Genomic DNA, 57,671 nt, shown 5'->3' with positions numbered 1-57,671 from the left:
CCGCCGAGGGCCAGCGCCAGGCGCAGATCCTCAAGGCCGAGGGTGAGAAGCAGGCGGACGTGCTCCGGGCCGAGGGTGAGGCGCAGGCCGCGGTGCTGCGCGCCGACGGTGAGGCGGCCGCGATCCGTACGGTCTTCGAGGCCATCCACGACGGCGACGCCGACCAGAAGCTGCTCGCCTACCAGTACCTGCAGACCCTGCCCGAGCTGGCCAAGGGCGACTCCAACAAGCTCTGGATCATCCCCAGCGAGGTCGGCGACGCGCTCAAGGGCCTCGGCGGCGCCTTCACCGGCCTGACCGGCAACGGCGGGGTCAACGGCGGCGCGGTCGCGGCGCCCAGCGTGCCGCAGGCGGCCCCGGCGGCCACCCAGGTGCCGATCGACCCGGCGTCCGGGCCGCGGCCGGTGGACACCGACAAGGGCTCGGCCCGCCCCCGGGTGGACCCGACCCGGGAGTACCCCAAGATCGACCCTGAGTGACCCGCGGGTCCGGTGCTCCGCCGAGGGCCCGCCGCCGTACGCCTCCCGTACGGCGGCGGGCCCTCGGGGTTTGGGGTTTTACGGCGGGTCGGAGCCGTGGCGTGCGTCCGGTGCGGGGGGTGCGGGGCCGGTCCGGTGTGGTGTGCGTCCCGAATCGTGGTCGGGCCTGGTCCGGTGGGCGGGCGGTCCGGCATGATCCTCTCGGACAGGACCGAGAGGAGAAGTGACCCATGACGTTCTGGGAGGCGATCGCCGTCCTGGTGGCCGGAGTCGGTGCCGGAATGATCAATGTGATCGTCGGCTCCGGGACCCTGATCACCTTCCCGGTCCTGCTCGCCGTCGGCATCCCGCCGGTCACCGCCAACGTCTCCAACTCCTTCGGCCTGGTGCCCGGTTCGCTCAGCGGGGTGATCGGCTACCGGCGCGAACTGGCCGACCAGGGACGCCGGGTGCTGCGCCTGGGCACCGCCTCGCTGCTCGGCGGGCTGCTCGGCGCGCTGCTGCTGATCAAGCTGCCGAGCGGGGCCTTCGACGCGATCGTCCCGGTGCTGATCCTGCTCGCGCTCGTCCTGGTGGTCGTCCAGCCCCGGGTGGCCAAGGCCGTCGCCGCCCGCCGCCGGCCCGGCGGCGACCCGGACGGCAGCCCGGTGCTGCTGGTCGGGGTGTTCCTCACGGGCATCTACGGCGGCTACTTCGGCGCCGCGCAGGGCGTCCTGCTGATGGCGTTGATGGGCATGCTGCTGCAGGAGGAACTGCAGCGGATCAACGCGGTGAAGAACGCCCTGGCGCTGATCGTCAACGCCGTCGCGGCGCTGTTCTTCCTGTTCACCTCGACCGTCAACTGGACGGCCGCCGGGCTGATCGCGGTGGGCTCGCTGGTCGGCGGCCTGGTCGGCGCCAAGGTCGGCCGCCGGCTGCCGCCGGCCGCGCTGCGCGGGGTGATCGTGGTGGTCGGCCTCGCGGCCGTCACCAAGCTGCTGCTGGGCTGAGCGGCGGCGCCGACCGGTCGGGCGATCGCCTGATCGAAGGATCGTCAGACCGTCGGAGAGTCGGAGAGTCGGAGGAGTGCGCCGTGGCCCTGGAGATGCGCGAGACCTGTGAGCGCTGCGCGGTGTCGCTGACCCCCGACGGCGCCGCCTCGATATGTTCCTACGAGTGCACCTTCTGCCCGGACTGCACCGGGACCATGGCCGCCACCTGCCCCAACTGCGGCGGCGAGCTGGTGGCCCGTCCGCGCCGGAAGGCCGCCTGACCCCGGCACCCCGGACCCGGACCACCCGGGCCGACGACGCACCAGGAGCGCAGCGATGAGCAGCAGGGCCCGGCTGAGCGAGGACGAGATCACGGCGGCCCTGGCGGCGCTGCCGCACTGGACCCGGGAGGGCGACAGCATCGCCCGCGGCGCCGACGCCCCGGACTTCCCGGCGGCGATCCGGGTGGTGGTCGCCGTCGCCGAGCAGGCCGAGGCGCTCGACCACCACCCCGACATCGACATCCGCTGGCGCACCCTGCGCTTCGTCCTGTCCACCCACAGCGCCGGCGGCCTCACCGGCCTGGACCTCACCATGGCCGCCCGCATCGACGAGGCGCTGCGCGCCGAGTCCGCGGGCTGATGCGGTAGGGCCGAAGGCAGGCCGTAGGGCCGGGGTCGTCCCTCTGGACGGGCGTGAGATGCTGACTGCCGCAATCGGCAGGCAGGCGGCTCGGGAGGGACGGAACGGATGGCGCAGGAGCCCTTCGGAGACGCCCGGGCCGGGCAGCAGCCGTGGCACCCCCAGGCGCAGCCGGCCCAGGGACAGCCGTCCCAGAGCCAGGCGGACTGGCAGGGCGGCGGGTACTACGAGCAGCAGGCGCCGCAGGAACAGACGCACTGGCAGCAGCAGCCGGGCCACGAGCAGCCGGGCCACCAGCAGGCCGGGTACGGGCAGCAGCCGGCGTACGACCAGACGGGCTACGAGCAGAACGGCTACGACCAGGCCGGGTACGGGTCGTCGTACGGCTACGGACCGCACGGCGGCTACGACCAGGGCGGGTACGACCACGGTGGCTACGCGCAGACCGGGTACGTCGAGGGCGGTTTCGGCCAGGGGCAGTACGGCGGCCAGGAGCATTACCAGCCGCACCCGGAGTACACCCAGCAGCCGTACGCGCCGTACGGGGCCCCGCAGCAGGCCGCCGGGGAGGGGCTGTACGTCCCGGCGGGGGCGGAGTACTCGGCGGACGGCTATGTGCAGGTCGAGGAGACCGAGGCGGAGACCGGGTCCGCCGGGTCCGGCGGGTCTGCCGGGTCGGAGCAGGCGGCGGAGGAGACCCCGGGCCACGCGCCGGATCCCTCGGCCGGGCCGGCCGCACGGTCCCGGGCCGCCGCCCGGCGGGGCGGTGCCGGTTCCCGTTCCGGCTCCGAGCCCGGTTCGGGTCCGGGCGCCGGTTCCTCGTTGTCGGCCAAGGCCCGGAAGGCCGCCGACGCGGTGCTGACCGGGGAGCACGTGCCCAGCCGTAAGGCGCTGTTGGTGCGGGCGGGTGCCGGGGTGGCCGCACTCGGGGTGCTGGTGGCGGCCGGGCTGATGGTCGGCACCGAGGGCGGTGGCAGCGCGGTCGCGAGCAGCGGCGGCGAGCCCGGGTTCACGGTGGCGCACACCCGGGCGTGGTCCGCCCAGCCCGTCGCCGCCGGCCAGTCCGCGGGCGACGACACGCTGGTCGGCAGCTGGCTGCTGGCGGACACGGTGGTCCGGGCCGACGGCTCCGGCGTGCGCGCGTACGACCGGGCGAGCGGCAAGCCGACCTGGTCGGTGGAGCCGCCGGCCGCCGGGGCCGTGCCGTGCGGGCTGTCGGCGGGAGTGAACCAGGCGGGCCTGGGCGCGGCCCTGTTCCGCGCGCAGGCTGATCCGAAGAGCGCCTGCGCGCTGGTGGCCGTGGTGGACACCAAGACCGGCAAGACGGCGTGGTCCAAGTCCCTGTCGGACGCCAAGGGCGCCTATTCGGCCCGGATCGGCGTCACCGAGGACAAGGTGGTCGCGATCGGCGACGACCGCGCGGTGGCCTGGCAGTCGGCCGACGGGAAGGACGTCTGGCAGTACACCGGGCAGGGCAAGTTCTGCACCCTCTCCGGCGGTGTGAGCGGCAAGACCGTGCTGGTGGCCTCCTCGTGCGCGGACTCGACGCCCGCCGACCAGGCTGTGGCGCTGAACATCGCGGACGGCAAGGTCAGCTGGTGGCGGGGGCTGAACAACCAGCCGAAGACGGTGACCGTGCTGTCCGCCGAGCCGGCGGTGGTCCTCACCACCGGCGACAAGCCGGAGAACGACCGGGTGTTCGCCTGGGGCGCCGCCGGTGACCCGGCGGCCGAGATCCCGGTGGTCACGGACGGCGGCCGGCTGGACGTCGCGCACGGCACCTTCGCGGCGACCCCCGAGGTGTTCTTCGAGGGCCGCACGATGGTCACCACGCTGACCCCGGCGAACGGCGCCGGGCCGGCGGCCGCGGTCGGCTACGACCTGGACACCGGCAAGCAGCGCTGGAAGGTCCCGACCGCCGCCAAGGGCACCGTCCGGGCGGTCGGCATCGACGGCGGCTCGCTGGTGCTCGGCGCCGACGAACGCCGCGACCAGCCCGCCCACCTCACCCGGTTCCCGCTGGCGGGCGGCCAGGAGGCGACCGGCGGCAACTTCCCGCCGGGGACCGGCTCGCTGCTGGTCTCCGGGCGGGTGCTGATCGGCGGCGGGCAGGTGGTCGTGGTGCCCGACCACTCGGCCAACTACGGCACGGCGGCCGGATACCAGGCGAAGGACTGAGCCGGTCGCACTGGCCCGCGCCCGGGCTGGTCCGCGCAGGCTCGCCCAGACCTGCCTACGCCGCCGGGACGGACAGCCCCTGGACGGGCGGCAGCCAGTCGGCGAGCTCCCGCGCCTCCGAGCCGCGCAGGCCGAGCGCAAGCATCAGGCTGGCCTGTGGGGTCGGCTCGAACGGGCGGCGCAGCAGCTTCATCCCGGCCTGCTCCGGCGTCCGGTCCGCCTTGCGCTGGTTGTCCTCCGCGCACGCGGCCACGGTGTTCAGCCAACTGTCCGCACCACCGCGCGACTTGGGCTGCAGGTGGTCCACCGTGGTGCCCCGCCGCCCGCAGTACGCGCACAGGTGCTGGTCCCTGGCCAGGACACCCCGCCGCGACCACGGAGCCTGTTGTCGGAACGGTACCCGTACGTACCGTTGCAGTCTGATCACTCTGGGGACCGGTACGGCGACGCCCGTCCCCCTGATCGAGCGCAGCGGGTGAGCCTGCTCCACCACCGCCTTGTCCTGGAGTACCAGGACGACGGCGCGCTGGAGCGACACCGTCGTCAGGGGCTCGTAGCTCGCGTTCAGAACCAGCGTGTTGCGCACTCGGCACACCCTTCCCACGGGCGTGCCACGGCGGCACGACCGTCTCCACACACGTCACTGCCGCCGCACGGCGGTGACACCACTCTGAATGGGCACACAGCCGACGAACAACGGAATTTCCGGTATCGCGGAGGGGCCCGGGGGAGTGGACCACCGAGCCCGACGGGGTGCCTCGGGGGAAACTCGCTGGCCGGGACCGCGTAGGCTCTATCAGGCTGGAGTCGTCCCGAACCGGGGCCCGGAGGAAACGGGCCGCCACCGGGCGGGCGCCCGATAGAAGGAGAAGCGTGACCGTGACGGACATCGTCGACGAGCTGCAGTGGCGCGGGCTGATCGCCCTGTCCACCGACGAGGACGCACTGCGCAAGGCGTTCGCGGACGGCCCGGTCACGTTCTATTGCGGCTTCGACCCGACGGCCCCGAGCCTGCACCTCGGCAACCTGGTGCAGATCCTCACCATGCGCCGCATCCAGCAGGCGGGGAACCTCCCGCTCGGCCTGGTCGGCGGCGCCACGGGCCTGATCGGCGACCCGAAGCCCACCGCCGAGCGCGTGCTGAACGACCCCGAGACGGTGGCCGGCTGGGTCGAGCGCCTGCGCGGCCAGATCTCGCGCTTCCTCGACTTCGAGGGCCCGTACGCGGCGCGCATGGTCAACAACCTGGACTGGACGTCCGGGATGTCGGCGATCAGCCTGCTGCGTGACGTGGGCAAGTACTTCCGGGTCAACAACATGATCGCCAAGGAGGCCGTCGCCCGGCGGCTCAACTCCGACGCGGGCATCAGCTACACCGAGTTCAGCTACCAGATCCTCCAGGGCATGGACTACCTGGAGCTGAACCGCCGCTACGGCTGCACCCTGCAGACGGGCGGCAGCGACCAGTGGGGCAACCTGACCGCCGGCACGGACCTGATCCGCAAGGCCGAGGCCAAGTCGGTCCACGCGCTGGCCACACCGCTGATCGTCAAGGCCGACGGCACCAAGTTCGGCAAGACCGAGTCCGGCACGGTCTGGCTCGACCCCGAGCTGACCACCCCGTACGCCTTCTACCAGTTCTGGCTGAACGCGGACGACCGGGACGTCCCCAACTTCCTGCGGATCTTCAGCTTCCGCTCGAAGGAGGAGATCGAGGAGCTGGAGCGCGAGACCGTCGAGCGCCCCGCCGCCCGCCTCGCCCAGCGTGCCCTCGCCGAGGAACTCACCACCCTCGTCCACGGCGCCGAGCAGTACGAGCGCGCGGTCGCCGCGTCCAAGGCGCTGTTCGGCCAGGGTGACCTCGCCGACCTGGAAGCCCCGACCCTGGCCGCCGCCCTGGCCGAGGTCCCGAAGGCCGAGGTGGCCGAACTCCAGACGGTGGTCGACCTGTTGGTCGCCGTCGGCCTGGCGCCGAGCCGCTCGGCCGCCCGCCGGACGATCAAGGAGGGCGGTGCCTACCTCAACAACGTCAAGGTGACGGACGAGGAGGCCGTGCCGACCGAGGCCGACCTGCTGCACGGCCGCTGGCTGGTGCTGCGGCGCGGCAAGCGGAACCTGGCGGCGGCGGAGCTGGTCTCCGCCGGCTGACCGACGTGCTTGATCGGCTTGGCTGAAAGAGCACCCGCTCTGAACTGCGGTTTCAAGCATCGAGGGCCGGATCTGGACAGATCCGGCCCTCGACGTTTGACGGGGTCGTCCAGGTGGCCTAGTGTTGAACGAGTCGCTGGAGCGGCCACCCCACTCAGCACCACCCACCCTCACACTCCTCAACCCATTTACATGGGTTCGTTGGCGTTTTCGTCAACAGGGTCTGAGCGTGAATTTCGAGTAAATCTCGGAATGCGGTAACGTGGTGGTTGTCGCGGAAAGTGACCCCGCCAGTTCGGGAAATCAGATGAATGAAACTCCGGGTAAACGGAGCGGAAAACATCTGGTAAGCTGGAAACACGAAAGAACGAAGCCCGGAGGGCCTGCTGGAAGGCAGTCCGAAGGAAGCGTCCGTTCCTTGAGAACTCAACAGCGTGCCAAAAGTCAACGCCAGATATGTTGACATCCCCGGCCTCAGATTGTTCTGGGGTTGGAGATTCCTTTTGAAGTAAAACACTAGCGAGGACGCAGTGCGCGGGATCACCCTATTCCGGTGGTTGCCGTGCCGCTCAACGCGGGTGTCGACCCGATTACGGGTATACATTCACGGAGAGTTTGATCCTGGCTCAGGACGAACGCTGGCGGCGTGCTTAACACATGCAAGTCGAACGGTGAAGCCCTTCGGGGTGGATCAGTGGCGAACGGGTGAGTAACACGTGGGCAATCTGCCCTGCACTCTGGGACAAGCCCTGGAAACGGGGTCTAATACCGGATATGACCTTCCTCCGCATGGGGGTTGGTGTAAAGCTCCGGCGGTGCAGGATGAGCCCGCGGCCTATCAGCTTGTTGGTGGGGTAATGGCCTACCAAGGCGACGACGGGTAGCCGGCCTGAGAGGGCGACCGGCCACACTGGGACTGAGACACGGCCCAGACTCCTACGGGAGGCAGCAGTGGGGAATATTGCACAATGGGCGAAAGCCTGATGCAGCGACGCCGCGTGAGGGATGACGGCCTTCGGGTTGTAAACCTCTTTCAGCAGGGAAGAAGCGCAAGTGACGGTACCTGCAGAAGAAGCACCGGCTAACTACGTGCCAGCAGCCGCGGTAATACGTAGGGTGCGAGCGTTGTCCGGAATTATTGGGCGTAAAGAGCTCGTAGGCGGCCTGTCGCGTCGGATGTGAAAGCCCGGGGCTTAACCCCGGGTCTGCATTCGATACGGGCAGGCTAGAGTGTGGTAGGGGAGATCGGAATTCCTGGTGTAGCGGTGAAATGCGCAGATATCAGGAGGAACACCGGTGGCGAAGGCGGATCTCTGGGCCATTACTGACGCTGAGGAGCGAAAGCGTGGGGAGCGAACAGGATTAGATACCCTGGTAGTCCACGCCGTAAACGTTGGGAACTAGGTGTTGGCGACATTCCACGTCGTCGGTGCCGCAGCTAACGCATTAAGTTCCCCGCCTGGGGAGTACGGCCGCAAGGCTAAAACTCAAAGGAATTGACGGGGGCCCGCACAAGCAGCGGAGCATGTGGCTTAATTCGACGCAACGCGAAGAACCTTACCAAGGCTTGACATATGCCGGAAACATCCAGAGATGGGTGCCCCCTTGTGGTCGGTATACAGGTGGTGCATGGTTGTCGTCAGCTCGTGTCGTGAGATGTTGGGTTAAGTCCCGCAACGAGCGCAACCCTTGTTCTGTGTTGCCAGCATGCCTTTCGGGGTGATGGGGACTCACAGGAGACTGCCGGGGTCAACTCGGAGGAAGGTGGGGACGACGTCAAATCATCATGCCCCTTATGTCTTGGGCTGCACACGTGCTACAATGGTCGGTACAAAGGGCTGCGATGCCGCGAGGCGGAGCGAATCCCAAAAAGCCGGCCTCAGTTCGGATTGGGGTCTGCAACTCGACCCCATGAAGTTGGAGTTGCTAGTAATCGCAGATCAGCATGCTGCGGTGAATACGTTCCCGGGCCTTGTACACACCGCCCGTCACGTCACGAAAGTCGGTAACACCCGAAGCCGGTGGCCTAACCCGTAAGGGGAGGAGCCGTCGAAGGTGGGACCAGCGATTGGGACGAAGTCGTAACAAGGTAGCCGTACCGGAAGGTGCGGCTGGATCACCTCCTTTCTAAGGAGCACATGGCCGCTTGCAGGCGAATGTTCTGCACGGTCGCTCATGGGTGGAACGTTGACTATTCGGCACAGGAAGAGATCGGACGTGAGTACTGCTTCGGCGTGGAAAGCGATCTGGGATTGACTGTGTCGGGCACGTTGTTGGGTCCTGAGGGAACGGGTTTCCGTTGTCTCAGTGCTGGCCTCACTCGAGGCGCTCTTCGGAGTGTTGAGGGTGTGTGACTGGTCGTTGTTTGAGAACTGCACAGTGGACGCGAGCATCTGTGGCCAAGTTTTTAAGGGCGCACGGTGGATGCCTTGGCACTAGGAACCGATGAAGGACGTGGGAGGCCGCGATAGGCCCCGGGGAGCTGTCAACCGAGCTTTGATCCGGGGGTGTCCGAATGGGGAAACCCGGCAGTCGTCATGGGCTGTCACCCGCTGCTGAACACATAGGCAGTGTGGAGGGAACGCGGGGAAGTGAAACATCTCAGTACCCGCAGGAAGAGAAAACAACCGTGATTCCGGGAGTAGTGGCGAGCGAAACTGGATGAGGCTAAACCGTATTGGTGTGAGACCCGGCAGGGGTTGCCAATGCGGGGTCGTGGGATTTTTCTTGATCGGTCTGCCGGCCGGTCGGCGAGTCAGAAACCGTATGGGTAGTCGAAGGACATGCGAAAGGTCCGGCGTAGAGGGTAAGACCCCCGTAGACGAAATCTGTACGGCTCGTTTGAAGAACTCCCAAGTAGCACGGGGCCCGAGAAATCCCGTGTGAATCTGGCGGGACCACCCGCTAAGCCTAAATATTCCCTAGTGACCGATAGCGGATAGTACCGTGAGGGAATGGTGAAAAGTACCGCGGGAGCGGAGTGAAATAGTACCTGAAACCGTGTGCCTACAAGCCGTGGGAGCGTCGTTCATCAGCTTGCTGGTGGGCCGTGACTGCGTGCCTTTTGAAGAATGAGCCTGCGAGTTTGCGGTGTGTAGCGAGGTTAACCCGTGTGGGGTAGCCGTAGCGAAAGCGAGTCCGAATAGGGCGGTGAGTTGCATGCCCAAGACCCGAAGCGGAGTGATCTAGCCATGGGCAGGTTGAAGCGCGGGTAAGACCGTGTGGAGGACCGAACCCACCAGGGTTGAAAACCTGGGGGATGACCTGTGGTTAGGGGTGAAAGGCCAATCAAACTCCGTGATAGCTGGTTCTCCCCGAAATGCATTTAGGTGCAGCGTCACGTGTTTCTTGCCGGAGGTAGAGCACTGGATAGGCGATGGGCCTTACCGGGTTACTGACCTTAGCCAAACTCCGAATGCCGGTAAGTGAGAGCGTGGCAGTGAGACTGTGGGGGATAAGCTCCATGGTCGAGAGGGAAACAGCCCAGAACACCGACTAAGGTCCCTAAGCGTGTGCTAAGTGGGAAAGGATGTGGAGTCGCAGAGACAACCAGGAGGTTGGCTTAGAAGCAGCCACCCTTGAAAGAGTGCGTAATAGCTCACTGGTCAAGTGATTCCGCGCCGACAATGTAGCGGGGCTCAAGCACATCACCGAAGTCGTGTCATTCACATGCGAAGGCCTAACGGCTGTGTGGATGGGTAGGGGAGCGTCGTGTGCCGGGTGAAGCGGCGGTGGAAACCAGTCGTGGACGGTATACGAGTGAGAATGCAGGCATGAGTAGCGATACAAGAGTGGGAAACTCTTGCGCCGATTGACCAAGGGTTCCTGGGTCAAGCTGATCTGCCCAGGGTAAGTCGGGACCTAAGGCGAGGCCGACAGGCGTAGTCGATGGACAACGGGTTGATATTCCCGTACCCGCTTTGAAGCGCCAACGTCGAACCTCTTGATGCTAAGCCCGTGAAGCCGTCCTGGAGCCTTCGGGCAAAGGGAAGTGGTGGAGCCGGTGACCCAACAGGGTAGTAGGTGAGCGATGGGGTGACGCAGGAAGGTAGTCCAGCCCGGGCGGTGGTAGTCCCGGGGTAAGGGTGTAGGCCGAGTGATAGGCAAATCCGTCACTCATTAAGGCTGAGACCTGATGCCGAGCCGATTGTGGTGAAGTGGATGATCCTATGCTGTCGAGAAAAGCCTCTAGCGAGTTTCATGGCGGCCCGTACCCCAAACCGACTCAGGTGGTCAGGTAGAGAATACCGAGGCGTTCGGGTGAACTATGGTTAAGGAACTCGGCAAAATGCCCCCGTAACTTCGGGAGAAGGGGGGCCATTCCTGGTGATGGGTCTTGCACCTTGAGCTGGGGGTGGCCGCAGAGACCAGCGAGAAGCGACTGTTTACTAAAAACACAGGTCCGTGCGAAGCCGTAAGGCGATGTATACGGACTGACGCCTGCCCGGTGCTGGAACGTTAAGGGGACCGGTTAGCTCTGTTTCGACAGGGCGAAGCTGAGAACTTAAGCGCCAGTAAACGGCGGTGGTAACTATAACCATCCTAAGGTAGCGAAATTCCTTGTCGGGTAAGTTCCGACCTGCACGAATGGCGTAACGACTTCTCGACTGTCTCAACCATAGGCCCGGTGAAATTGCATTACGAGTAAAGATGCTCGTTTCGCGCAGCAGGACGGAAAGACCCCGGGACCTTTACTATAGCTTGATATTGGTGTTCGGTTCGGCTTGTGTAGGATAGGTGGGAGACTTTGAAGCAGCAACGCCAGTTGTTGTGGAGTCGCCGTTGAAATACCACTCTGGTCGTGCTGGATGTCTAACCTGGGTCCGTGATCCGGATCAGGGACAGTGTCTGGTGGGTAGTTTAACTGGGGCGGTTGCCTCCTAAAGGGTAACGGAGGCGCCCAAAGGTTCCCTCAGCCTGGTTGGCAATCAGGTGTTGAGTGTAAGTGCACAAGGGAGCTTGACTGTGAGACTGACGGGTCGAGCAGGTACGAAAGTAGGGACTAGTGATCCGGCGGTGGCTTGTGGAAGCGCCGTCGCTCAACGGATAAAAGGTACCCCGGGGATAACAGGCTGATCTTCCCCAAGAGTCCATATCGACGGGATGGTTTGGCACCTCGATGTCGGCTCGTCGCATCCTGGGGCTGGAGTAGGTCCCAAGGGTTGGGCTGTTCGCCCATTAAAGCGGTACGCGAGCTGGGTTTAGAACGTCGTGAGACAGTTCGGTCCCTATCCGCTGTGCGCGTAGGAGTGTTGAGAAGGGCTGTCCCTAGTACGAGAGGACCGGGACGGACGAACCTCTGGTGTGCCAGTTGTCCTGCCAAGGGCATGGCTGGTTGGCTACGTTCGGGAGGGATAACCGCTGAAAGCATCTAAGCGGGAAGCCTGCTTCGAGATGAGCACTCCCACCTCCTTGAGAGGGTAAGGCTCCCAGTAGACGACTGGGTTGATAGGCCGGATATGGAAGCCCTGTAAGGGGTGGAGTTGACCGGTACTAATAGGCCGAGGGCTTGTCCTCAGACGCTCGCGTTCACTGTGTGGTTCCCGGGTAGCGAACAGCTATCGCCGGCGAACAAGAAACACTATTCAATTGAAAAGTGTGTTTCGCTGAATACCCGATAGGGTTTCGGTGGTCATAGCGTGAGGGAAACGCCCGGTTACATTCCGAACCCGGAAGCTAAGCCTCACAGCGCCGATGGTACTGCAGGGGGGACCCTGTGGGAGAGTAGGACGCCGCCGAACAATTATTCAAGGCCGCGGCCCCAGCGATTCGCTGGGGCCGCGGCCTTTTTGTGTTTTGCGAACGTGAAGAAGAAGGAGTCCGGCAGGACGGGACTTCCGCCCAGACGCGGAGGATCCCGGCATGTCGGACAATGGAGAAGGTGCGCGGGCCAGGGAGGCCGGCGCCGAAACCGCGTGGTGGCTGCGGAGTTGCACCAACAGCCCGCGCGGAGAAGCTGAAGCAGCAGAAGGAGTCACCACGATGTCGAACCAGCCCCAGGACCGTCCCGAGCGTCGATCGGACGACGGCCGCGGCTACGAGCCCCGGTCCCGCGGAGGCTGGTCGAACGACCGTGGCGACCGTCCGCGTCGCGACGACCGTCCCTCCGGCGGTGGCTTCAACCGCGACCGGGGCGACCGCCCCGCCGGCGGTGGCTTCAACCGCGACCGGGGCGACCGCCCCGCCGGCGGTGGCTTCCGTCGCGACGACCGCCCCTCGGGTGGTTTCCGCCGTGACGACCGTGACGACCGTCCGCGTCGTGACGACCGCCCGTCCGGTGGTGGCTACGGCCGTGACCGCGATGACCGCGGTGGCGACCGTGGCGGCTTCCGCCGCGACGACCGTCCCTCCGGTGGCGGCTTCAACCGCGACCGTGGCGACCGTCCCTCCGGCGGCGGCTTCAACCGCGACCGTGACGACCGTGGCGGCTTCCGCCGCGACGACCGCCCGTCCGGCGGTGGCTTCAACCGCGACCGTGGCGACCGTCCCTCCGGTGGCGGCTACGGCCGTGACCGTGACGACCGCCAGGGCGGCGGTGGCTTCCGTCGTGACGACCGTCCGTCCGGTGGCGGCGGCTTCCGTCGTGACGACCGTCCGAGCGGTTTCCGTCGTGATGACCGTGACGACCGTCCGCGTCGTGACGACCGCCCGTCGGGTGGCGGCTTCAACCGCGACCGCGATGACCGCGGTGGCGACCGTGGCGGCTTCCGCCGCGACGACCGCCCGTCCGGCGGTGGCTTCAACCGCGACCGCGGCGACCGTCCCTCCGGCGGCGGCTTCCGTCGCGACGACCGCCCGTCCGGCGGTTTCAACCGCGACCGTGACGACCGTCCGCGTCGTGACGACCGCCCGTCCGGTGGCGGCTTCAACCGCGACCGCGATGACCGCGGTGGCGACCGTGGCGGCTTCCGCCGCGACGACCGTCCGTCCGGCGGTGGCTTCCGCCGTGACGACCGCCCGTCCGGCGGTTTCAACCGCGACCGTGACGACCGTCCGCGTCGTGACGACCGCGATGACCGCGGTGGTTTCCGTCGTGACGACCGTCCCTCCGGTGGTGGCTTCAACCGCGACCGTGATGACCGTGGCGGTTTCCGTCGCGACGACCGTCCGTCCGGTGGCGGCGGCTTCCGTCGTGACGACCGTCCGAGCGGTTTCCGTCGTGATGACCGTGACGACCGTCCGCGTCGTGACGACCGTCCCTCCGGTGGCGGCTTCAACCGCGACCGTGACGACCGCGGTGGCGACCGTGGCGGCTTCCGCCGCGACGACCGCCCGTCCGGTGGCGGCTTCAACCGTGACCGCGGCGACCGCGGTGGTTTCCGCCGTGACGACCGCGGTGGCGACCGTGGCGGCTTCCGCCGTGACGACCGCCAGGGTGGTGGCTTCCGTCGCGACGACCGCCGCGACGACCGCCGTGACGACCGGGGCGGCCGGGACTACGACGACCGCCGTGGCAACTACGAGCCCGTCAAGCGCCTGCCGATCCCCGAGGACGTCACCGGCTTCGAGCTGGACGCGGACGTGCGCCAGGAGCTCAAGAGCCTGCCCAAGACCCTCGCGGACGACGTCGCCCGCAACCTGGTGATGGTGGCCCGGCTGCTGGACGGCGAGGCGGAGGAGGCGTACCAGTACTCGCGCGTCGCGCTCCGTCTGGCCTCCCGCGTCGCGGCCGTGCGCGAGGCGGCCGGTTTCGCCTCGTACATGACCCAGCGTTACTCCGAGGCGCTGACCGAGTTCCGCGCCGCCCGTCGGATGACCGGCCGGGTGGACCTGTGGCCCGTGATGGCCGACTGCGAGCGCGGTCTGGGCCGTCCGGAGCGGGCGCTGGCGATGGCCGGCGAGCCCGAGGTGAAGCAGCTGGACAAGGCCGGCCAGGTCGAGATGCGCCTGGTGGCCGCGGGTGCCCGCGGTGACATGGAGCAGTTCGACGCCGCCGTGGTGACCCTGCAGAGCCCGGAGCTGGCTTCCAGCGCCGTGCACCCGTGGACCGCGCGTCTGCGGTACGCCTACGCCGAGGCGCTGATCGCGGCCGGCCGTGGCGACGAGGCCCGTGACTGGTTCGCCAAGGCGGCCGAGGCCGACACCGACGGCACCACCAACGCCTCCGAGCGCCTCGCCGAGATCGACGGCGTGGAGTTCACCGACGCGCTCGACCCGGAGCTGGCCGAGGACGCGGACGAGCAGGCCGAGGCCCCGGCGAAGAAGCGCGGCGGCGACGTCTCCGACGACCGCGTGATCTTCGAGGACGAGGAGGACGTCGAGGAGTACTACGACGAGGACGACCTCGAGATCGACGAGGACTTCGACGGCGTGGTGCCCGAGCGTGCCAAGGCCGAGAAGGCCGAGAAGGTTGAGAAGGCCGCCAAGGCCGAGGACGCCGCCGCCGACTCCGACTCCGACGCCAAGGTCGAGGACAAGGACGAGGCCAAGGGCTGATCAGCCCCCTCCGCAACGCCGTGAGGCCCTGCCGTTCCCCGGGATCCACCGGGAACGGCAGGGCCTCACGGCGTCCGGGGCCACGGCGCGGCGCCGGCCCGGCGCGGGGTCAGCCCAGGGAGAGGTTGCGCAGCACCAGTCCGGTGGCCGGCTTCGGCCCGAAGGAGGTGGACTTGCGCGGCATGGTGACGCCCTGTTCGGCCAGCCGGCGCACCACGCTCTCCCGGACCGGGTGCAGCAGGACGGCGGTGCCGCCGGTACGGGCGGCCTCCCGCTCGGCGGCCACGGCGGTGTGCAGGTAGCCGATGTCGTCCGGGCCGTCGGGGACGTGCCAGGTGCGGTCGAGCAGGGTGGCGTGCAGGACGGTGGCGTCCAGGTGGCGCCACTCCTCGGGCCGGTCCTGCGGCACGGTGGCGTCCAGCAGGGCCTCCTCGGGCTCGCCGAGCAGCCAGTAGACGCCGTCGCCTCCGGTCAGCACGAAGCCGTTGCCGCCGTGCCGCTTCTGCTCGGCGAGGGCCTGGAGCGCGGCCGGCAGCGGGCCGGGGACCTCCTTGACCTTCCACTGGTCGCCGATCTTCTCCAGCGCCTCGGCCACCGGCAGCCGGTAGAGGACGCGGTGGATGGCGCGCACCCGCAACGGGTAGCGGGCGGTGTCGACCAGGAGCACCAGGCCGCGGTCCCAGGGGCTGCGCGGCAGGTGGCGGTGCTCGCGCTGGAGGCGCAGGTACATCTCCCAGCGGTGGTGGCCGTCGGCGATCAGGGCCCGGCAGGTGGCCAGGTCGCGGCTGATCTCGGCGATCTCGGCCGGGTCGGTGACGGCCCACAGGCGGTGGTGGGTGCCGTCGCTGGTGGCGGTGGAGAGCAGTGGCTCGCCCTCGACCGTCCGCTCGATCACGCCGGAGGCGCCGCCGTCGCCGCGGTAGGTGAGCAGCAGCGGTTCCAGGTTGGCCCGGGTGGTGCGCATCAGGCCGACCCGGTCGGCGACCGGCCGGGGCATCACGTCCTCGTGGGGGAGGACGACGCCGGTCTCGCGGCCGCTGACCGCGAGGGCGCCGATCAGGCCGCGCTGGAGCAGCTCGGGGGAGTCCGCGGTGGCGGGCACCCGCTGCTCGTAGACGTAGAGCGCGGGGTCCGGGTCGGCGGCGAGGATCCCCTCGCGCTGCCAGGCGGCCAGCAGCCGCGCGGCGTGCCGGTAGCGGGTGTCGCGGTCGGGGCGGTCGCCGGCGTCCTCGGGCTCGGGCCTGGGCAGGATCAGCCGGACCACGTTGTGCGGGTCGGCCGTCTCCAGGTCGAGCCGGCGGCCCGGGTCGACGACGTCGTACGGCGGGGACATCACCGCGGCCAGGGCGCCGACCCGGTCGGGGACGTAGCGCAGGCCGCGGAAGGGGGACAGGGACAGGCCGGCGGTGGCGACGTGCCCGGGATCGCCGGGGCCGCCCTCGGGAGTCTCGACTCCGTCTTCTGCACTGGGTGTGCTCATTCTGGGCATCGTAATCGGGTACGCGTTGTTGAGAGATCGGAATCCCGCGCCGACCTGTGCCGCGGGTGTGCGACCGAGGGCGAGGTACGGCATGGACGACGGGCAGGAACGGGTGGACGGCGTTGGCCCGGCCGGGTCGGGCGGGTCGGCCGGTGCCGCCGGCGGGGGCGCTCCGGCGGGCGGCGGCGGGCCGGTCGGCGGGATCCCGTCGCAGAGCCGTTCCGGGGAGCCCACCGGCGACGTGTACGACTGGTTCCGCCGGGGCGCGCAGCTGCTGGCGCAGGGCCATCCGGCGGCCGCCGAGCAGCTGCTGGCCCGGGCGGCGGCGGCCGAGCCGCACTCGCGCAGCATCCGGGAGGCGCTGGCCAGGGCCCAGTTCGACGCGGGTTCGTACGCGGCGGCACTGGAGAACTTCCGGGCCGTGGCCCTGGCCGACCCGGCGGACGACTACGCTCAGTTCGGGTGGGGGGTCGCGGCGGCCCGGCTGGGCGACTTCGAGACCTCCGCCGAGCACCTGGCGCTCGCCGTGGCGATGCGGCCGGAGGCCGACCACTACCGGGCGGCCCTGCGGCAGACCCGGGCGACGCTGGCGGCCCGCGCCGGGGCGTACGGCCCGCTGCAGCCCGGGGCTCCCGGGTACCTGGCACCGCCACCCGGGGCCGAGGGTCCAGTGAACGACGACGCGAGTGAATGAGGTAGCGCAGCGATGACCGAGACGGCCACCCCCGTGCGACGGACCGCCCCCGGCGGCAGCGAGCGGCCGCTGACCGAGGCGTACGACACCGCCCTGCTGGACCTGGACGGCGTGGTCTACGCGGGCGCGCACGCGATCGAGCACGCGGTGGCCTCGCTGGACACCGCCCGCACGGTCGGGATGCGGCTGGCGTACGTGACCAACAACGCCTCCCGCCCGCCGCGCGTGGTGGCCGAGCACCTGACCGAGCTGGGTGTCCCGGCCGAGCCGACCGACGTGATCAACTCGGCCCAGGCGGCCGCCCGGGTGCTCGCCGAGAAGCTGCCGGCCGGGGCGAAGGTGCTGGTCGTGGGCGGCCTGGGGCTGGAGGAGGCGCTGGCCGAGCGGGGGCTGGTCGCGGTCCGCTCGCTGGCCGACGGGCCGGTGGCGGTGGTCCAGGGCTTCGACCCGTCGGTGGGCTGGACGGACCTGGCGGAGGCCTCGTACGCGGTGCAGAGCGGGCTGCCGTGGGTGGCGTCCAACCTGGACCTGACCGTGCCGCGGGCGCGCGGCATCGCGCCGGGCAACGGCACGCTGGTGGCGGCGGTGCGGGCGGCGACCGGGGTGGAGCCGGAGGTGGCGGGCAAGCCGCTGCCGCCGATGCACCGGGAGACGGTCCTGCGCACCGGTGCCGAGCGGCCGCTGGTGGTCGGGGACCGGCTGGACACCGACATCGAGGGCGCGTTCAACGGCGGGGTGGACAGCCTGCTGGTCTTCACCGGCGTGACCACCCCCGAGCTGCTGCTGGCGGCGCCGGTCGAGCACCGGCCGACCTACCTGGCGGCCGACCTGCGCGGTCTGCTGGTCCCGCACCCGGCGGTGACGGCCGGGGCCGACGGCTTCGCGTGCGGCGGCTGGGTCGCGGGCGTCGAGGGCGGCGTGCTGCGGCTGACCGGGGCCGGGGACCGCTGGGACGGCCTGCGGGCGCTGTGCGCGGCGGCGTGGACGGCGCTGGACGCGGACGGCGCGCCGGTGGACGGACAGAAGGCGCTGGCCGAGCTGGGCTTCTGAGCAGGGGCGGGCCGGCAGGGTCCCCGGGGTGCCGGGGACCCGTGGGCCCGGGCGTCAGAGCAGGGTGCGCAGCCGCAGCAGGTCGCGGAAGCCCGCTTCCAGCCGGACCCGGCCGCTCGCCCAGGCGGAGGCGAAGTTGAGCCGGCCGCCGACCAGGGCGACCAGGTCGTCGCTGCTCATGGTGAGCCGGATGTCGGCCTTCCCGGCGGGCGGGCCGGGCGCGGCGACCACGTCCTGGATCCGGCCGTCGCGCAGCTGACCGGCGAAGGTCAGGTCGAGGTCGGTGATCCGGCAGCTGAGCGAGCGGTCGAGGGACGCGGCCGTGCGGACGTCGCCGGTGGACTTCGCCATGTTCCGGCTGAGCTGCTCCAGTGCCTCCCGGCACTCCTCGGCGTTCGCCATGGGCGGCGGCCCCCTCCCCCGGTCGCTACGGTGCGGACTGCGGGCCACGGTACCTCAGCGGGGTTTTGGCGGTAGCGTCGTCCGTGGGGTGCCCGGAAACGGCCCGGGTACTGAGGGCGACGGAGCGACGCGCGTAGGCGATTGGGAGGCACCCGGATGCTGCCGAGGACGGTTCGGGGAGTGGTGGAGACCGCCGCCGTGGTGGTCGAGGAGGTGGGCAAGCGGGTCGTCGTGACGGCCGCCTCGATCCTGGAGAAGGCCGGGGTCGACGTCGCCGAGGTGGAGCGTCGGCTGGGCGGGCAGTTCCCGCCGTCCGCGAAGACGCTGCAGACGCTGGCGGAGGAGGCGGTCACCGCCGGGCGGGCCGGGGTGGACCTGGCGGTCGGGGTGGCGCGCAACGAGGCCGAGAAGGTCTTCGAGAAGGTCGGCGACCAGGTCACCAAGGTCGGCGTGGTGCTGGCGTACCTGGAGACCAAGCTGCGCGAGGTCGAGGAGGAGGCTCCGGCCGCGGGGCCCGGTGAGGGGCCGTACGACGAGGAGCCGGTGCCGGCGCCGCGGGCGGACGACCTGTTCGGGCGCGGCTGGGAGGACGAGGAGCAGCGGTCGGCGTTCCGGCCGGCGGGGGAGCCGATAGTCGCCGAGCGGGTGGAGGTGGACGAGCCGGTCGAGTTCGACCCGCCGGTCCCCCCGGTCGGTCCGCGCTCCCCGGAGGCGCCGGCGGAGCGGGAGCCGAAGGCCGAGCCGCGGAAGGCTCCGGTGCGGAAGACGGCGGCGGAGCGGGCCGAGCCGGCGCAGGCCGAGCCGGCGCAGACCGCGGCGAAGAAGGCCGCGGCGAAGAAGACGGCCGCGAAGAAGGCGGTGGCGAAGAAGGCGGTGGCGAAGAAGGCCACGGGCTCGAAGGCCGCCGCCAAGAAGACGACGACCGTCAAGAAGAGCGCCACCGCCAAGCGGGCCACCGCCGCCGAGCAGGCCGCCGACCAGCCCAAGACCCCCGCGAAGCGGACCGCGACCAAGAAGACCACCGTCCGCAAGGCGACCAGTACGAGGAAGCCCGATGCCCGGGACGAGTGAACCGAGCACGCCGGCCGACCCGGCCGCCCCCGGGCGGCGGGTCGAGCCGCTCGGCGTGGAACTGCTGCCCACCGGCCACCCGGTGGTGGACGCCGGGCTGGCCCGGCTGGAGGCCTTGGACGGGGTCCCCGCCGAGGCGCACGTCGCGGTGTACGAAGATGTTCACCAGCGGTTCGCCGACGCGCTGGCCGCGCTCGACCAGGAATGATCCGCAGGACCCGTAGGAGCTGAAACACCAGTGGCAGTGGCACGACGCCGACTCGACGCGGAGCTCGTCCGCCGCAAGCTGGCCCGGTCGCGCGAGCACGCGTCCGAGCTGATCGCGGCCGGCCGGGTGACCGTCGGCGGCACCACCGCGACCAAGCCGGCCACCCAGGTGGAGACCTCGGCGGCGGTCGTGGTGGCCAAGGACGACAACGACCCCGACTACGTCTCGCGCGGAGGGCACAAGCTCGCCGGCGCGTTCGCCGCCTTCGTGCCGCAGGGCCTGGTCGTCGAGGGCCGCCGGGCGCTGGACGCGGGCGCGTCCACCGGCGGGTTCACCGACGTGCTGCTGCGGGCCGGCGCGGCCGGTGTGCTGGCGGTGGACGTCGGCTACGGGCAGCTCGCCTGGTCGCTGCAGAGCGACGAGCGGGTCACCGTGATGGACCGCACCAACGTCCGCGAGCTGACCCCGGAGCTCATCGGCGGCACCCTGGTGGACCTGGTGGTGGGCGACCTGTCGTTCATCTCGCTGGGCCTGGTGCTGCCCGCCCTGGCCTCCTGCGCGGCCGAGGACGCGGACCTGGTGCTGATGGTCAAGCCGCAGTTCGAGATCGGCAAGGAGCGCCTGGGCAGCGGCGGGGTGGTGCGCAGCCCGGAGCTGCGCGCCGAGATGGTGCGCCAGGTGGCCGGGCAGGCCTGGGAGCTCGGGCTGGGCGTGCGCGCCGTCACCGCGAGCCCCCTGCCGGGACCGTCCGGCAACGTGGAGTACTTCCTCTGGCTGCGCCGGGACGCCCCGCGGCTGGACCCCGCGGAGGCGGACCGGGCCGTGGCGGAGGGGCCCCGGTAGGGTGCTGGGCGGACGTCCGGCCCGTCATGCTGTGTGACGGGCCGCACCGGGGCCGAAGGCGACCCGGCAGGCGTTAGGGAGAGGGCAGCGGCATGAGCGACGAAGCACGTACGGTCTTCCTGATCGCGCACACCGGCCGGGAGGCGGCGCTGCGCAGCGTCGAGGGCCTGGTGCACGGGCTGCTGAAGGCCGGGCTCCGGATCAGACTGCTGGAGGCCGAGGCGGTCGACCTGGACCTGCCGGACGGCGTGGAGAAGGTGGCCGAGGGCCCGGGGGCGGCGGACGGCTGCGAGCTGATCCTGGTGGCCGGCGGGGACGGGACGCTGCTGCGCGGTGCCGAGCTGGCACGCTCGCACGGCCTGCCGATGCTCGGGATCAACCTCGGCCGGGTGGGCTTCCTCGCGGAGGCCGAGCGGGACGACCTGGCCGTGGTGGTCGAGCGGGTGGTCGACGCGGACTACGAGGTCGAGGAGCGGATGACGATCGACGTCATCGTCCGCACCAACGGCGACGTGGTGCACGAGGACTGGGCGCTGAACGAGGCCTCGATCGAGAAGGCGGCCCGGGAGCGGATGCTGGAGGTGGTGACGGAGGTGGACGGCCGTCCGGTCTCCAACTTCGGCTGTGACGGCGTGGTGTGCGCGACGCCGACCGGTTCCACCGCGTACGCGTTCTCCGGCGGCGGGCCGGTGGTGTGGCCGGAGGTGGAGGCGCTGCTGATGGTGCCGATCTCGGCGCACGCGCTGTTCGCCCGCCCGCTGGTGACCTCGCCCGAGTCGGTGCTGGCCGTCGAGGTGCAGCCGAAGACCCCGCACGGCGTGCTCTGGTGCGACGGGCGGCGCTCGGTCGAACTGCCCGCCGGGGCGCGGGTGGAGGTCCGCCGGGGCCGGACGCCGGTGCGGCTGGCCAGACTGCACCGGGCGCCGTTCACCGACCGGCTGGTCGCCAAGTTCGCGCTGCCGGTGACGGGTTGGCGCGGCCGGGCGGACCACCACTAGGAGGGCCCGGACGGAGCCGGCGGGACCGGCCGGCGGGCGTCGGACCGCGGGCGTCAGACCGCCAGCGGCTGGTCCTCGTCGGCCGGACCGAGCCGGCCGCCGGCCGTCGCGCGTTCGGTCAGCGCGGCGAGCCGCTCGACGGCGTCCTGGACGGTCGCGGCGGGCACGGTGAGCGGGATCCGGACGTGGTGCTCGAAGGCGCCGTCCGAACCGAAGCGGTTGCCCGAGGCGATCCGCACCCCGGCGCGCTCCCCGGCCCGCGCCAGCGCCGCGCCGGACACCCCGTCGGTGGAGACCCACAGGGCGAGCCCGCCGGTCGGCATCGGGAAGCTCCAGCCGGGCAGGTGCTCGGGCAGCGCGGCGGCGAAGGCGTGCGCGGTGGCCCGCAGCCGGTCCAGCTGGTGGGCCCGGACGGCGGGCAGCGGCTCGCCGAGCAGTTCGGCGGCGATCAGCTGGTCCAGCACCGGGGTGCCGACGTCGCTGTAGACCCGCTCGCCGGCCAGCCGGCGCACCAGCGCGGGTGCGGCCCGCACCCAGCCGATCCGCAGGCCGCCCCAGAGCAGCTTGCCGGCCGATCCGACGGTGACCACCTGGGCGGCCCGGTCCAGCGCCGCGACCGGGCGCGGCAGCGGCACGGACTCCGGTACGCCCCAGCCGAGTTCGGCGGTGGTCTCGTCCACCAGCACGATGCTGCCGGCGGCCCGGGCGGCGGCCAGCAGCTCGCGGCGCTGCTCCTCGTCGATCAGGGCGCCGGTCGGGTTGTGGAAGTCCGGGATCACGTAGGCGAGCCTGGGCGCGGCGCCGCGCAGCACCCGCCGCCACTCGTCCTGGTCCCACCGCGGCCGCGGGGGCGCGGGCGTGCCCGTCGGCCCGGGGCGGTACGCGTACGGCACCGGGACCAGGCGCGCGCCGGAGAGCCGCAGCGCCTGCAGGGTGTGGGCGTAGCTGGGCGCCTCGACGGCGACCCGGTCGCCGCGGCCGACCAGTACCCGCTGGACCAGGTGCAGGCCGCCCATCGCGCCGGTGGTGATCAGGATCTGGTCGGGCGTGGTGGGCAGTCCGCGCTCGGTGTAGCGGCGGGCGACGGCCTCGCGCAGCACCGGGACGCCGGTGGGGTAGTGGCCGTGTCCGGCGGCGTAGTACGGCAGCTGCTCGACGGCCCGGGCGGCGGCGGCGCCGAGCCAGGGCTGCGGGGCGGGCAGCGCGGCGACGCCGAGGTCCAGGGTGTGGCCCTGCTCGTCCGGCGGGACGGGGTGCAGGGCGTCGCCGGGCGGCGGGGCGCCCTCGGGCAGGGCGGTCCAGCTGCCCGCGCCGCGCCGGCTGCGCAGGTAGCCGTCGCCGCGCAGCGTCTCGTACGCGGTGGCGACGGTGGTGCGGCTCAGTTCCAGGGCGGTGGCCAGCTCGCGTTCGGCGGGCAGCCGGGCGCCGACCGGCAGCCGGCCCTCGGTGACCAGCAGCCGGATCTGCCCGGCGAGGGTGCGGTAGGCGGGGCGGCGGGTGGCGGCCGGCTCGGGGAGCCGGGCGGTGGTGAGCAGCCGGGCCAGCGCGGGCGGGGTGACGGTGGTGTGCCAGTCGGCCATGGCGATCAGTCCACTTGCTCGTGATTGGCCCTGGAGGGGTCTGCTTTGGCCTGGCCATCATGACAGGGCGGCCTCATCGTCCGCCACCGCCGGGCCACCCGGAGGTGCAGCACCACCACGGGAACACCGGGAGCACCCTTGGCCACCACGACCCCGACCACAGCGACCACGACCGCCGCCGCGGCACCCGCCGCCCGTCCGGCCGGCCTCGCGGCCCGGTTCCTCGGCGACACCCACGGCCTGGCCCGCCGCCTCCCGCAGCTGTTCACCGGCCTCGCCCTGTACGGCGTGAGCATGGGCCTGATGCTCCGGGCCGGCCTCGGCCTCGACCCCTGGGACGTGCTGCACCAGGGCCTGCAGCGCAGCCTCGGCCTCTCGGTCGGCGCCTGGGTGACGATCTGCGGCGCCCTGGTGCTGCTGCTCTGGATACCGCTGCGCCAGCGCCCGGGCCTGGGCACCGTCTCCAACGTGCTGGTGATCGGCGCGGCGATGGACCTCACGCTGCGGCTCGTGGACGGCTTCGAGGCCCTGCCCGCCCGGATCGCCGTGACGGCCGCCGCGATCGTGCTCAACGGCCTGGCCAGCGGCCTCTACATCGGCGCCCGGTTCGGCCCCGGCCCGCGCGACGGCCTGATGACCGGCCTGCACCGGCGCACCGGCCGCTCGCTGCGGCTGATCCGCACCGGCATCGAACTGGCCGTGCTGGCCGCCGGCCTGCTGCTGGGCGGCACCGCCGGGGTCGGCACCGTCGCGTACGCACTGGCGATCGGCCCGCTGGTGCAATTCTTCCTGCCCTGGTGCACCGCGCCCGCACCGGTACGAAACCCCCGGAAGGGATGAACTTCGGGGCACGGAGTTGCCGCGCGCCGTTGCCGCTCGTCGCGCGCCGGGGGCGGACCCCCGTAAGGTCGTCTCCGTGTTGGACGAGATGCGGATACGGGATCTTGGGGTCATCGACGACGCGGTGGTCGAACTCGCCCCCGGCTTCACCGCCGTGACCGGTGAGACCGGTGCGGGCAAGACCATGGTCGTCACCAGCCTCGGCCTGCTGCTCGGCGGGCGCGCCGACCCGGGCCTGGTGCGCAACGGCACCGGACGCGCCGTGGTCGAGGGCCGGCTGGAACTGCCCGCCGACTCGCCCGTGGCGGCCCGGGCGGTCGAGGCCGGGGCCGAACTGGACGACGGCGCCCTGCTGATCAGCCGGACCGTCTCCGCCGAGGGCCGCTCCCGGGCGTACGTGGGCGGGCGGGCCGTCCCGGTCGGGCTGCTCGCCGAACTCGGCGAGGACCTGATCGCGGTGCACGGCCAGACCGACCAGCAGCGCCTGCTGCGCCCGGCCCGCCAGCGCGGCGCCCTGGACCGCTACGCGGGCGCGGCGGTGGCCGAACCGCTGGCCCGCTACCGGGAGACCTACCGGCAGCTGCGCGAGGTCTCCGCGACCTTGGAGGAACTGACCACCCGGGCCCGCGAGCGCGCCCAGGAGGCCGACCTGCTGCGCTTCGGCCTGGACGAGATCGCCGCCGCCGAGCCGGTGGCCGGCGAGGACACCGAGCTCTCCGCCGAGGCCGAGCGGCTCGGCCACGCCGACGCGCTCTCCTCCGCCGCGACCCTCGCCCACACCGCCCTGGCCGGCGACCCGGCCGACCCGGAGGCCCTGGACGCCGGCACCCTGCTCGCGCAGTCCCGCCGCGCCCTGGACGCCGTGCGCCACCACGACGAGCGCCTGGCCGCGCTCGCCGACCGGCTCAACGAGGTCGGCTACCTGCTCGCCGACGTGGCCGGCGACCTGGCCGGGTACGCGGACGACCTGGACGCCGACCCGGTGCGCCTGGCCGCCGTCGAGGACCGCCGGGCCGTGCTGGCCCAGCTGCTGCGCAAGTACGGCGGCGAGGAGAACACCCTCGCCGAGGTGATCGCCTGGTCCGAGGCCGGCGCCGCCCGGCTCGCCGAACTCGACGGCGACGACGACCGGATCGACGAGCTCGGCGCCCGGGAGACCGAGCTGCGAGCCGAGCTGGCCGAGCTCGCGGCCGAGGTGTCGCAGGCCCGGCAGGCCGCGGCCGGGCGCTTCGCCGGGGCCGTCTCCGCCGAACTCGCCGAACTGGCCATGCCGCACGCCCGGGTGACCTTCGCGATCAGCCAGGTCGACGACCTGGCCGGGATCGAGGTCGGCGGCCGCACCGTCGCGTACGGCCCGCACGGCGTGGACGAGGTCGAGGTGCTGCTCGCCCCGCACCCGGGAGCCCAGCCCCGCCCGATCGCCAAGGGCGCCTCCGGCGGTGAGCTGTCCCGCGTGATGCTCGCCGTCGAGGTGGTCTTCGCGGGCGCCGACCCCGTCCCGACCTACCTGTTCGACGAGGTGGACGCGGGCGTCGGCGGCAAGGCCGCGGTCGAGATCGGCCGCCGGCTGGCCAAACTGGCCGAGTCCGCCCAGGTCGTGGTGGTCACCCACCTCCCGCAGGTCGCCGCGTTCGCGGACCGGCACCTGGTGGTGGAGAAGACCAACGACGGCACCGTGACCCGCAGTGGTGTCAAGGTGCTGAACGACGAGGAGCGGGTGCGCGAACTCTCCCGGATGCTGGCCGGACTGGAGGACTCGGAGCTGGGCCGCGCCCACGCCGAGGAACTGCTGGCCGCCGCCCGGACCCCGCGCCACCCCTAGGGCGCGCCTGAAGACGGGCCCGAGGGCGTCCGCGGGACGCACCCGGGCCGGCGCCGGCGGCCCCGCGGACCGTCGGCGACGCGCCCCGGGTGGCGTCGACTGTCCAAGAGGGCCGCCGACCTGGCATGGTGGCCGCTGGACACTGGCTTCCCAGCCCCGAGCGCCGCCGGGCGGGCAATCCTCGCGAAGCGGCGCGCGAACCTGATCGAGTCGGATGCGAGACGACGTGGACCATTCCGCCGCCCGGGCCACCGCGGCCGCCCCGGAACCGGGGCAGCTGCACGTGGTACTCGTCCTGGCCGCCAGCACCGGCGGCATCGGTGCGCACGTGCGCTCCCTGGCCCAGGGCCTGGTCGCGCACGGAGTGACCGTCACGGTCTGCGCACCGGCCGGCACGGACGCGCTGTTCGGCTTCTCCCGTACGGGCGCCCGGTTCCACACCGTCGACATCACCCCCACCGCGGGCGCCCGCAGCGACGCCACCGCGATCGGCGAACTGCGCCGGGCCTTCACCGGCGCCGACGTGGTGCACGCCCACGGGCTGCGCGCCGGGCTGCTCTCCGACCTCGCGCTGCGCACCGCGGGCCGCTTCCCCGGCCTGCGCCCGGAGACCCCGCTGGTGGTCACCTCGCACCACGCGCTGCTGGCCACCGGCATGGAGCGCCGGCTGCAGCGGCTGATGGAGCGCCGGGTCGCCCGCGCCGCCGACCTGGTCCTCGGGGCCTCCTCCGACCTGGTCGCCCGGGCTCGGGAACTGGGCGCCACCGACGCCCGGCTGGGCCCGGTGGCCGCCCCGCCGATGCCCGAGGGCCGGCTCGACCGGGCCGAGGCGCGGGCCGCCCTGCTCGGCGACGGACCGGACCGCCCGCTGGTGCTGGCGGTCGGCCGGCTCGTCCCGCAGAAGGCCTTCGGGCTGCTGCTGGACGCCACCCGGGAGTTCGCCGAGCCGGCCCCGGAGCCGCTGGTGCTGCTCGCCGGGGACGGCCCGGAGGCGGGGCCGCTGCGCGAGCGGGTGGCCGCCGAGAAGCTGCCGGTGCGGCTGCTCGGCTACCGCACCGACGTGCCCGACCTGCTGGCCGCCGCCGACGTGGTGGTCGTCTCCAGCCGCTGGGAGGCCCGCTCGCTGGTGGTGCAGGAGGCGATGCGGGCCGGCGTGCCGGTGGTGTCCACCGCCGTCGGCGGCGTCCCCGAACTCGTCGGCGACGCCGCCGTCCTGGTGCCCCCCGGCGACCCGGTCGCGCTCGGCGCCGCGGTGCGCGCCCTGCTGGCCGACCCGGACCGCCGCGAGCGGCTGGTGGCGGCCGGCCGGCAGCAGGCCGAGACCTGGCCGGACGAGGCCGCCACCGTCGCCCAGGTGCTCAGCACCTACGACGAGCTGGTCCAGCGCGGTTAGGGCCCGTCCTGCGGGTCAGACCGTCGCCTGCTCGACCCGGTCGGCCGCCGGGCCGTCCGGCTGGGCCGACAGGTACGCGGCGCCGCAGGCGGTCAGCCGCAGGGCGGTGTCGATCAGCGGGACGTGGCTGAAGGCCTGCGGGAAGTTGCCGACCTGGCGCTTGAGCCGCGGGTCCCACTCCTCGGCGAGCAGGCCGATGTCGTTGCGCAGCGAGAGCAGCTTGTCGAACAGGTCGCGGGCCTCCTGCACCCGGCCGATCATGGCGAGGTCGTCGGCCAGCCAGAACGAGCAGGCCAGGAAGGCGCCCTCGTGGCCGGAGAGCCCGTCGACGTTGTTGCCGGACTCGTCGTGGGTCGGGTAGCGCAGCACGAAGCCGTCCTCGGTGGACAGTTCGCGCTGGATCGCCTCGATGGTGCCGATCACCCGCTTGTCGTCCGGCGGCAGGAAGCCGACCTGGGGGATGAGCAGCAGCGAGGCGTCCAGCTCCTTGCCGCCGTAGTACTGGGTGAAGGTGTTGCGCTCCGGGTCGTAGCCCTTCTCGCAGACGTCCCGGTGGATGGTGTCGCGCAGCTCGCGCCAGCGCTCCAGGTGGCCGTCGGCGGGGGCGTCGCCGGGGGCGTCCTCGGGGGTCTGCTCCAGCAGCTTGATGGTGCGGTCGACGGCGACCCAGGCCATCACCTTGGAGTGGACGAAGTGCCGGCGCGGGCCGCGGACCTCCCAGATGCCCTCGTCCGGCTCCTGCCAGTGCTCCTCCAGGTAGTCGATCAGGCGCAGCTGGAGGTGGTGGGCGTGGTCGTTGCGGACCAGGCCGGTCATGTGGGCCAGGTGCAGGGCCTCCACCACCTCGCCGTAGACGTCGAGTTGGAGCTGCCCGGCGGCGCCGTTGCCGATCCGGACGGGCTGCGAGCCCTCGTAGCCGGGCAGCCAGTCCAGTGAGGACTCGGTCAGCTCGCGCTCGCCCGCGATGCCGTACATGATCTGCAGGTTCTCCGGGTCGCCGGCGACGGCCCGCAGCAGCCACTCGCGCCAGGCCTTGGCCTCGTCGCGGTAGCCGGTGCGCAGCAGCGAGGAGAGGGTGATCGCGGCGTCCCGCAGCCAGGTGTAGCGGTAGTCCCAGTTGCGCTCGCCGCCGATGTCCTCGGGCAGCGAGGTGGTGGGGGCGGCGACGATACCGCCGGTGGGGGCGTAGGTGAGGCCCTTGAGGGTGATCAGGGAGCGGATCACGGCCTCGCGGTAGGGGCCCTGGTAGGTGCACTGCTCGGCCCACTCGTGCCAGAAGTCGGCGGTGGCGTCGAGCATCGCCTCGGCGTCCGGGGCCTTGGGCGCCTCCAGGTGGGAGGCCTGCCAGGTGAGGGCGAAGGCGATCCGCTCGCCGGCGGTCACGGTGAAGTCGGCGTAGGTGGTGAGGTCGCGGCCGTAGGTCTCCGAGACGCCGTCCAGCCAGACCGAGTCCGGCCCGGCGACGGCGACGGTGCGGTGGCTGCCGTCGGCCTGCTCGACGCGGTGCACCCAGGGCACGATGCGGCCGTACGAGAAGCGCATCCGCAGCGCGGAGCGCATCCGGACGGTGCCGGCCACGCCCTCGACGATCCGGATCACCTGGGGGACGGCGTCCTTGCCGGCCAGCGGGCGGGGCGGCATGAAGTCGATCACCCGGACGGTGCCGCCCTGGGCGTCCCACTCCTGCTCCAGGACCAGCGAGTCGCCCCGGTAGCGGCGCCGGTCGGCGGGCACGGCGGGGGCGGCGGCGGTGGGCGGGGGCACCCGGAGGTCGGCGGTGTCGGCGACGCGGACCCGGCCCGTGGTGGCGGGGGGCGTGGCGGCGGCGGGGGCGGGGACCTCGGTCAGGACGGCTTCGGCCGGGCCGATCCGCCAGAAACCGTGTTCATCGGTGCCGAGCAGGCCGGCGAACACCGCCGGCGAGTCGAAGCGGGGGAGGCAGAGCCAGTCCACCGCCCCGTCCCTGCTGACCAGGGCAGCGGTCTGCATGTCCCCGATGAGTGCGTAGTCCTCGATACGGCCGGCCACGTGGATCTCCAGTTCGCAATGTGGTCAGGGCATCGGCGAGCGGAGAGAGCGAGCGGGTCTGCGGGGCCGGAGGTCCACCCCGGGACGTCCGGTCTGCCGGGGGGTGGTGGCAGGCCTTGCTGGAGTGTCCGCGCGGGGCTCGGTCGAGCCCCTGGAGTGGGTGGGGAGGAGCTGGAATACGGGGAGGTCCGGTCGCGCATCGGGGACCGGGAGTGTCCTGACCTCCCACGCCCTCCGCGTGCTCGTGCTGTCGGCGATGCGTCCGAGCAGCTTACGACGGACGAAAGGGGCGAAGCACGCGGGCGCAGCCCGGTGTGGCGCCGCAATTCGGCGGAAATGCCGTGCATCGCGGAGGCGCGGCGAAGGATGGTCCGGAAGGATCACCTCCGGGTGGTCGTTACGGAGGAGCCCGGATGGCCCGGACGGAAACCCCGGGCTGGCCCGGTCCGGCGGGTCGTGCGACCGGTGGGACGGGTGCGGCGGATGGTGCGCCGGTGGTGCGCCGGGCGCGCGCCCCCGGAGTGGCGCGCGCGGCCCGTACGGCGTCCCCGTCGCGTCACTGTTACCCTGGTATCCCGTGGACCGGCGGGATCAAAACGCCCCGGACCAGCCGAACCGGCGACCCATCGAGCGAGGTGCACCCCACCCGCCCACGCCGCCCGGCGAACCCCGAGCCTCCCGCCCACGTCACCTTCGACAAGCGACCCACGGGAGCCCCCTCTTGGCACAGCCCCATTCCGGCAAGGCAGCGAACGGCCGCGCCGTGACGACCAAGCACCTCTTCGTCACCGGGGGTGTCGCCTCTTCGCTCGGCAAGGGGCTCACCGCCTCCAGCCTCGGCGCCCTGCTCAAGGCCCGCGGCCTGCGCGTGACGATGCAGAAGCTCGACCCGTACCTCAACGTGGACCCGGGCACCATGAACCCGTTCCAGCACGGTGAGGTGTTCGTCACCGACGACGGCGCCGAGACCGACCTGGACATCGGCCACTACGAGCGGTTCCTCGACACCAACCTGCACGGCTCGGCGAACGTCACCACCGGCCAGGTGTACTCGACCGTCATCGCCAAGGAGCGCCGCGGCGAGTACCTGGGCGACACCGTCCAGGTCATCCCGCACATCACCAACGAGATCAAGTCCCGGATCCGCCGGATGGCGACCGAGGACGTCGACGTGGTGATCACCGAGGTCGGCGGGACCGTCGGCGACATCGAGTCGCTGCCGTTCCTGGAGGCCGTCCGCCAGGTCCGCCACGAGGTCGGCCGGGACAACGTCTTCTTCGTGCACGTCTCCCTGCTGCCGTACATCGGCCCCTCGGGCGAGCTGAAGACCAAGCCCACCCAGCACTCCGTCGCCGCGCTGCGCAACATCGGCATCCAGCCGGACGCCATCGTGCTGCGCGCCGACCGCGAGGTCCCGCAGGCGATCAAGCGCAAGATCTCGCTGATGTGCGACGTGGACGAGGAGGCCGTGGTCGCGGCCATCGACGCCAAGTCGATCTACGACATCCCGAAGGTGCTGCACGGCGAGGGCCTGGACGCCTACGTGGTGCGCCGCCTGGACCTGCCGTTCCGCGACGTGGACTGGACCACCTGGGACGACCTGCTGCGCCGCGTCCACGAGCCGCAGCACATCGTCAAGGTCGCCCTGGTCGGCAAGTACATCGACCTGCCCGACGCCTACCTGTCGGTGACCGAGGCGCTGCGCGCCGGCGGCTTCGCCAACAACGCCCGGGTCGAGATCAAGTGGGTCACCTCGGACGACTGCGAGACGCCCGAGGGCGCCCGTGAGCAGCTCGGCGACGTGGACGCGATCTGCATCCCCGGCGGCTTCGGCGACCGCGGCGTCAACGGCAAGGTCGGCGCCATCACCTTCGCCCGCGAGAACAAGGTGCCGCTGCTGGGCCTGTGCCTGGGCCTGCAGTGCGTCGTCATCGAGGCCGCCCGCAACCTGGCCGGCCTGCCCGAGGCCAACTCCACCGAGTTCGACGCCGCCGCCAAGCACCCGGTCGTCTCCACCATGGCCGAGCAGCTGGCCATCGTCGACGGCAAGGGCGACCTGGGCGGCACCATGCGCCTGGGCCTCTACCCGGCCAAGCTCGCCGAGGGCTCGATCGTCCGTGAGGTCTACGGCGGCGAGCAGTACGTCGAGGAGCGCCACCGCCACCGCTACGAGGTCAACAACGCCTACCGCGCGGACCTGGAGAAGACCGGCCTGCAGTTCTCCGGCCTCTCCCCGAAGGGCGACCTGGTCGAGTACGTCGAGTACCCGCGCGAGGTGCACCCCTACCTGGTGGCCACCCAGGCCCACCCGGAGCTGAAGTCCCGCCCGACCCGCCCGCACCCGCTGTTCGCGGGCCTGGTCAAGGCCGCCATCGAGATCAAGACCGCGGTCTCCGAGTAGGTCTCCGCGCCTCGGCCCGGGTAGTCTCCTCGGCCCGGGTCGCCTCCTCGGCCTCGGTCGTTCACCGGACGGCGGCCCCGCGATTCCCGCGGGGCCGCCGTTCGGCGTTAGATTGTGTCGTACTGACGAAAAGGGGAGAGCGATGGACGAGCAGAGCGACCTGCTGATCACCGACGTGGCCGAGGAGTGGGAGGTCCGGGCGACCGGAACACCGTTCCAGGGCAAGGTCACCGGCGTGCGCAGCGAGGAGGTCCGGATGCCCGACGGCAGCTGGGCCCGCCGCGACTACCAGACCCACCCCGGCTCGGTCTCGGTGCTCGCCCTCGACGACCGGCAGCGGGTGCTGATCCTGCGCCAGTACCGCCACCCCGTGCGCCAGCGGCTCTGGGAGCTGCCGGCCGGCCTGCTCGACGTCCCCGGCGAGAACCCGTGGCACGCCGCCCAGCGCGAGCTGTACGAGGAGGCGCACTGCAAGGCCGACACCTGGCGGATCCTCGCCGACTACTACACCTCCCCGGGCGGCACCGACGAGGCGCTGCGGATGTTCCTCGCCACCGGCCTGTCGCCGGCTGAGGGCGAGCGCTACGCGGCCGAGGGCGAGGAGCAGGAGATCGAGGTCGCCTGGGTGCCGGTGCCCGAACTGATCCGGCTGATCCAGGCCGGGCACCTGCACAACCCCACCCTGGTCACCGGCACCCTCGCCGTGCACGCCGCGCTCACCGGCCCGGACGGGCTGGACGCGCTGCGCCCGGCGGACTCGCCCTGGCCGGCCCGGCCCTTCGAGGCCTGAGCGGGGCGGGCCGGGCCCGGCCGGCGGGGCTGCGGCTGCGGGCCCGGGTCGGTGGGGGCGGTCGTCGAGAGGGCGCCCGGGAGCCGGCGGCCCGGCCGTTCGGGGCGCGGGCGGGTGACCCGGTTGATTCGCCCGGGTGATTCGACGGTTCGTACGACCGGATGTCACCTCGGCTGAACCGGGCGGTCGAACTACGCTTCGCAGACAGGGCGCCCGTCCACGGCGCCCCCGCTGAGCACCGGACGCCTCGTCCGGGTGCCGAGCGCCGGGTGCCGAGCGCGGGATACCGAGCGCGGAACGCCGAGCGCCGGATGCCGAGCGCGGGATGACGTCGGGAGTGGCACGGGTGGCGAGGAAGACGGCGACGACGGACCCCGGCCCCGACGCGCCCGCCGGGGCCGTCCCGGGACTGGAGCGGCTGCCGGCCGGGCCCACGCTCTTCGTCGGACGGCGCGCCGAACTCGCCGCACTGCGGGCGGCCGCCGCCCGTCCGGCCAGCGGCCGCTGCCCGGTCCTGGTGCTGGCCGGGCGCCCCGGCTCCGGCCGGACCGCGCTGGCCGCGCGCTTCGCCCGTACCGTCGCCGCCGACTACCCGGACGGCGTGCTGTTCGCCCGGCTGTCCGCCCCCGACGGCGGCCGGGTGCCGCCCGCGCGGGCCGCCCGGCTGCTGCTGGAGCAGCTCGACCCGGAGGCGGCCGTGCCGCTGCCCGGCGCGGTCGAGGACGGGCGCGACGAGCCGGGCTGCGTGGCGCTGCGCGAGGCCCTGGCCGGACTGCGGGTCCTGCTCGTCCTGGACGACGTGCGGGACGCCGGGCAGGTGTGGCCGCTGCTCGCCGACGAACCCGGCTGCCTGGTGCTGGCCACCACCGCCGGGCCGCTCACCGGGATCGAGGACATCGACCCGGTGATCCTGGGCGGCCTGGACCGGACCGCCTCCGGCGAACTGCTGGCCGACCTGGTCGGCGGCACCCGGGTCTCCTGCGACCCGGTCGGCGCGGCCGACCTGGCCGAGGCCTGCGCCGCCCGGCCCGCCGCGCTGCGGCTGATGGCGGGGTGGCTGCGGGGGAGCGCCAAGACCGCGGTCACCGACGCGGCGCGCGAGCTCCAGCGGGTGGTGGGGGAGGACCCGGCCGCCGGCGCCGGGTCCGTCCCGGACGCCACGGGTGGTGCGGGTGGTACGGGCGGTGTGACGAACGGGGCGGAGCCGGGCTCGGCGAAGGGGTCCGCGAAGGGCTCGGCGAAGGCTTCCGAGAAGGGCTCGGCGAGGACGGGCGCGGCCGGGACGGCGGGGGCGGGGCAGGCGGCTCCGTCGGGGAAACCGGCGGGCCGGTCGTCGGGGAACGAGCCCGGGAAGGCGTCCAAGAAGAAGGGGGAGGGCGCGGCCGCTCCCGAGGTCGCGTCGGCGGGCGATCCGGCGGCCTGGGTGAAGCCGGGCCCGGAGCCGGCCGAGCCGGTGCCCGTCCCCGACAACGACCCGCTGCTCGGGGCGTTCACCCTCCTGTACCGGGGGCTGCCGGCCGCCCAGGCGCGGATGCTGCGCACCCTCACCCTGGCCCCCGCGCAGACCGCCGATCCGCGCACCGCCTCCGCCCTGGTCGGCTGCCCGGTGCCGGACGCGGCGGCGACGCTGGCGGCCCTCGCCGAGCGGGAGCTGCTCGGCGAGGAGGCGCCGGCCGCCGACGGCACCCCGCGCTACCGGGTGCCCGGGCGGCTCTACCCCCGGCTGGTCCGGCTGCGCGAGCAGGAGGACCGGCCCGCCGAGACCGAACTGGCCCGGGCCCGGCTGCTGGAGCGGCTGGTCCGGCTCACCGAGTCCGCCCGCGCCCTGCTCGACCCCGAGGGCGGTCCGGCCCCCGAGGCGCTGCCGGCCGCGTTGCGGCTGCGCTCGGCCGAACACGCCCGCGCGTGGCTGCTCGGCGAGCGGGAGCTGCTGCTGGGCGCGGTGGCCGACGCGATCGGCCAGGGCGACCTGGACGGTTCGGCCGGGCGGCTGGTCACCGCGCTGCTGCGGGCGCTGCCGCTGACCGGTGCCGCCGCCCCCGCGGACCTCTACCGGCTGCACGAGCTGGTGCTCACCGTCGCCGAGCGCAACCGCCGGCCGCGCCGGGCTTCGGCCGCCCTGCTCAACCTGGGCGACCTGCAGGTCTCGGCCGGCCGCTGGGAGCAGGCCGCCGCGCACTACCGGGCCGCCCTGGAACACGCCCGGACGGCGGACGACGAGCCGCTCTGCGCGCGCGCCCTGGAGGGCGCGGCCGGCTGCCACCGGGCGCTCGGCGACGCGGTGCGCGCCGCCGATTGGTACGGGCGGGCGCTCGGGCTGCGGCAGTCCCTCGGGGACCACGCGGCCGAGGCCCGGCTGCTGGCCCGGGTGGCCGAGGCGCACACCGCCCAGCGCCGCTTCGACGAGGCGGACCGCGAGTACCGGGCGGCCCTCGCGGTGCTGCGCAGGATCGGCGACGAGCGCGGCCGGGAGACCGTCGGCGCGGCCCTCGCGGACCTGCGGGAACGCGTCGACGCCGGGTGGTGACGGGCGTTTCGGAGGTATTGTCGAAGATGCCCGGTTACGACGTCTTTGGTGGGTAAGTCGCGAGGGAAGCCTACGAACCTGCCAATGTGTGCGGGAAATTTATTCACTTTGGAAGGCTGACACGCCGACTGGGCTTCATTACACTCGGACGTAGTCGCGCAGCGATCCCGCCCCGGGCTGCCCGGAGGCTTCCCCACGTGCGCGTCGCCCACCGGTCTTCTCCGGTCGGGACCCCCATGGCAAGAGGACGTGTTCAGTCGTGAAGGTCGGCATCCCCCGCGAGGTCAAGAACCACGAGTACCGCGTGGCCATCACGCCCGCCGGCGTGCATGAGCTGGTCCGCAACGGACACGAGGTCTACATCGAGGACAACGCCGGTCTCGGCTCCTCGATCCCGAACGAGGAGTACGTGGCCGCCGGCGCCACCATCCTCCCCACCGCCGACGAGGTGTGGGCCACCGCCGACCTGCTGCTGAAGGTCAAGGAGCCCATCGCCTCCGAGTACCACCGGCTGCGCAAGGGCCAGACCGTCTTCACGTACCTGCACCTGGCGGCCGACCGGGCCGGCACCGACGCGCTGATCGCCTCGGGCACCACCGCCATCGCCTACGAGACCGTCCAGCTGGGCAACGGCGCGCTGCCGCTGCTCGCCCCGATGTCCGAGGTCGCGGGCCGCCTGGCCCCGCAGGTCGGCTCGTACCACCTGATGCGTCCGGCCGGCGGCCGCGGCGTGCTGCCCGGCGGCGTGCCCGGCACCCACCCGGCCAAGGCCGTCGTCATCGGCGGTGGCGTCTCCGGCTGGCACGCGGCCACCATCGCCATCGGCATGGGCTACGACGTGACCCTGCTCGACCGCGACATCAACAAGCTGCGCGAGGCCGACCGCATCTTCGGCACGAAGATCAAGGCCATCATGTCCAACTCCTTCGAGCTGGAGAAGGCCGTCCTCGAGGCCGACCTGGTCATCGGCGCCGTGCTGATCCCGGGCGCCAAGGCCCCGAAGCTCGTCACCAACGAGCTGGTCTCCCGCATGAAGCCGGGCTCCGTGCTCGTCGACATCGCCATCGACCAGGGCGGCTGCTTCGAGGACTCGCGCCCGACCACGCACGACGACCCGACCTTCCAGGTCCACGACTCGGTCTTCTACTGCGTGGCCAACATGCCGGGCGCCGTCCCGAACACCTCCACCTACGCGCTGACCAACGCCACGCTGCCGTACGTCATCGAGCTGGCGAACCGTGGTTGGAAGGAGGCGCTGCGCCGCGACGCCGCGCTCGCCAAGGGCCTGAACGTGCACGAGGGCCAGATCACCTTCCCGGCCGTGGCCGAGGCCTTCGGCCTGGAGTCGGTCTCCCTGGAGAGCGTGCTCGCCTGAACCCCCTGACCACCCGGCGGTCTTCCGCCACGGCGGTCGTTCGCCCCCGACCCGATTGCTTCGGGCCGGGGGCTTCGCCGTGCCCGTGAACGGCGGGCGGACCGGGTTGGTCGCTCTGTCGTCAATTCCGGTCGGTCACGTCACCCGCCCGCGGAAACGATGGGGTCAGCGACCCACTCAACCCTTGACAGCAGCCCGCCTGATAGTCGACACATCCTGCCGACTACCGTGGATTGTGTTGCTGCGAACGCCTTGAACGGCCTAGAGTCGCAAACCGTCGGCATGCTGCCACGCTGACGAATCGACATAGAGTCCTGGATGCCCAAGGAGGTAAGACGACTTGTGAATGAGTCGACAATTGCTCCCGGGGGTGGTCAGCCAGGACTGGCGGAGCACATCGCCGGCCAGCCGAGTGTGGAGCCCGGGGCCCGGCAGCCCTCCGTGGGTTCGGCCGAGGTCGGCTCGGTCGCGCTCCGCACCTTCGAAGCACGCCAGAACACAGCACAGGTGACCACGGTGACCGATCACGACGCCGACTTGGCGGCCTACGGCCTGGCCTACGGCGAGTTCGCCTACGGCGCCTACGACGACCCGGACGCCGAGTACGAGCCGGACCCGGAGTACGCCGCCACGCTGGCCCCCGACGCCGCGCGCCAGCGCCGCGAGCGGGTCGGCCCGACCGGCCGTCCGCTGCCGTACTTCCCGATCCCCGCGCCGGTCGCCGAGCACGGCCCCGCCCAGATCATCGCCATGTGCAACCAGAAGGGCGGCGTCGGCAAGACCACGTCGACCATCAACCTGGGCGCGGCGCTGGCCGAGTACGGCCGCCGGGTGCTGCTCGTCGACTTCGACCCGCAGGGCGCGCTCTCGGTCGGCCTCGGCGTCAACCCGATGGAGCTCGACGTCACCGTCTACAACCTGCTCATGGAGCGGGGGCTGACGGCCGATGAGGTGCTCCTCAAGACGGCCGTCCCCGGGATGGACCTGCTGCCGTCCAACATCGACCTCTCCGCCGCCGAGGTGCAGCTGGTCAGCGAGGTGGCCCGGGAGTCCGCGCTGGCGCGCGCCCTGAAGCCGCTGCTGCCCGACTACGACTACGTCATCATCGACTGCCAGCCCTCGCTGGGCCTGCTGACGGTCAATGCGCTGACGGCCGCTCACAGCGTGATCGTGCCGCTGGAGTGCGAGTTCTTCGCGCTGCGCGGTGTCGCGCTGCTGACCGAGACCATCGAGAAGGTGTGCGAGCGGCTCAACCCCGAGCTGCGCCTGGACGGCATCCTCGCGACCATGTACGACTCGCGCACCGTGCACAGCCGCGAGGTGCTCGCACGGGTCGTCGAGGCGTTCGGCGAGCACGTCTTCCACACCGTCATCGGCCGTACCGTGCGCTTCCCGGAGACCACCGTCGCCGGCGAGCCCATCACCACGTACGCGACCAACTCGGTCGGCGCCGCCGCCTACCGCCAGCTCGCCAGGGAGGTGCTCGACCGGTGCCGCCCCGCCGAGTGAGTCTCCCGGGTGCCGACGAGCTGTTCCGGACCACGGGAGGGATGGCGCTGTCGCCCTCCCTCGCGTCGCGTCCGGCCGCCGAGGCATCCAGACCGGAGACCTCGCGGGCCGTCAACGGCTCGGACGGCGCCGAGGGCGCCGAGTCCGCCCAGAGCGCCCAGGACGACCGGCAGCTGACGTCGGAGCAGCAGGGGACCGCCGCCGTGCCGGCGCCCGCGCAGCCGCCCGTCCAGCGGCCGGGCGGGGCCCAGACCGTGCCCGCCGGCCGGGGCGCCGCCACCGCGCCGGCGGCCCGGACGCACGCCGGCGCCGCCGAGGAGCAGGCCGGTGCCGCCGGGCGCGCCCGGCCGCGCGGCCGCGCGCCGCGCCGGCCCAGCGGGCGCGAGCGGCACGACGAGAAGATCACCGTGTACGTGTCCGCCGAGGAGCTCATGGACCTGGAGCACACCCGGCTGGTGCTGCGCGGCGAGCACGGCCTGGCCGTGGACCGCGGCCGGATCGTCCGGGAGGCCATCGCGGTCGTCCTGGCGGACCTGGAGCAGCGGGGCGAGGCCTCCATCCTGGTCCGGCGCCTGCGCGGACGGTAGGACGGTCGGCGGCTGGACCGCCGGGTGGTTCGCCGGGTGGGTGGACTGCCGGGGCTGCCGGGCGGGGTGAGGCTGCCGGGCGGGGTGAGGCGGCCGGGTGTGGCCAGGCGGTCGGAAGACGGCCGGGGGAGCCCGGCAGGGGCGTCGTGAGGCCTTCGGGCCCGGCGTCCGGGGGAGCCGGCGGGTGGCCGGTGGACCGGCCGGTGGGCGCTCGGGTGCAGACGGACATGAGGTGGGCTCATGGGTTCGCTCATGAGGTGAGCTCATGGGCGGCTCATGAGGCGAGCTCATGAGGTGGACTCATGAGGGCCCCGCCGCGGTCGAGGGGTATGAGCCGCGCTCATGGGGGCGTCGCCCCGGGGCGCGGGCCGTGGGGTCCGGTACCGAGGGTCATGAGGTGAACTCATGGGGTGGCCGCCCCGGGTCGAGGGGTATGAGCCGCGCTCATGAGGGGGCATCTCGGGCGAGGCGCGTTGTCGGCCGTTGTGGGGCCGATCGTCGATCCGGGTGGGTCCCGGGCCCTCGGGCGGGAGGTCGGGCCGTGACGGGCGCTGGAGGGCCGTTCCCGGGGTGGTGGGGCCGTACCCGGGGGTCCGACGGGCGGCGAGGCCGCCGCGCAGCCCAGCAGGCGGCGTGTCGGGGGGCCCGGGACGGGGCGGGCGGCGGGGACGGGTGAAGATGGACCGTCATGCCGAGCACCGTCGAACCAGCAGAAACCGCCGCGAACGCGACCGAGAACGGGTCGCGGGGCGGCTTCCGGGTGCGGCTGGACAACTTCGAGGGCCCCTTCGACCTGCTGCTCAGCCTGATCGCCAAGCACAAGATGGACGTCACCGAGGTGGCGCTGGCCACCGTCACGGACGAGTTCATGGCGCACATCCGGGCGATGGGCCCGGACTGGGACCTGGACGCGGCGACCGAGTTCCTGGTGGTGGCCGCCACCCTGCTCGACCTCAAGGCCGCCCGGCTGCTGCCCGCGGCGGAGGTGGAGGACGAGGAGGACCTGGCCCTGCTGGAGGCCCGTGACCTGCTGTTCGCGCGGCTGCTGCAGTACCGGGCGTACAAGCGGGCCGCGGCGCTGTTCGGCGAACGCTGGGCCGCCGAGCTGCTGCGGCGCCCCCGGACCGTCGGGCTGGAGCCCCGGCACGCGGAGCTGCTGCCGGAGGTGGTGATCACCGTCGGTCCGCAGCGGCTGGCCGAGCTGGCGGCCAAGGCGATGGAGCCCAAGCCGAAGCCGGTGGTGTACGTGGACCACATCCACTCCCCGCCGGTCAGCGTGCGGGAGCAGGCCGGGCTGGTGGTCGGGCTGCTCAGCGAGCTGGGCGAGGCCTCGTTCCAGCGGCTGGTGGCGGACGCCCCGGACACCCTGGTGGTGGTCGCCCGCTTCCTGGCGCTGCTGGAGCTGTACCGGGAGCGGGTGCTCGACTTCGAACAGCCGGAGGCGCTCGGTGAGCTGCGGGTGCGTTGGGTGGCGGAGGAGGGCCGGGGTGCGGTCGAGGTGACGGACGAGTTCGACCGGCCGGCGGGAGAGGCCCCGGGCGAGGCGGAGGAGCGGGAGGAGCGGCGATGAGCGGCGGGAACGAGGGCGGCCGGCCGGTCCGGCGCCCGCTGGGGCTGCCGGGGCGGCCGCGGGCCGAGGAGTGGCTGGAGCCGGCCTTCGAGCTGCTGCCGGACCCGGTGGAGCCCGTGGTGCCCGTGGACCCGGTGGTGCTCGTGGAGCCGGTAGGGCCCGTGGACCCGGCGGAGCCCGTACGGCCGGTCGAGCCGGTGCGGGCGGAGGCCCGGGTGGTGCACCAGAAGTCGGCCCCGCCGACTTCCGGCGCCCACGCTCCGGCGGACGCCGTGCTCCGGGCCGAGCTGGAGGCGGTCCTGATGGTCGTCGACGAACCGGTGCCGGAGGAGCGGCTGGCCGGGGTGCTGGAGCGGCCCCGGGCCGAGGTGGCCGCCGCGCTCGGCGAGCTGTCCGCCGAGTACACCGCCCAGGGGCGCGGTTTCGACCTGCGGCTGGTGGCCGGCGGCTGGCGGTTCTACAGCCGGGAGACCTGTTCCGCGGCCGTCGACCGGTTCCTCCTGGACGGCCAGCAGACCCGGCTCACCCAGGCCGCACTGGAGACCCTGGCGGTGGTCGCCTACCGGCAGCCGGTGTCCAGATCCCGGGTTTCCGCCGTCCGCGGTGTGAACTGTGACGGCGTGATGCGTACCCTGGTACAGCGAGGACTGGTGGAAGAGGCCGGATCCGAGCCCGAAACAGGTGCGATCCTGTATCGGACGACGAACTACTTCCTGGAACGGATGGGGCTCCGCGGCCTGGACGAGCTGCCGGAGCTCGCTCCCTTCCTGCCCGAGGTCGACGACGTGGAAGCGGAGTCCCTGGAGGGCACGATGATCGCGGAGGCGGTCGCCGCCGCTGCCGCGCAGGCCGCGGACGGCAGTGGCGAGGCCGGTCGGGCCGGGCCCGATCGGTAGGGGGCGGTGAGGTCGGCCGAAACGACCGCACATCCCAGACGGAACGACGTACGGACACTTTGATGCGTAGCAGTGGCAACGGCAGGAACAGCAGCGGCGGCGGGAGCGGTCGAGGCGGACAGGGCGGGGGCCGGGGCGGCGGCTCCTACGGCGGCGGCAGCGGAGGCGGTCGCGGCGGCTCGGGCTCCGGCTCGCGCGGTGGTTCGTACGGCGGCGGCTCCTACGGGGGCGGCGGCGGCCGTGGCGGCTCGGGCTCGGGTTCGGGTGCGGGCTCGCGCGGCGGCTCCGGCTCGTACGGCCGGGACGGCGGCCGCCGGGACGACCGGCGCGACGACCGCCGGGACGACCGTCGCTACCCGGACCGCCCGCTGCGGCCCGAGGAGCGCAAGTACGACCGCCCCGAGTACGGCGGCGGCCCCAACGCCACCCCGGCCCGCGGCGGCTACTCCGGCCGGCGCCCCGGCCCGGCCCCGCGTCCGCGCCGGGAGGGCCAGCCCGCCCCGGGCGACCCGCGCCGCCAGCCGCAGCGCTCGCGCGAGCTGCAGGCCAAGATCGAGGACGCCGTCCTCGCCCGGCACGACAAGCCGGCCGTCAAGCTGCCCAAGACCTTCGGCGAGCCCGAGGGCGAGCGTCTGCAGAAGGTGCTGGCCCGGGCCGGCGTCGGCAGCCGCCGCGCCTGCGAGGAGCTGATCGAGCAGGGCCGCGTCGAGGTCAACGGCAAGCGCGTCACCGAGCAGGGCAAGCGGGTCGACCCGCAGAACGACGAGATCAAGGTGGACGGCCTGACCGTCGCCACCCAGTCCTACCTGTTCTTCGCGCTGAACAAGCCGGCCGGCGTGGTCTCCACCATGGAGGACCCGGACGGCCGCCAGTGCCTGGGCGACTACGTGACCAACCGGGAGACCCGGCTGTTCCACGTCGGCCGTCTGGACACCGAGACCGAGGGCATCATCCTGCTCACCAACCACGGTGAGCTGGCCCACCGCCTCACCCACCCGCGCTACGGCGTGACCAAGACCTACCTGGCCGCCATCCAGGGCCCGATCCCGCGCGACCTGGGCAAGCAGCTGGCCAAGGGCGTGGAGCTGGAGGACGGCTACGCCCGTGCCGACAGCTTCAAGGTCATCTCCAACGTCGGCAAGAACTACCTGGTCGAGGTGACCCTGCACGAGGGTCGCAAGCACATCGTCCGCCGGATGCTGGCCGAGGCCGGCTTCCCGGTCGAGAAGCTGGTGCGCACCCACTTCGGCCCGATCGCCCTGGGCGACCAGAAGTCGGGCTGGCTGCGCCGCCTGACCAACCCGGAGGTCGGCCAGCTGATGCGCGAGGTCGGCCTGTAGGCCGTGCTCGTCCGCCCGTCCCGTTGAAGGGCCCCCGGTCGCCGTGGTGCGGCCGGGGGCCCTTCGCCGTGTCGGGCCTTTCGCCGGGCGGCGCGCGTAGCCGGGCGGGGCCCGACGCCGTGCGGGGTGTACGGGGTGTGCGGGTCCTGTGACCCGGGACGCAACCGCTGGTCACGGCCTTGTCAGTGCCATGATCCGTGGCCGAGGATGGCCACCTGGCCACCACCCCGCCAGGTGGCGGGACCGCGCCAGTGCGGAGTGCCGGTGGCCGGATCAGGGGCGAACAGGGGGAGACGGCGTCGTGTCCGATGCACCACTGGGACGGGCCAGCGGACAGGCCCTGGGCACACTGGGGCTGGCCGAGCCGGACGGGCAGCTGTACGCGGCGCTGGTGGCCCATCCGCAGTCCACCGCGGAGGAGCTGGCGGAGGCCTGCGGCCTGACCCTCCAGCAGGGCGTGCGCGCCCTGGAACGGCTGGCGCAGCAGGGCATGGCCACCCGGGCGCCGGTGGACCGCCAGCGCTTCCTGGCGGTCGCCCCGGACGTCGCGATCGGCTCCCTGATAGGCCACCGGGAGTCCGAGCTGCGGCAGGCCCGGGCCGAGATGCACCGGCTGATGGACGCCTTCCGGGAGGCCTCGCGCTACACCGACCCGGCGCACTCGGTGGAGGTGCTGACCGGCGGCGAGGCGATCGCCCAGCGGCTGGAGCACATCACCGAGACCAGCCGGTACCAGGTGCGCGGCTTCGACCGCCCGCCGTACATCCAGGACCCGGTGGCGCCGATGGCGCTGCAGCGCCGACGGCTGCGGGAGGGCGTGAAGTTCCGGACGGTCTACGACCGGGAGGCGGTGGCCTGGCCCGGGCGGCTGGAGAAGAACATCCTGGTCGGGGTCGCGGACGGCGAGGAGGCGCGGGTCCGGCCGACGCTGCCGATGAAGATGATCATCTCGGACGACCGGATGGCGATCATTCCGATCAGCGTCGGCGACAGCGTGCTGGACGCCGCCTACGTGATCCACCCCTCGGCGCTGCTCCAGGCGCTGGACACGCTGTTCGAGGCGGAGTGGGAGCGGGCCGTGCAGCTGCAGGCGGCGATCGGCACCGGGGACGCGTCCCTGGGACCGGAGGCCGACCACCGCAAGCTGCTGGGCCTGCTGGCGGCCGGGCTCACCGACGAGTCGATCGCCCGCTCGCTCGGCTGGAGCGCCCGGACCACCCAGCGGCGGCTGCAGAGCCTGATGCGCTCACTGGGCGCCACCACCCGCTTCCAGGCCGGCATGGCGGCCCGGGAGCGGGGGTGGCTGTAGGCGCCGGGGGTCGGGCGCTGGTGGGCCGGGTTGGTCCGGTGGGCCACGTGAGCCCGGTGGGTCAGCTCCAGGGGGTGAGGGAGGCCCAGCGGCCGTCCGAGCCGCGCTCGACCTTCTCCAGGCCGACCACGGCCGAGCGGTTCAGCCGCCCGTAGATGTGCGGGAACAGGACGTCGGGGGCGGCCCCGGGCGGCGGTGCGCCGTGCGGGGCCTCCCACTTGACCATCGGCTCCACCAGCGACTCCTCGATCAGCAGCACCATCAGCGGGTCGGGGGTGTCGGCGAAGAAGGCGTTGGCCACCGCGAGCGCCGTCTGCTCGTCCGCCGAGCAGTGGATGAACCCGTCGGTGAGCAGCGAGGCGGTGGCGTACGGGCGGCCGGGGTCGGCCAGCCAGTCGTCCAGGGGGGCGAGGTGGAGGATCATGTTTCCTTTTCTACCCGTTGTCTCCGGTTTGGTGCTGAGCGGTCGTCATCGACGGGCGGTCGGTGTCCGGGGCCGTTGGGGTCGGTGGGGCCTTCGGGGCCGTTGAGGCCCCTGGGCTTTCAGAGCCCGGCCACCTTGGCGGAGGCGGAGATCTCGTACACCAGGGTGAGGGTGCGGCGGGCGCCCGGGCCGAGCGGGACGTCCCAGCGGACGATGCCCTCGGCGTCGAAGGCGTCCGGCGCCGGGGAGCACTCCTCCTTGCGCAGCCGGACCTCGACCGCCGACACCTCGGAGACCGGCACCCGCTCGCGCACCGTGACGATCCGCTCGTCGCGCTCCTCCGGGCCGGAGAACCGGGACAGGTGCAGCCGCACCGTGCGGGTGGTGGTCTGCCGGCCGGTGAGGCCGGCGGCGGCCTGGCGCTGCTCGGTCTCGCGGACCACCCGGTAGCCGTCCGAGCTGCCGAAGGAGAGTTCGGCGTCGGCGCCGGTGGCGGTGAAGCGCAGCTCGCCGCGGCCGGTGAAGCCGCTGCCGCGGACCAGCTCGACCGGGCCGGCCAGCAGCGGGTGCCCGGCCGCGTTGCGGAACCGGACCACCTGGGTGACCAGCGGGGACAGCTCCGGGGCGCAGGCGTACTCGCTGCTCGCCGGCCCGGTGAAGGCGCCCAGCGGCACCCGGTGCGCCCGGCCGTCGGAGGGCACGGTCGCCGGGGCGGGGGCGGGCAGCACCCGGACCTCGCCGCCGTCGTCCACGCCCGGGACCCCGGCGCCCGGGCCGAGCTCGCTGATCGCCTCCTCGCGCAGCTCGACCTCGACCGTGCGGCGCTCCTCGTCGGTGCGCTCGCGCAGCATCAGGACGTCCTCGGCCACGGCCGGCGGGTCGGTGGCGAGCGCGGACCGGGCGGTGGAGAAGGTGAGCCGGGCGCCGCTCCAGTCCTCGCCGGTGCGCTGCCAGACCACCGCCTCCGACTCCAGGCGCAGGTCGCCGCCGTCCAGGGTCGCCCGGTAGGACGGGCGCCAGAGCGCGCAGGGGACCAGGTGGGAGACGGTCAGTTCGGCCGGACCGGCCTGCGCGGCCTCGACGGTCAGGTCCAGGTGGGCGGTCAGCTCGGCCGGGTCCTCCTCGGCCTGGTCCAGGGCGATCAGGGCCTGTGAGCGCTCCTGCTCCAGGCGGCGAAGCCGGGAGTGGGTGGTGCGCAGCTCCTCGCCGTAGCGCTCGCGCTCGGCGTCCACCCGGTTCAGCTCGCGGGCCCAGCGGGTGCGTTCCAGCTCGCCGACGCCGGCGCCCTCGCCGATCTCGCGCAGCAGGTCGGCGGAGAGCTGGGCGAGCAGGGCCAGCCGGGCCTCCAGGCGGGCGCGGGTCTGGTCGGCCAGGCGGGTCTCGGTGTCCAGCCGGTGCAGCCGGTGGCGCAGCCCGGAGTCGTCCGGGCCGGGCGGCAGCGGGGCGCGCGGGGCCCAGGAGCGCACCAGCCGGGCGTCCAGCACGCGGACCCCGGGGGTGGCGGACTCGGCGCGCAGGGTGCGGTCGACCGCGAGGGCGGTGAGCGGGCCGAGGCGCAGCCGCTGGACACCCGCGGTGAGTCCGACCGTCGTGGTGCGCTCGACCTGGCTGCGGTCCTCCAGGCAGGTGACGGCGGTGACGGGGAGGGCCGTGGTGGTCCCGGTCCGGTCTCCGGTGGTGGTCGTGGCTGTGGCTGCGGCTGCGGTCCCCGGTGCGGGTGCGGGCCCGGTCATGTCTCCGGTCATGGTCAGTTCCTCCGGTTTCCGCCGACGATGGCCTTACCCGCCGGGATCTTGATCAGGTAGCCGCCGTCCAGCTCGGTCCGGCCGCCCGGGGGCAGGTCGACCCGCCAGAGCCGGGTGCTGGGCGGGCACTCCGGCGTGGAGACGGTCGGGGCCTGCCAGTCGGCCCGCTCCTCGATCCGGATCTCGGCGTCGGAGGTGACCGGTACGCGTTCGCGGACCTCCACCGTGACGGCACGGCCGAGCCGGTTCGCGAGCCGGACGTGCACCCGGTGGTCGAGCACGGTGCTGTTGCCCTTCAGCATGCCCGTGGCGGACTCGCGCAGCTCGGTGCGGCGCGCCACCTCGATGCTCTCGGTGACGCCGATGCCCAGGCGCCGCACGCCGCCGGGCGCCAGCGTCGGCAGGGCGGCCGTCAGCAGGAACTCGTCGTCCACGGTGACCTCCACCGGGCCCGCCAGCACGGCGCGGTCGGTGCGGTTGGCGAGCACCAGGGTCGCGTACACCTTCTCCTCGACGGCGGGGACGGTGACGTACTCGGGGCGGACGGTGAGCGGGATCCCGTCCACCGTGACGGTGTGCCAGGTGCCGTCGGACGGGATGTCGGCGGGGGCGACGGCGTCGAAGCGGTGGTCGAAGGAGCCGGCCGACTCGCGGGGCGGGACGGCGTGGCGGGGGAGGACGAGGCGGCGGATCTGCTCGCCCGGGTTGCCGCCCGGCAGGGTCCAGTCCAGCTCCTCGCGCTCGATCCGCTCGGGGCGGGGGCGCAGGGTGCCGCGCCGGGTGCTGGGGCCGTCGGGGCCGGTCAGGACGAGGTCGGGGTAGTCGAGCAGGGTGGCGTCCGGCGCGATGCCGACGGCCTGCGGCGGGGCGGCGAGCCGGCTCCGGCGGGCCCGGAAGGCCTCGCGCGGAGCGCCGCCCGGGGCCTGGCCGCCCGGGGCCTTCGGGAGCGGGGCCACCGGGGCGGTGGTGATGGCGGGCTGCGGCGGGCCGCCGTAGCCGGCGAAGCCGCCCGGGGCTCCGGGGGCGGGCGGGGACGCGGACACCGGCTCGTCGGCGCTCAGGCTGCCGCCGCCACCGAACGGGGCTCCGGAGGCCGGAGCGGCGTCCTCCGCCGCGGCGAAGGCCTCGGGGCGCGGGCCGGCCGGGCGCGGGCCGGCCGGGCGGGCACCGCCGAGACGGGAGGGACCGATCGATCCGGGCCCGGCCAGCCGGGCGGCGCCCGGCGGCACCGGCGGCGGGACCGCGGGCGGGACGGCGGCCCTGCGGGGCTCCCCGCCGACGCCCCGGCGGCGGGTGGCCGGGGCGTCGGCTCCGGCCGCGTCGTAGCCGGTGAAGAGGTCCGACAGCCCGGCCGGGGGCTCGCGCCAGCCGGAGGGCGGCGGGGCGGGCTGGCTGCGGCCGATCCGCAGCGAGGCCAGCTTGGGCAGGTCGGTGCGGCGGTCGAGGTCGGCGGTGGAGAGGGCGAGGCGCACGCCCGTCCAGTCCTCGCCGGTGCGCTGGGCGACGCTCGCCCGCAGGACGAGGTGACCGGAGTCGGAGCCGGTGCGGTACGACAGGCGGTAGGCGGGCACCCAGCGGGCGGCGGGGACGCCGTACTCCAGCTCCAGCTCCAGCTCCAGGTCGAGGGTGGTGGGTTCGGCGGTGGGGGTGGCGGTGGGGTGCTCGGGGTGGGCCGTGGTGAGGGTGAGCAGCACGGTGGCGGCGGTCGCGACCGGCTCGGCCCGTACGGCGGTGGACGCCCGGTCCAGTCGGTCGGCGGCCAAGTCCCGTTCATGGTCGGCGAGTTCGATCTCCTGGTTGAGCTCCTCGGCGCGCTGCTGGAGCCGGGCCAGCCGCTCGTCGACGAAGTCGGCGAGCTCCAGCCAGGCGTCCGCGGGTGTACGCCGCAGCGGCTCCTCGGGCCGGTGCTGCGGCGGTACGGCGCGCAGCGCGGCGGTGTCGGCGATCGCGGCGAGCACCAGCCGGCGACGCTCGGCGAGCATGCTGCGGTGCTCCGTCGCCTCGTCCAACTCCCGCTGGAGATCGGGGAGTTCCTCGGGGGCGCGGAGTTCGGCGAGCTGCTCCAGCCGGGCCTCGGTGACCGCGGTGCCGGCCGGCCCGGAGAGCACCCGGGCGCGCAGCGAACGGCCGTCCAGGGACACCGGCAGGCCGGTCAGCCGAAGCCGCCCGCCGGGCGGAACCGGGACGGTGGCCCGGCGGCGGCACACCGCACCCTCCGCGTACACCACCACGGAGTCCAGGACCGACGGGTGAGCCGGTACGGCCGGCGGTTTCGCCTGCCCGCTCCGGCCGCTGTGCTGATCGTCCATGCGCAACCCCTTCGTTCGCGTGTTGCCTGCCGCGTGCCGCTCTTCGTGGCACGCGGATCGCCCGCTCGGCCGCTCGACTCCGCTCGGCCCTGTCCGGCCCGCTCGGCCTGTTGTGCCGGCGGTTCGGACGTCCGCGCCGCCCGTACCCGCTCGGCTGCTCGTCGTGCCTTCCCCGGGCGGCCAGTCTGCCCGGCTTCGGTGCGGGCGTCGCCGGATTTCCCGGGTACGGCGTGTGCACTGGAGGGGACGGGGGCGGGGCCTTCGCGGTTGCCGGTGCCGGGAGCTGCCGGAAGCTGCCCTCGTGGTTGCCGGGTGGCAGGTGGGGACTTCGGCACCGCCGATGAGGGAGGATGGGGCGCGGGTGCTCCCGGACGGTTCCCGGCACCTGTCGAGCAATCGTGATGAGGAGAGCGACCCGCCATGCGCACTGCCGTCGTCGTCGGCACCGGACTGATCGGCACCTCCGCCGCGCTCGCCCTGACCGCTCGCGGCCTGACCGTCCATCTGGAGGACGCCGACCCGGACGCCGCCCGCACCGCCGAGTCGCTCGGCGCGGGCACCACCGACCCGGTCGACGGCCCGGTGGACCTGGCGATCATCGCCGTCCCGCCGGCCCTGGTCGGCAAGGTGCTCGCCGACTGCCAGCGCCGCAACCTCGCGCACTGGTACACCGACGTCGCCAGCGTGAAGGCCGGCCCCGGCAGCGAGATCGCCGCGCTCGGCTGCGACACCGCCCACTACATCGGCAGCCACCCGATGGCCGGCCGCGAGCGCTCCGGCCCGCTCGCCGCCCGCGCCGACATCTTCGAGGGCCGCCCCTGGGTGCTCACCCCGACCGCCGACACCGACACCGAGACGCTCAACGCCGCGCTGGAGCTGGTCGCGCTCTGCGGCGCCATGCCGATCGTGATGGACGCCGCCGAGCACGACCGGGCCGTCGCCCTCGTCTCGCACGCCCCGCAGCTGGTGTCCTCGCTGGTCGCGGCCCGGCTGGAGAAGGCCGACGACACCGCCATAAGGCTCTCCGGCCAGGGCGTGCGCGACGTCACCAGGATCGCCGCCTCCAACCCCGGCATGTGGGTCGACATCCTCTCCGCCAACGCGGGCGCGGTCGCCGACATCCTGGACGAGGTCGCCGTCGACCTCGGCCGTACGGTCACCGCGCTGCGCGCCATGGAGGCCGCTGAGGAGGGCGAGCGACGGGCCGGCGCGGCCGGGATCGCGGCGGTCATGCGGCGCGGCAACACCGGCCAGGCCCGGATCCCCGGCAAGCACGGCGCCCCGCCCACCCGGTACGAGACGGTCGCGGTCGTCCTCGGCGACCAGCCCGGTGAGCTGGGCCGGCTCTTCGGGGAGGTCGGCGACGCGGGGGTCAACATCGAGGACGTCGTGATCGAGCACTCCACCGGGCAGCAGGTCGGCTTCGTCCAGCTGTCGGTGGCGCCGACGGCCGTCAAGCGGCTGGTGAAGGCGCTGCGGGCGAGTGGGTGGAGCGTGCGGGACTGAGGTTTCGGGGTCCTGGGAGCGGGCCCGTCGCCGAGCACGGGGGCGGGCCCGCCGCGGGGCGGGGGAGGGGCGGGGGCGGGGCCTGGCGTCCGGCGGAGTCCGGGACGGCGGCGGTCCATTAACCTTGAGGGAGACAATCCCCGGCCGTCCGCCTGCGCAGGCTTCGGCTCCCATGCTCAGAGAGAGGTTCGCTCCCGTGGACACTGCCGACCGAGCGCACGCCCCGGTCGTCGTCGCCATCGACGGACCCTCCGGCTCCGGCAAGTCGACCGTCTCGCGGGCGGTCGCCGCCCGACTGGGCCTGAGCTTCCTGGACACCGGTGCCATGTACCGGGCGATGACCTGGTGGATGCTGGCCAACGACGTCGACGTCACCGACCCGGAAGCCGTCGCCGTCGCCTGCGGCAAGCCGGTGATCGTGTCGGGCACGGACGCCGACGGCCCCACCATCACGGTGGACGGCCAGGACGTCTCCGGACCGATCCGCGGCCCCGAGGTGACGGCGCAGGTCAGCGCCGTGGCCGCGGTGCCGGCGGTACGGGCCCGGCTGGTGGAGCTGCAGCGCGGCTGCGGCGAGGTCGCCGAGCGCGGCATCGTCGCCGAGGGCCGGGACATGGGGACCGTGGTCTTCCCGGACGCCACCGTCAAGGTCTTCCTGACCGCCTCCGAGCAGGCCCGCTCCGCCCGTCGGGCGGCCGAGCTGCGCGCCAAGGGCGTCGACGAGGCGACCATCACCGCGATGGCCGCCGACCTCGCCCGCCGGGACGCCGCCGACTCCTCCCGGGAGACGGACCCGCTGGCCCAGGCCGCGGACGCCGTCCTGGTGGACACCAGCGAGCTCACCCTGGAGCAGGTGATCGACCGGATCGCCGGGCTGGTGGAGGACCGGGCCGGGCTGTCGTCGGTCTGACCGGCTGACCGGCTGACCGGCGGCATGGCTGCTGTCGGCCGGTGTGGCCGGTCGGTCCTGGTCGGTCCGGCCGTGGCTGGTCGGGCGGGCGTGGCTGGTCAGGCGTGGCTGTACGGCTGCGGCTGGTCGGCCCTGGTCGGCCCTGGTCGGCCCTGGTCGGTCCGGCTGGCGCCGGGACCGGCCACCATTGAGTGAACCGCGGGCCGCCGAGGCGCCGCGGAGACAACCATCGCGCTGCCCCGAGCGGGGCAGGTACGCACGGCACGCCCCTGGGAAGGGCCGGGCCGGGAAACGGAACAGACGAACATGACCGCAGAGCACTCCGCCGAGCACGGTGGGCTGGACGCCGCCGACTACGCCGAGTTCATGGCCCTCGCTGCCGAAGAGGGCTTCGACGTCGACGGCTTCGACGCCGAGGACGGCACCGAGCTCGTCCGACTGCCGGTGCTGGCCGTGGTCGGCCGCCCGAACGTCGGCAAGTCGACCCTCGTGAACCGCATCATCGGCCGCCGCGAGGCCGTCGTCGAGGACAAGCCCGGCGTCACCCGTGACCGGGTCACCTACGAGGCCAGCTGGAACGGCCGCCGCTTCAAGGTGGTCGACACCGGCGGCTGGGAGATCGACGTCCTCGGCATCGACGCCATGGTCGCCGCCCAGGCTGAGCTGGGCATCGAGCAGGCCGACGCGGTGCTGTTCGTCGTGGACGCCACGGTCGGTGCCACTGACACCGACGAGGCCCTGATCAAGATCATCCGCCGGGCGGGCAAGCCGACCGTCCTGTGCGCCAACAAGGTCGACGGCCCCTCCACCGAGGCCGAGGCCGCCTACCTGTGGTCGCTGGGCCTGGGCGAGCCCTACCCGGTCTCCGCCCTGCACGGCCGCGGCTCGGGCGACCTGCTGGACGCCGTCATGGACGCGCTGCCCGAGGCCCCGCCGCAGACCTTCGGCGACGCCGCCCCCGGCGGCCCGCGCCGGATCGCGCTGATCGGCCGGCCGAACGTCGGCAAGTCCAGCCTGCTGAACAAGGTCGCCGGCGAGGAGCGGGTGGTCGTCAACGAGCTGGCCGGCACCACCCGTGACCCGGTCGACGAGATGATCGAACTCGGCGGCAAGACCTGGAAGTTCGTGGACACCGCCGGTATCCGCCGCCGCGTCCACCTGACCGCCGGCGCCGACTTCTACGCCTCGCTGCGCACCTCCGCCGCCCTGGAGAAGGCCGAGGTCGCGGTCGTCCTGATCGACGCCAGCGAGACCCTCGCCGAGCAGGACACCCGGATCATCTCGATGGCCGTCGACTCCGGGCGCGCCGTCGTCGTCGCCTACAACAAGTGGGACCAGCTGGACGAGGAGCGCCGCTACTACCTGGAGCGCGAGATCGAGCGCGACCTCGTCCAGGTGCAGTGGGCCCCGCGGGTCAACGTGTCGGCCAAGACCGGCCGGCACATGGAGAAGCTCGTCCCGGCGATCGAGACCGCGCTGGCAGGCTGGGAGACCCGGGTCACGACCGCGCGTCTGAACGCCTTCCTCGGCGAGCTGGTGGCCGCCCACCCGCACCCGATCCGGGGCGGCAAGCAGCCGCGCATCCTGTTCGGCACCCAGGCCGGCATCCGTCCGCCGCGCTTCGTGCTCTTCGCCTCGGGCTTCCTGGAGGCCGGCTACCGGCGCTTCATCGAGCGCCGTCTGCGCGAGGAGTTCGGGTTCGTCGGGACGCCGATCTCGATCTCGGTGCGGGTCCGGGAGAAGCGCAAGAAGAAGTAGTCGCGGGACGTAGTAGTAAGGAGGAGCCGGGCGACCGGCTCACGGTCGGAGGGCCTCGTCACGGTGGTGGCGGGGCCCTCCGGCGTTTCCGCCGGGCGGGTGCGCGGGTGCGCGGGTGGTGGGGTGTTCGGTGGGGCGGATGTTCGGTGGGCGTCAGTGGAGGTCGCCGTTGCGGCCCGGGGGGAGGGAGAGCATCTGGCGGTGGCGGCCGCCGGTGGACGGGGCGGTGGCGAGACCGGTGGCCGTACCCATCACCGGGGACGGGGCGGGTGGCGCGGGCGGGGCGGGCGCGGGCACGGACATCGCCTGCGGCACCGCGCCGAGGTAGCCGGCCGCCACCCAGCCCTGGCCGTTGGTGAACTGGGCTCCGGCACCCACGGGCTGGGCCGGGGGCGGGACGGAGGCGGAGTGGCCGTGACCGTCGCTGGCGACGGCGGTGGGCTCGGGGTGGCTGCCGGGGTGGGGCGTGTGGTGGCCGGCCGTGTGGTGGACGGGGTGGTGGTGGGCGCCGGTGTGGTGGGGGTGGCCGTGCTGGTGGCTGCCCGTTTGAGGGGTGTGGCCCGCATGGCCGGTGTGACTGGTGTGTCCGGGATGGCCTGTGTGGTGCCCGTGCGGGTGGCCGGGGGCCGAGCCGGTGCCGTGCGGCTGGGACGACATGAACTGGGGCAGGCCCGGCGTCTGGCCCGCGAGGGTGTGGAAGGCCTGGTGCTGGGGCGGGTACGAGCGCTGCTCGCCCAGCAGGGGGTAGTTGTCACGGACCGCGAAGCCGGTGAACACCAGGTCCTCCTCGCCCGAGCGGTCGCCGGGCAGGGCACGGAAGAGGCGCCGGTACTCGGAGTACAGCTCGTCGTAGATCGGCGTGGTGGAGTGCGGGTGCTCGGCGTCGTACGACGGGCGCATGCCCGGGATGGAGCGGGGAGCGGTGGCGGAGCGGCCGGGGGACGCAGAGACGTCGTAGCTGTACACGTAGGGGCCAACGAGCGAGAGGGACGGGGGATGCGGGGCGCTCACGGGGGCGCGCCCATGCGTGGGGCTTATGACGGGGGTATGAGAGGAACTCATGGGCGTGGTCATGAGAGGGACTCATGGGCGGCGTCATGAGAGGAGCTCATGGGTGCTGCTCATGAGCGGGTCTCATGAGCGGGTCTTATGAGCCGCGCTCATCGGTCGGTGCCCATGAGCGGGGCTCATGTCGGCCGCCGGTGAGGCGCCGGCCCGAGCCGGAAGCGGCCCCCGGGGTGGAGGGGAGGCCGCCTTCCGGCGCGTACGGGCGGGGAGCGCGGATCAGGTGCCGGCGAGCGGGAGGGAGGCGGCGACCACCTGGCCGAGCGCCACGGCCCGTTCGAGCGCCTGGCGCAGCAGGTCCTCGCGGGGCTGGCGGCCGACCATGCCGGCCGGGACGGCGTACATCGTCACCTCGGAGAGCTGGCTGGCGGCCATCCGCCAGGCGTCGGTGACCTGGAGCGGCTGGTGCGCCTGCCACCAGCCGGTGCTGCCGCCGGCCGCGGCGGGCTGCAGGATCGCGTGCAGTTTGCCCATCGCGACCAGGACGGACCAGCCGGGCAGCTGCTCCGGGGTCTCGTCCAGGTCGGTGACCGGCTGGAAGCCGGCGTCCTGGAGGAGGTCGAGGAACTCGTCCTCGCCCGAGGTGCTGCCGGGACGGCCGACCGGCCCGGTGGGCTCGACCACCAGCGAGGCGTGACCGACCTTGCCGTGCAGGACCAGCCCGCAGGTGATGCCGAGGATGGCGGCCTGGCCGGGGGCGGTCGGCTGGGTCACGGAGCCGGCGGCCGGGGCGGGCGCCGGGAAGGTCGGCGCGGGGGCGGGAACGGCGAGGTCCGGGGCACCCGTCTGGGACTGGCTGATGCTGCGGACGGCGCCGGCCAGCTGCTCCTCGGAGACCGGCACCACCTGGGAGGGGATGCAGCGGGCGTGGGCGAAGGCGAGTACGGCGGTCTCGTCGCCCACGAACAGCACGGTGCTGGTCGGCTCCACGTGGGTGTCGCCGGGGGTGCGGCAAGAGGTGCACTCGTAGCTGTCGGGGGCGCGGTCGCCGCCCAGTAGGCGGTCGGCCTCGTCGTCGCCGATCTCGGACCGGACCTCGTCGCTGACGTCGAGCATGCGCGGCACAGGGGTCTCCTCGGATGGGTGCGGGTGAGTCTTCGGGGGCGGACACGGGGAGGTCGACATGACCAACGGGCCCTTGTGTCAGGCGTCACGGGTGCTCGTCGAGGCTGACGGGAATTGCCCCGGATCCGACCGCGCCGCGTGTTCTCCTGGTCGCAATCTGTCGATGTCGGTGACGGGACTGCCGGAATGAAACCGTGAGGTGGGTCACGCGGCGACGATGTTTGATCTAGGAATCAACGGTTAAATCCGACATTTCGGACAAGATTGTGTGGGCCTTACCGCCGGTAACCCTTGGCTGAGCTGGGCAGACCGTCCGGGTTTTGGAATCCCCGCCGACCGGCTCGTAGCTTCTTGGTCGGCGCAAACAGCGCCACCCGGGTTCACCCCCGACGCACAGCCCCCCGGTCCGCCGGGCGTGGCAGGTGCCCGCCGACGCGACCGCTCGAACAGGTCGTCGGCGAGTGGCTGGGTGACCGGGGCGGCAGCGGCACGTCCGATACGTGCACGGCCGTCCGACGGACGCGGCAGGCGAAAGCGGCCCCTCACGGGGTCTGGTTCCGCATGCCCGCCCCGGGGCTGTCGAGAGGAACCTCATGACTTTCCGTAACGAGACCGCCGCTGCCACCACCTCCACCGCCACCAAGCGCAACCGCGTCCGGATGGCTGTCGTGGCGGGCGCCGCTGTCGCGGCCCTGCCGGTGGCCGGCCTCGTCACGGCCACCTCGGCCTCCGCCGCCTCCGTCTCCACCTGGGACGCCGTCGCCCAGTGCGAGAGCGGTGGCAACTGGGCCATCAACACCGGCAACGGTTTCTACGGCGGTCTGCAGTTCACCTCCAGCACCTGGGCCGCCTTCGGTGGCACCGCCTACGCCTCGCAGGCCAACCTGGCGACCAAGGCGCAGCAGATCGCCGTCGCCGAGAAGGTCCTCGCCTCGCAGGGCCCGGGCGCCTGGCCCGTCTGCTCCGTCAAGGCCGGCCTGACCAAGGGCGGCGCCCCGGCCGCCGTCGACACCTCGGCCGCCGCCAAGCCGGCCGCCCCGGCCGCGAAGCCCGCCGCCCCGGCGGCGCCCGCCGCGAAGCCGGCCGCCCCGGCCGCCAAGCCGGCGCAGGCCCCGAAGCCCGCCGCCCCCAAGGCCGACGCCGCCCCCAAGGCCGCCGCCGCGCCGAAGGCCGACGCTCCCAAGGCCGACAAGGGTGCCAACACCTGGACCGGCTCGAACGACGCCAAGCCGGCCAAGGGCGACTACACCGTCAAGTCCGGTGACACCCTGAGCTCCATCGCCGCCGCGCAGGGCCTGGACTGGCACGACCTGTACAAGAACAACACCAAGGTCATCGGTGGCAACCCGGACCTGATCTTCCCGGGTCAGACCCTCAGCATCTGAACTCCCCGAGTTCGCTGAGCTCCTGAGCTCCTGAGCACCTGGGGCCGGCCGGGCCCGTGAGTGGCCGACAACGGCCGCTCGGGTCCTCGCCGGCTCCGGCTTCCACGGCCGCTCCTCCCCTCGCGCGGGTCCTCCGCCGAGTGGCGGAGCGGCCGTCGGCGTTCCGTGGCGGCCGGCTCGTGGCGTGCCTAGGGTCGGCTGCCATGCCGCATGCGTGTGATGAAGGCGGGCGCCGGGTCGTGGTCCGGGCCTGTACCGCCGTGGTGCTGGTGCTGGCCGTTGCCACGGGCGGGGGCGGGGGCCGGGCCGGCGCGGCCGCCCGGGTCGCGGACATGGTGTGGGACGTACTCGCCGACTGCGAGAGCGGCGGTGACTGGCAGGCGGACACCGGCAACGGCTACTACGGCGGGCTGCAGATCCAGCCGTCCACCTGGGCGGAATCCGACGGCCTGCGCTTCGCCGACCGCCCGGACCGGGCGAGCCGACGGGAGCAGACCACCGTCGGCGAGGCGATCGTCCGGCGGCAGGGGTGGGAGGCCTGGCCGTCCTGCGCCCGGGAGTTGGGGCTTCTCGGTGGTGGGTCCGGCGCGGCCGGTGGACACCGGGCCGGGCTCGGGCAGGGCCCGGCGGGTCCGGGGTGAGCCTTCGACGGGTCCCGCGCCGGGGTGGTGCGGGAGGATGGTGGGGTGATCCAGGGCGAACTCTTCGGCGATCCGGCCGAGGCCTCCGGCGCTTCCGGGAGTCCCGGGGCGGGTACGCGAGGGCGCCAGGAGCCGGCCCCCGGCGCCGTCCTGCTCCCCGGCTGGCTGGACCTCGACGCGCAGCTGCGCCTGATCGCGGCCTGCCGGGAGTGGGCCCGGCCGCCGGCCGGCCTGCACACGGTGCGGATGCCCACCGGCGGGACGATGTCCGTACGGATGGTCAGCCTGGGCCGGCACTGGTACCCGTACGGGTACCGGCGGGTCGCCGAGGACGGCTCTCCCGTCAAGCCCTTCCCGCCCGAGCTGGGCCGCCTCGCCCGGCGGGCCGTCGCGGAGGCGTACGGGGACGCGTTGCCGGAGATCGCGGGCGCGGCCTCGTACGAGCCGGACGTCGCGATCGTCAACCACTACCCGCACGGCGCCAGGATGGGCCTCCACCAGGACCGCGACGAGCGGACGGACGCGCCCGTGGTCTCGTTCTCGCTCGGCGACCGCTGCGTCTTCCGGCTCGGGAACACCGAGACCCGTACCCGGCCGTGGACCGACCTGGAGCTGCGCAGCGGGGACCTGCTGGTGTTCGGCGGTCCGGCCCGGTTCGCGTACCACGGGGTGGTGCGCACGCTGCCGGGGACGGCGGAGCCGGAGCTGGGGCTGGTGGGGCGGCTCAACATCACGGTGCGGGAGTCCGGGCTGGGCGCGTGAGCGGTCGGCGGATCGTTCACCCGTCGACACGTCCACTCGTCCACTCGTCCACTCGCTGACTCGCTGGCTCGTCCGCTCGTCGCCCGAGCACTCGTTCGAGTGAACCGGGTGCTCGGGCACGAGGAGCGGGAATGTCCCGGGTCGCCGGAGAATTCGAGTGAGCTGGAGAATTCGATCGGAGTCCGCACCCGGAAGGCGCGGAGTCCGGAGAGGAAGCGTGCTCATGGGTACCCCCGTCGACGACCTTGTCGATCTGCTCGACCTCGAGCAGATCGAACTGAACATCTTCCGCGGGCGCAGCCCCGAGGAGGCGCTGCAGCGGACGTTCGGCGGCCAGGTCGCCGGGCAGGCACTGGTCGCGGCGGGCCGCACGGTGGACGACCAGCGCCCCGTCCACTCGCTGCACGCCTACTTCCTGCGCCCCGGCGTGCCGGGCGTGCCGATCGTCTACCAGGTCGACCGGATCCGTGACGGCCGCTCCTTCACCACCCGCCGCGTCCTCGCCATCCAGGGCGGCCGGTCGATCTTCGCCCT

The 57,671-nt window shown here is 72.9% G+C and carries 42 protein-coding genes, 3 rRNA genes and 2 pseudogenes (2 of these 47 cut by a window edge); 37 read left to right on the top strand and 10 right to left on the bottom strand.

All coding sequences use genetic code 11. The features are described from left to right. From ACYP53_RS00475 to ACYP53_RS00455, 5 genes are all read left to right on the top strand, one after another. Positions 1 to 479 carry the 3' end of an SPFH domain-containing protein gene (locus ACYP53_RS00475; protein ID WP_459646339.1) on the top strand. Its footprint begins 571 nt before the window's first position, so 479 of the gene's 1,050 nt are visible here — the last part of the coding sequence; its start codon lies beyond the left edge, outside the window; the stop codon is at positions 477 to 479. Between the two features lie 230 nt (positions 480 to 709). Beyond that, positions 710 to 1,468: a sulfite exporter TauE/SafE family protein gene (locus ACYP53_RS00470; RefSeq protein WP_189916259.1), complete on the top strand. Its 759-nt coding sequence runs from the start codon at positions 710 to 712 to the stop codon at positions 1,466 to 1,468. 83 nt (positions 1,469 to 1,551) lie between these two features. Continuing rightward, positions 1,552 to 1,731 carry a DUF1272 domain-containing protein gene (locus tag ACYP53_RS00465; protein WP_189916258.1) on the top strand — a complete coding sequence of 60 codons (180 nt, stop codon included), beginning with the start codon at positions 1,552 to 1,554 and terminating at the stop codon, positions 1,729 to 1,731. A 55-nt stretch (positions 1,732 to 1,786) separates the two neighbouring features. Continuing rightward, positions 1,787 to 2,092: a 4a-hydroxytetrahydrobiopterin dehydratase gene (locus tag ACYP53_RS00460; protein WP_459646338.1), complete on the top strand. Its 306-nt coding sequence runs from the start codon at positions 1,787 to 1,789 to the stop codon at positions 2,090 to 2,092. Between the two features lie 108 nt (positions 2,093 to 2,200). Beyond that, on the top strand, positions 2,201 to 4,270 hold the full coding sequence (locus ACYP53_RS00455) for an outer membrane protein assembly factor BamB family protein (protein WP_459646337.1): 2,070 nt from the start codon (positions 2,201 to 2,203) through the stop codon (positions 4,268 to 4,270). A gap of 55 nt (positions 4,271 to 4,325) precedes the next feature. On the opposite strand, the gene ACYP53_RS00450 is transcribed toward ACYP53_RS00455, so the two are convergent. Continuing rightward, the gene (locus tag ACYP53_RS00450; RefSeq protein WP_189916255.1) at positions 4,326 to 4,856 is read right to left on the bottom strand and encodes an HNH endonuclease; all 531 of its coding nucleotides are present in this window, start codon (positions 4,854 to 4,856) and stop codon (positions 4,326 to 4,328) included. 293 nt (positions 4,857 to 5,149) lie between these two features. Between ACYP53_RS00450 and tyrS the strand changes: the two genes are divergently transcribed. From tyrS to ACYP53_RS00420, 6 genes and pseudogenes are all read left to right on the top strand, one after another. Beyond that, the gene (gene tyrS / locus ACYP53_RS00445; protein ID WP_189916549.1) at positions 5,150 to 6,418 is read left to right on the top strand and encodes a tyrosine--tRNA ligase; all 1,269 of its coding nucleotides are present in this window, start codon (positions 5,150 to 5,152) and stop codon (positions 6,416 to 6,418) included. A 603-nt stretch (positions 6,419 to 7,021) separates the two neighbouring features. Further along, positions 7,022 to 8,545: ribosomal RNA gene (locus ACYP53_RS00440) — 16S ribosomal RNA — on the top strand. Between the two features lie 270 nt (positions 8,546 to 8,815). After that, positions 8,816 to 11,935, top strand: a 23S ribosomal RNA gene (locus tag ACYP53_RS00435). A gap of 107 nt (positions 11,936 to 12,042) precedes the next feature. Continuing rightward, a 5S ribosomal RNA gene (gene rrf / locus ACYP53_RS00430) occupies positions 12,043 to 12,159 on the top strand. Together the 16S, 23S and 5S rRNA genes form the textbook arrangement of a ribosomal RNA operon. A 589-nt stretch (positions 12,160 to 12,748) precedes the next feature. After that, positions 12,749 to 13,693 (top strand): annotated as a pseudogene (locus tag ACYP53_RS00425) (hypothetical protein); the annotation flags it as partial. Positions 13,694 to 13,894: 201 nt separating this feature from the next. Beyond that, a pseudogene (locus ACYP53_RS00420) lies at positions 13,895 to 14,612 on the top strand (tetratricopeptide repeat protein); the annotation flags it as partial. Between the two features lie 351 nt (positions 14,613 to 14,963). On the opposite strand, the gene ACYP53_RS00415 reads toward ACYP53_RS00420, so the two are convergent. Then, entirely contained in the window at positions 14,964 to 16,334 is a 1,371-nt protein-coding gene (locus tag ACYP53_RS00415) for a DUF1015 family protein (RefSeq protein WP_189925475.1), read from the bottom strand. Positions 16,335 to 16,425: 91 nt separating this feature from the next. Between ACYP53_RS00415 and ACYP53_RS00410 the strand changes: the two genes are divergently transcribed. After that, complete coding sequence (locus ACYP53_RS00410) at positions 16,426 to 17,028, top strand: tetratricopeptide repeat protein (RefSeq protein WP_459646336.1); 603 nt, start codon at positions 16,426 to 16,428, stop codon at positions 17,026 to 17,028. 12 nt (positions 17,029 to 17,040) lie between these two features. Continuing rightward, positions 17,041 to 18,078, top strand: a complete 1,038-nt coding sequence (locus ACYP53_RS00405; protein ID WP_459646335.1) for an HAD-IIA family hydrolase — start codon at positions 17,041 to 17,043, stop codon at positions 18,076 to 18,078. Positions 18,079 to 18,132: 54 nt separating this feature from the next. Here ACYP53_RS00405 and ACYP53_RS00400 read toward each other — a convergent pair whose 3' ends face one another. Next, positions 18,133 to 18,480: an SCP2 sterol-binding domain-containing protein gene (locus tag ACYP53_RS00400; protein WP_189925485.1), complete on the bottom strand. Its 348-nt coding sequence runs from the start codon at positions 18,478 to 18,480 to the stop codon at positions 18,133 to 18,135. A 180-nt stretch (positions 18,481 to 18,660) separates the two neighbouring features. Between ACYP53_RS00400 and ACYP53_RS00395 the strand changes: the two genes are divergently transcribed. The 4 genes from ACYP53_RS00395 (at position 18,661) to ACYP53_RS00380 (ending at position 21,600) form a co-directional block, all read left to right on the top strand. Next, the gene (locus ACYP53_RS00395) at positions 18,661 to 19,551 is read left to right on the top strand and encodes a hypothetical protein (protein WP_459646334.1); all 891 of its coding nucleotides are present in this window, start codon (positions 18,661 to 18,663) and stop codon (positions 19,549 to 19,551) included. Then, positions 19,535 to 19,759 (top strand): hypothetical protein, encoded by a 225-nt coding sequence (locus tag ACYP53_RS00390; protein WP_459646333.1) that lies wholly within the window; start codon positions 19,535 to 19,537, stop codon positions 19,757 to 19,759. The genes ACYP53_RS00395 and ACYP53_RS00390 overlap by 17 nt, the downstream gene beginning before the upstream one ends. A gap of 36 nt (positions 19,760 to 19,795) precedes the next feature. Then, positions 19,796 to 20,602, top strand: a complete 807-nt coding sequence (locus ACYP53_RS00385) for a TlyA family RNA methyltransferase (RefSeq protein ID WP_189925545.1) — start codon at positions 19,796 to 19,798, stop codon at positions 20,600 to 20,602. 92 nt (positions 20,603 to 20,694) lie between these two features. Next, positions 20,695 to 21,600: an NAD kinase gene (locus ACYP53_RS00380; protein ID WP_189925490.1), complete on the top strand. Its 906-nt coding sequence runs from the start codon at positions 20,695 to 20,697 to the stop codon at positions 21,598 to 21,600. Between the two features lie 53 nt (positions 21,601 to 21,653). Here the strand turns inward: ACYP53_RS00380 and yczR are convergent, their stop codons facing one another. Beyond that, a complete protein-coding gene (gene yczR, locus ACYP53_RS00375; RefSeq protein ID WP_459646332.1) occupies positions 21,654 to 23,180 on the bottom strand; it encodes a MocR-like transcription factor YczR in 1,527 nt (508 codons plus the stop codon). 294 nt (positions 23,181 to 23,474) lie between these two features. Between yczR and yczE the strand changes: the two genes are divergently transcribed. The 3 genes from yczE (at position 23,475) to ACYP53_RS00360 (ending at position 27,235) form a co-directional block, all read left to right on the top strand. Then, positions 23,475 to 24,020 (top strand): membrane protein YczE, encoded by a 546-nt coding sequence (gene yczE / locus ACYP53_RS00370; protein WP_459647931.1) that lies wholly within the window; start codon positions 23,475 to 23,477, stop codon positions 24,018 to 24,020. Positions 24,021 to 24,108: 88 nt separating this feature from the next. Then, on the top strand, positions 24,109 to 25,842 hold the full coding sequence (gene recN, locus ACYP53_RS00365; RefSeq protein ID WP_459647930.1) for a DNA repair protein RecN: 1,734 nt from the start codon (positions 24,109 to 24,111) through the stop codon (positions 25,840 to 25,842). A gap of 214 nt (positions 25,843 to 26,056) precedes the next feature. After that, the gene (locus ACYP53_RS00360; RefSeq protein ID WP_459646331.1) at positions 26,057 to 27,235 is read left to right on the top strand and encodes a glycosyltransferase family 4 protein; all 1,179 of its coding nucleotides are present in this window, start codon (positions 26,057 to 26,059) and stop codon (positions 27,233 to 27,235) included. 15 nt (positions 27,236 to 27,250) lie between these two features. Here the strand turns inward: ACYP53_RS00360 and ACYP53_RS00355 are convergent, their stop codons facing one another. Then, complete coding sequence (locus tag ACYP53_RS00355) at positions 27,251 to 29,263, bottom strand: glycoside hydrolase family 15 protein (RefSeq protein WP_459646330.1); 2,013 nt, start codon at positions 29,261 to 29,263, stop codon at positions 27,251 to 27,253. Positions 29,264 to 29,984: 721 nt separating this feature from the next. Here ACYP53_RS00355 and ACYP53_RS00350 point away from each other — a divergent pair. The 10 genes from ACYP53_RS00350 (at position 29,985) to ACYP53_RS00305 (ending at position 43,567) form a co-directional block, all read left to right on the top strand. Further along, complete coding sequence (locus ACYP53_RS00350; protein WP_373313945.1) at positions 29,985 to 31,664, top strand: CTP synthase; 1,680 nt, start codon at positions 29,985 to 29,987, stop codon at positions 31,662 to 31,664. 142 nt (positions 31,665 to 31,806) lie between these two features. Next, positions 31,807 to 32,454: an NUDIX domain-containing protein gene (locus ACYP53_RS00345; RefSeq protein ID WP_189925496.1), complete on the top strand. Its 648-nt coding sequence runs from the start codon at positions 31,807 to 31,809 to the stop codon at positions 32,452 to 32,454. Between the two features lie 346 nt (positions 32,455 to 32,800). Then, complete coding sequence (locus tag ACYP53_RS00340) at positions 32,801 to 34,981, top strand: tetratricopeptide repeat protein (RefSeq protein ID WP_189925498.1); 2,181 nt, start codon at positions 32,801 to 32,803, stop codon at positions 34,979 to 34,981. Between the two features lie 259 nt (positions 34,982 to 35,240). Beyond that, the gene (gene ald / locus ACYP53_RS00335) at positions 35,241 to 36,356 is read left to right on the top strand and encodes an alanine dehydrogenase (RefSeq protein ID WP_189925500.1); all 1,116 of its coding nucleotides are present in this window, start codon (positions 35,241 to 35,243) and stop codon (positions 36,354 to 36,356) included. A 441-nt stretch (positions 36,357 to 36,797) separates the two neighbouring features. Further along, the gene (locus ACYP53_RS00330) at positions 36,798 to 37,865 is read left to right on the top strand and encodes a ParA family protein (RefSeq protein WP_030245868.1); all 1,068 of its coding nucleotides are present in this window, start codon (positions 36,798 to 36,800) and stop codon (positions 37,863 to 37,865) included. 41 nt (positions 37,866 to 37,906) lie between these two features. Continuing rightward, the gene (locus ACYP53_RS00325) at positions 37,907 to 38,452 is read left to right on the top strand and encodes a hypothetical protein (RefSeq protein ID WP_189925502.1); all 546 of its coding nucleotides are present in this window, start codon (positions 37,907 to 37,909) and stop codon (positions 38,450 to 38,452) included. 688 nt (positions 38,453 to 39,140) lie between these two features. Continuing rightward, a complete protein-coding gene (locus tag ACYP53_RS00320; protein ID WP_459646329.1) occupies positions 39,141 to 40,022 on the top strand; it encodes a segregation and condensation protein A in 882 nt (293 codons plus the stop codon). A gap of 302 nt (positions 40,023 to 40,324) precedes the next feature. Next, the gene (scpB, locus tag ACYP53_RS00315) at positions 40,325 to 40,918 is read left to right on the top strand and encodes an SMC-Scp complex subunit ScpB (protein WP_229929222.1); all 594 of its coding nucleotides are present in this window, start codon (positions 40,325 to 40,327) and stop codon (positions 40,916 to 40,918) included. A 62-nt stretch (positions 40,919 to 40,980) separates the two neighbouring features. Then, a complete protein-coding gene (locus ACYP53_RS00310) occupies positions 40,981 to 42,258 on the top strand; it encodes a pseudouridine synthase (protein ID WP_459646328.1) in 1,278 nt (425 codons plus the stop codon). A 301-nt stretch (positions 42,259 to 42,559) separates the two neighbouring features. After that, on the top strand, positions 42,560 to 43,567 hold the full coding sequence (locus tag ACYP53_RS00305; RefSeq protein WP_189925515.1) for a helix-turn-helix domain-containing protein: 1,008 nt from the start codon (positions 42,560 to 42,562) through the stop codon (positions 43,565 to 43,567). 61 nt (positions 43,568 to 43,628) lie between these two features. Here ACYP53_RS00305 and ACYP53_RS00300 read toward each other — a convergent pair whose 3' ends face one another. The 3 genes from ACYP53_RS00300 to ACYP53_RS00290 form a co-directional block, all read right to left on the bottom strand. After that, a complete protein-coding gene (locus ACYP53_RS00300; RefSeq protein ID WP_459646327.1) occupies positions 43,629 to 43,991 on the bottom strand; it encodes a DUF952 domain-containing protein in 363 nt (120 codons plus the stop codon). A 119-nt stretch (positions 43,992 to 44,110) separates the two neighbouring features. After that, entirely contained in the window at positions 44,111 to 45,736 is a 1,626-nt protein-coding gene (locus tag ACYP53_RS00295) for a DUF4139 domain-containing protein (protein WP_459646326.1), read from the bottom strand. A gap of 2 nt (positions 45,737 to 45,738) precedes the next feature. Next, positions 45,739 to 48,045 carry a DUF4139 domain-containing protein gene (locus ACYP53_RS00290; RefSeq protein ID WP_459646325.1) on the bottom strand — a complete coding sequence of 769 codons (2,307 nt, stop codon included), beginning with the start codon at positions 48,043 to 48,045 and terminating at the stop codon, positions 45,739 to 45,741. A 420-nt stretch (positions 48,046 to 48,465) separates the two neighbouring features. On the opposite strand from ACYP53_RS00290, the gene ACYP53_RS00285 reads away from it, so the two are divergent. The 3 genes from ACYP53_RS00285 to der all read left to right on the top strand — a co-directional run bounded on the left by ACYP53_RS00285 (position 48,466) and on the right by der (position 52,219). Further along, the gene (locus ACYP53_RS00285) at positions 48,466 to 49,551 is read left to right on the top strand and encodes a prephenate dehydrogenase (RefSeq protein ID WP_189925519.1); all 1,086 of its coding nucleotides are present in this window, start codon (positions 48,466 to 48,468) and stop codon (positions 49,549 to 49,551) included. Positions 49,552 to 49,747: 196 nt separating this feature from the next. Further along, entirely contained in the window at positions 49,748 to 50,461 is a 714-nt protein-coding gene (gene cmk / locus ACYP53_RS00280) for a (d)CMP kinase (protein ID WP_229929220.1), read from the top strand. 306 nt (positions 50,462 to 50,767) lie between these two features. Next, entirely contained in the window at positions 50,768 to 52,219 is a 1,452-nt protein-coding gene (gene der, locus ACYP53_RS00275; protein WP_189925523.1) for a ribosome biogenesis GTPase Der, read from the top strand. Positions 52,220 to 52,372: 153 nt separating this feature from the next. Here der and ACYP53_RS00270 read toward each other — a convergent pair whose 3' ends face one another. Continuing rightward, positions 52,373 to 53,119 (bottom strand): hypothetical protein, encoded by a 747-nt coding sequence (locus tag ACYP53_RS00270; RefSeq protein WP_459646324.1) that lies wholly within the window; start codon positions 53,117 to 53,119, stop codon positions 52,373 to 52,375. 384 nt (positions 53,120 to 53,503) lie between these two features. Next, on the bottom strand, positions 53,504 to 54,349 hold the full coding sequence (locus ACYP53_RS00265; RefSeq protein ID WP_189925524.1) for a hypothetical protein: 846 nt from the start codon (positions 54,347 to 54,349) through the stop codon (positions 53,504 to 53,506). A 593-nt stretch (positions 54,350 to 54,942) separates the two neighbouring features. Between ACYP53_RS00265 and ACYP53_RS00260 the strand changes: the two genes are divergently transcribed. The 4 genes from ACYP53_RS00260 to ACYP53_RS00245 form a co-directional block, all read left to right on the top strand. Then, positions 54,943 to 55,734 carry a LysM peptidoglycan-binding domain-containing protein gene (locus ACYP53_RS00260; RefSeq protein WP_189925527.1) on the top strand — a complete coding sequence of 264 codons (792 nt, stop codon included), beginning with the start codon at positions 54,943 to 54,945 and terminating at the stop codon, positions 55,732 to 55,734. A 203-nt stretch (positions 55,735 to 55,937) separates the two neighbouring features. Then, positions 55,938 to 56,375, top strand: coding sequence for a transglycosylase family protein (locus ACYP53_RS00255; RefSeq protein ID WP_459646323.1), 438 nt, complete (start codon positions 55,938 to 55,940; stop codon positions 56,373 to 56,375). Between the two features lie 150 nt (positions 56,376 to 56,525). Further along, positions 56,526 to 57,137, top strand: coding sequence for an alpha-ketoglutarate-dependent dioxygenase AlkB (locus tag ACYP53_RS00250; RefSeq protein WP_229929223.1), 612 nt, complete (start codon positions 56,526 to 56,528; stop codon positions 57,135 to 57,137). Positions 57,138 to 57,360: 223 nt separating this feature from the next. After that, a protein-coding gene (locus tag ACYP53_RS00245; RefSeq protein WP_189925531.1) for an acyl-CoA thioesterase crosses the window boundary here: on the top strand, positions 57,361 to 57,671 show its beginning. It continues 559 nt past the right edge of the window; only the first 311 of its 870 coding nucleotides appear in the window; its start codon is at positions 57,361 to 57,363; its stop codon lies beyond the right edge, outside the window.

This window comes from Kitasatospora sp. Ki12 (genome assembly GCF_054601375.1).
Note: the sequence above shows the minus strand (reverse complement) of the source record. Positions and strands in the feature narration are given on the sequence as shown.

Bases quoted from the DNA above. Each gene is read 5' to 3' on its own strand.
- ACYP53_RS00380 (WP_189925490.1), top strand. From the start codon at position 20,695: ATGAGCGACGAAGCACGTACGGTCTTCCTGATCGCGCACACCGGCCGG.
- ACYP53_RS00470 (WP_189916259.1), top strand. From the start codon at position 710: ATGACGTTCTGGGAGGCGATCGCCGTCCTGGTGGCCGGAGTCGGTGCC.
- ACYP53_RS00345 (WP_189925496.1), top strand. From the start codon at position 31,807: ATGGACGAGCAGAGCGACCTGCTGATCACCGACGTGGCCGAGGAGTGG.
- ACYP53_RS00295 (WP_459646326.1), bottom strand. From the start codon at position 45,736: ATGACCGGAGACATGACCGGGCCCGCACCCGCACCGGGGACCGCAGCC.
- ACYP53_RS00325 (WP_189925502.1), top strand. From the start codon at position 37,907: ATGGCGCTGTCGCCCTCCCTCGCGTCGCGTCCGGCCGCCGAGGCATCC.
- yczR (WP_459646332.1), bottom strand. From the start codon at position 23,180: ATGGCCGACTGGCACACCACCGTCACCCCGCCCGCGCTGGCCCGGCTG.
- ACYP53_RS00285 (WP_189925519.1), top strand. From the start codon at position 48,466: ATGCGCACTGCCGTCGTCGTCGGCACCGGACTGATCGGCACCTCCGCC.
- ACYP53_RS00455 (WP_459646337.1), top strand. From the start codon at position 2,201: ATGGCGCAGGAGCCCTTCGGAGACGCCCGGGCCGGGCAGCAGCCGTGG.
- ACYP53_RS00255 (WP_459646323.1), top strand. From the start codon at position 55,938: ATGCCGCATGCGTGTGATGAAGGCGGGCGCCGGGTCGTGGTCCGGGCC.
- yczE (WP_459647931.1), top strand. From the start codon at position 23,475: ATGGGCCTGATGCTCCGGGCCGGCCTCGGCCTCGACCCCTGGGACGTG.
- ACYP53_RS00405 (WP_459646335.1), top strand. From the start codon at position 17,041: ATGACCGAGACGGCCACCCCCGTGCGACGGACCGCCCCCGGCGGCAGC.
- ACYP53_RS00410 (WP_459646336.1), top strand. From the start codon at position 16,426: ATGGACGACGGGCAGGAACGGGTGGACGGCGTTGGCCCGGCCGGGTCG.
- ACYP53_RS00290 (WP_459646325.1), bottom strand. From the start codon at position 48,045: ATGGACGATCAGCACAGCGGCCGGAGCGGGCAGGCGAAACCGCCGGCC.
- der (WP_189925523.1), top strand. From the start codon at position 50,768: ATGACCGCAGAGCACTCCGCCGAGCACGGTGGGCTGGACGCCGCCGAC.
- ACYP53_RS00270 (WP_459646324.1), bottom strand. From the start codon at position 53,119: ATGCGCCCGTCGTACGACGCCGAGCACCCGCACTCCACCACGCCGATC.
- ACYP53_RS00415 (WP_189925475.1), bottom strand. From the start codon at position 16,334: ATGAGCACACCCAGTGCAGAAGACGGAGTCGAGACTCCCGAGGGCGGC.
- ACYP53_RS00460 (WP_459646338.1), top strand. From the start codon at position 1,787: ATGAGCAGCAGGGCCCGGCTGAGCGAGGACGAGATCACGGCGGCCCTG.
- ACYP53_RS00320 (WP_459646329.1), top strand. From the start codon at position 39,141: ATGCCGAGCACCGTCGAACCAGCAGAAACCGCCGCGAACGCGACCGAG.
- ACYP53_RS00400 (WP_189925485.1), bottom strand. From the start codon at position 18,480: ATGGCGAACGCCGAGGAGTGCCGGGAGGCACTGGAGCAGCTCAGCCGG.
- recN (WP_459647930.1), top strand. From the start codon at position 24,109: ATGCGGATACGGGATCTTGGGGTCATCGACGACGCGGTGGTCGAACTC.
- scpB (WP_229929222.1), top strand. From the start codon at position 40,325: ATGGTCGTCGACGAACCGGTGCCGGAGGAGCGGCTGGCCGGGGTGCTG.
- ACYP53_RS00390 (WP_459646333.1), top strand. From the start codon at position 19,535: ATGCCCGGGACGAGTGAACCGAGCACGCCGGCCGACCCGGCCGCCCCC.
- ACYP53_RS00260 (WP_189925527.1), top strand. From the start codon at position 54,943: ATGACTTTCCGTAACGAGACCGCCGCTGCCACCACCTCCACCGCCACC.
- ACYP53_RS00360 (WP_459646331.1), top strand. From the start codon at position 26,057: ATGCGAGACGACGTGGACCATTCCGCCGCCCGGGCCACCGCGGCCGCC.
- ACYP53_RS00300 (WP_459646327.1), bottom strand. From the start codon at position 43,991: ATGATCCTCCACCTCGCCCCCCTGGACGACTGGCTGGCCGACCCCGGC.
- ACYP53_RS00310 (WP_459646328.1), top strand. From the start codon at position 40,981: ATGCGTAGCAGTGGCAACGGCAGGAACAGCAGCGGCGGCGGGAGCGGT.